This window comes from Longimicrobium sp. (genome assembly GCF_048594345.1).
In the GTDB taxonomy this organism is placed as follows: Bacteria; Gemmatimonadota; Gemmatimonadetes; order Longimicrobiales; family Longimicrobiaceae; genus Longimicrobium.
Genome location: NZ_JBMDXM010000189.1, coordinates 1 through 57,671 on the forward strand (window position 1 = coordinate 1; position 57,671 = coordinate 57,671).

Annotated in this window: 40 protein-coding genes and 1 tRNA gene; 30 read left to right on the forward strand and 11 right to left on the reverse strand. The window is 70.1% G+C overall.

The annotated features are described in order from the left end of the window. Window positions 1–277: 277 nt before the first annotated feature. A complete protein-coding gene (locus ACOJUJ_RS20755; RefSeq protein ID WP_420128822.1) occupies window positions 278–799 on the reverse strand; it encodes a hypothetical protein in 522 nt (173 codons plus the stop codon). A 341-nt stretch (window positions 800–1,140) separates the two neighbouring features. On the opposite strand from ACOJUJ_RS20755, the gene ACOJUJ_RS20760 reads away from it, so the two are divergent. The 4 genes from ACOJUJ_RS20760 (at window position 1,141) to ACOJUJ_RS20775 (ending at window position 5,284) form a co-directional block, all read left to right on the forward strand. Continuing rightward, a complete protein-coding gene (locus tag ACOJUJ_RS20760) occupies window positions 1,141–3,330 on the forward strand; it encodes a tetratricopeptide repeat protein (protein ID WP_420128823.1) in 2,190 nt (729 codons plus the stop codon). Between the two features lie 64 nt (window positions 3,331–3,394). Then, window positions 3,395–3,784, forward strand: coding sequence for a four helix bundle protein (locus ACOJUJ_RS20765; protein ID WP_420128824.1), 390 nt, complete (start codon window positions 3,395–3,397; stop codon window positions 3,782–3,784). Between the two features lie 150 nt (window positions 3,785–3,934). Then, window positions 3,935–4,924 carry a polyprenyl synthetase family protein gene (locus ACOJUJ_RS20770; RefSeq protein ID WP_420128825.1) on the forward strand — a complete coding sequence of 330 codons (990 nt, stop codon included), beginning with the start codon at window positions 3,935–3,937 and terminating at the stop codon, window positions 4,922–4,924. Between the two features lie 84 nt (window positions 4,925–5,008). Further along, window positions 5,009–5,284, forward strand: a complete 276-nt coding sequence (locus ACOJUJ_RS20775) for a hypothetical protein (protein WP_420128826.1) — start codon at window positions 5,009–5,011, stop codon at window positions 5,282–5,284. Between the two features lie 288 nt (window positions 5,285–5,572). Here ACOJUJ_RS20775 and ACOJUJ_RS20780 read toward each other — a convergent pair whose 3' ends face one another. After that, the gene (locus ACOJUJ_RS20780) at window positions 5,573–7,402 is read right to left on the reverse strand and encodes a peptidyl-prolyl cis-trans isomerase (RefSeq protein ID WP_420128827.1); all 1,830 of its coding nucleotides are present in this window, start codon (window positions 7,400–7,402) and stop codon (window positions 5,573–5,575) included. A 255-nt stretch (window positions 7,403–7,657) separates the two neighbouring features. On the opposite strand from ACOJUJ_RS20780, the gene ACOJUJ_RS20785 reads away from it, so the two are divergent. The 8 genes from ACOJUJ_RS20785 to ACOJUJ_RS20820 all read left to right on the forward strand — a co-directional run bounded on the left by ACOJUJ_RS20785 (window position 7,658) and on the right by ACOJUJ_RS20820 (window position 18,516). Beyond that, the gene (locus ACOJUJ_RS20785; RefSeq protein ID WP_420128828.1) at window positions 7,658–10,609 is read left to right on the forward strand and encodes a tetratricopeptide repeat protein; all 2,952 of its coding nucleotides are present in this window, start codon (window positions 7,658–7,660) and stop codon (window positions 10,607–10,609) included. Continuing rightward, complete coding sequence (gene aroQ / locus ACOJUJ_RS20790; RefSeq protein WP_420128829.1) at window positions 10,606–11,061, forward strand: type II 3-dehydroquinate dehydratase; 456 nt, start codon at window positions 10,606–10,608, stop codon at window positions 11,059–11,061. Before ACOJUJ_RS20785 ends, aroQ begins: the two co-directional genes overlap by 4 nt. Before the next feature lie 89 nt (window positions 11,062–11,150). Continuing rightward, the gene (efp, locus tag ACOJUJ_RS20795; RefSeq protein ID WP_420128830.1) at window positions 11,151–11,714 is read left to right on the forward strand and encodes an elongation factor P; all 564 of its coding nucleotides are present in this window, start codon (window positions 11,151–11,153) and stop codon (window positions 11,712–11,714) included. Beyond that, window positions 11,714–12,202, forward strand: coding sequence for an acetyl-CoA carboxylase biotin carboxyl carrier protein (accB, locus tag ACOJUJ_RS20800; protein ID WP_420128864.1), 489 nt, complete (start codon window positions 11,714–11,716; stop codon window positions 12,200–12,202). The genes efp and accB overlap by 1 nt, the downstream gene beginning before the upstream one ends. Before the next feature lie 34 nt (window positions 12,203–12,236). Then, entirely contained in the window at window positions 12,237–13,358 is a 1,122-nt protein-coding gene (locus ACOJUJ_RS20805) for a type IV pilus twitching motility protein PilT (RefSeq protein ID WP_420128831.1), read from the forward strand. A gap of 16 nt (window positions 13,359–13,374) precedes the next feature. After that, window positions 13,375–14,724, forward strand: a complete 1,350-nt coding sequence (accC, locus tag ACOJUJ_RS20810; RefSeq protein ID WP_420128832.1) for an acetyl-CoA carboxylase biotin carboxylase subunit — start codon at window positions 13,375–13,377, stop codon at window positions 14,722–14,724. A gap of 1 nt (window position 14,725) precedes the next feature. After that, the gene (locus tag ACOJUJ_RS20815; protein ID WP_420128833.1) at window positions 14,726–15,469 is read left to right on the forward strand and encodes a 2-phosphosulfolactate phosphatase; all 744 of its coding nucleotides are present in this window, start codon (window positions 14,726–14,728) and stop codon (window positions 15,467–15,469) included. A 602-nt stretch (window positions 15,470–16,071) separates the two neighbouring features. After that, window positions 16,072–18,516 carry a DNA translocase FtsK 4TM domain-containing protein gene (locus ACOJUJ_RS20820; protein WP_420128834.1) on the forward strand — a complete coding sequence of 815 codons (2,445 nt, stop codon included), beginning with the start codon at window positions 16,072–16,074 and terminating at the stop codon, window positions 18,514–18,516. Between the two features lie 791 nt (window positions 18,517–19,307). On the opposite strand, the gene ACOJUJ_RS20825 is transcribed toward ACOJUJ_RS20820, so the two are convergent. Then, window positions 19,308–19,592, reverse strand: a complete 285-nt coding sequence (locus tag ACOJUJ_RS20825; RefSeq protein ID WP_420128835.1) for a hypothetical protein — start codon at window positions 19,590–19,592, stop codon at window positions 19,308–19,310. 59 nt (window positions 19,593–19,651) lie between these two features. On the opposite strand from ACOJUJ_RS20825, the gene ACOJUJ_RS20830 reads away from it, so the two are divergent. From ACOJUJ_RS20830 to lolA, 4 genes are all read left to right on the forward strand, one after another. Next, window positions 19,652–21,529, forward strand: a complete 1,878-nt coding sequence (locus ACOJUJ_RS20830) for a hypothetical protein (protein ID WP_420128836.1) — start codon at window positions 19,652–19,654, stop codon at window positions 21,527–21,529. Between the two features lie 129 nt (window positions 21,530–21,658). Then, complete coding sequence (locus ACOJUJ_RS20835; RefSeq protein WP_420128837.1) at window positions 21,659–22,066, forward strand: VOC family protein; 408 nt, start codon at window positions 21,659–21,661, stop codon at window positions 22,064–22,066. Window positions 22,067–22,499: 433 nt separating this feature from the next. Beyond that, window positions 22,500–23,654, forward strand: coding sequence for a TPM domain-containing protein (locus ACOJUJ_RS20840; RefSeq protein WP_420128838.1), 1,155 nt, complete (start codon window positions 22,500–22,502; stop codon window positions 23,652–23,654). Window positions 23,655–23,737: 83 nt separating this feature from the next. Then, a complete protein-coding gene (gene lolA / locus ACOJUJ_RS20845) occupies window positions 23,738–24,616 on the forward strand; it encodes an outer membrane lipoprotein chaperone LolA (protein ID WP_420128839.1) in 879 nt (292 codons plus the stop codon). Window positions 24,617–25,023: 407 nt separating this feature from the next. Here lolA and ACOJUJ_RS20850 read toward each other — a convergent pair whose 3' ends face one another. Continuing rightward, on the reverse strand, window positions 25,024–25,413 hold the full coding sequence (locus ACOJUJ_RS20850; protein ID WP_420128840.1) for a hypothetical protein: 390 nt from the start codon (window positions 25,411–25,413) through the stop codon (window positions 25,024–25,026). 232 nt (window positions 25,414–25,645) lie between these two features. Between ACOJUJ_RS20850 and ACOJUJ_RS20855 the strand changes: the two genes are divergently transcribed. Both ACOJUJ_RS20855 and ACOJUJ_RS20860 read left to right on the forward strand, forming a co-directional pair. Then, entirely contained in the window at window positions 25,646–26,422 is a 777-nt protein-coding gene (locus tag ACOJUJ_RS20855; protein WP_420128841.1) for a DUF5995 family protein, read from the forward strand. Between the two features lie 430 nt (window positions 26,423–26,852). After that, complete coding sequence (locus tag ACOJUJ_RS20860; protein WP_420128842.1) at window positions 26,853–27,275, forward strand: hypothetical protein; 423 nt, start codon at window positions 26,853–26,855, stop codon at window positions 27,273–27,275. 567 nt (window positions 27,276–27,842) lie between these two features. Here ACOJUJ_RS20860 and ACOJUJ_RS20865 read toward each other — a convergent pair. From ACOJUJ_RS20865 to ACOJUJ_RS20890, 6 genes are all read right to left on the reverse strand, one after another. Then, window positions 27,843–29,153 carry a phospholipase D-like domain-containing protein gene (locus ACOJUJ_RS20865; protein ID WP_420128843.1) on the reverse strand — a complete coding sequence of 437 codons (1,311 nt, stop codon included), beginning with the start codon at window positions 29,151–29,153 and terminating at the stop codon, window positions 27,843–27,845. A 186-nt stretch (window positions 29,154–29,339) separates the two neighbouring features. Continuing rightward, window positions 29,340–30,578, reverse strand: a complete 1,239-nt coding sequence (locus ACOJUJ_RS20870; RefSeq protein WP_420128844.1) for an RDD family protein — start codon at window positions 30,576–30,578, stop codon at window positions 29,340–29,342. Between the two features lie 493 nt (window positions 30,579–31,071). Then, a complete protein-coding gene (locus tag ACOJUJ_RS20875) occupies window positions 31,072–31,689 on the reverse strand; it encodes a class I SAM-dependent methyltransferase (protein ID WP_420128845.1) in 618 nt (205 codons plus the stop codon). A 323-nt stretch (window positions 31,690–32,012) separates the two neighbouring features. Continuing rightward, window positions 32,013–33,380 carry a sigma-54-dependent transcriptional regulator gene (locus tag ACOJUJ_RS20880; protein ID WP_420128846.1) on the reverse strand — a complete coding sequence of 456 codons (1,368 nt, stop codon included), beginning with the start codon at window positions 33,378–33,380 and terminating at the stop codon, window positions 32,013–32,015. A 485-nt stretch (window positions 33,381–33,865) separates the two neighbouring features. Beyond that, complete coding sequence (locus ACOJUJ_RS20885) at window positions 33,866–35,578, reverse strand: ATP-binding protein (RefSeq protein WP_420128847.1); 1,713 nt, start codon at window positions 35,576–35,578, stop codon at window positions 33,866–33,868. Window positions 35,579–36,250: 672 nt separating this feature from the next. Next, entirely contained in the window at window positions 36,251–37,726 is a 1,476-nt protein-coding gene (locus tag ACOJUJ_RS20890) for a class II fructose-bisphosphate aldolase (protein WP_420128848.1), read from the reverse strand. Between ACOJUJ_RS20890 and ACOJUJ_RS20895 the strand changes: the two genes are divergently transcribed. From ACOJUJ_RS20895 to ACOJUJ_RS20915, 5 genes are all read left to right on the forward strand, one after another. After that, the gene (locus tag ACOJUJ_RS20895) at window positions 37,716–39,023 is read left to right on the forward strand and encodes a hypothetical protein (protein WP_420128849.1); all 1,308 of its coding nucleotides are present in this window, start codon (window positions 37,716–37,718) and stop codon (window positions 39,021–39,023) included. The genes ACOJUJ_RS20890 and ACOJUJ_RS20895 overlap by 11 nt on opposite strands. 168 nt (window positions 39,024–39,191) lie before the next feature. Continuing rightward, complete coding sequence (locus tag ACOJUJ_RS20900; RefSeq protein WP_420128850.1) at window positions 39,192–40,052, forward strand: metallophosphoesterase; 861 nt, start codon at window positions 39,192–39,194, stop codon at window positions 40,050–40,052. Window positions 40,053–40,173: 121 nt separating this feature from the next. After that, on the forward strand, window positions 40,174–40,389 hold the full coding sequence (locus tag ACOJUJ_RS20905; RefSeq protein ID WP_420128851.1) for a cold-shock protein: 216 nt from the start codon (window positions 40,174–40,176) through the stop codon (window positions 40,387–40,389). A 383-nt stretch (window positions 40,390–40,772) separates the two neighbouring features. Beyond that, window positions 40,773–42,017, forward strand: a complete 1,245-nt coding sequence (locus ACOJUJ_RS20910; protein ID WP_420128852.1) for a sensor histidine kinase — start codon at window positions 40,773–40,775, stop codon at window positions 42,015–42,017. After that, window positions 42,014–42,814, forward strand: coding sequence for a LytR/AlgR family response regulator transcription factor (locus ACOJUJ_RS20915; RefSeq protein ID WP_420128853.1), 801 nt, complete (start codon window positions 42,014–42,016; stop codon window positions 42,812–42,814). The genes ACOJUJ_RS20910 and ACOJUJ_RS20915 overlap by 4 nt, the downstream gene beginning before the upstream one ends. 497 nt (window positions 42,815–43,311) lie before the next feature. On the opposite strand, the gene ACOJUJ_RS20920 is transcribed toward ACOJUJ_RS20915, so the two are convergent. After that, window positions 43,312–44,337, reverse strand: a complete 1,026-nt coding sequence (locus ACOJUJ_RS20920) for a zinc-binding dehydrogenase (protein ID WP_420128854.1) — start codon at window positions 44,335–44,337, stop codon at window positions 43,312–43,314. Between the two features lie 558 nt (window positions 44,338–44,895). On the opposite strand from ACOJUJ_RS20920, the gene ACOJUJ_RS20925 reads away from it, so the two are divergent. From ACOJUJ_RS20925 to ACOJUJ_RS20955, 7 genes are all read left to right on the forward strand, one after another. Further along, window positions 44,896–45,270, forward strand: a complete 375-nt coding sequence (locus tag ACOJUJ_RS20925) for a hypothetical protein (RefSeq protein ID WP_420128855.1) — start codon at window positions 44,896–44,898, stop codon at window positions 45,268–45,270. A 47-nt stretch (window positions 45,271–45,317) separates the two neighbouring features. After that, window positions 45,318–46,340 (forward strand): proline dehydrogenase family protein, encoded by a 1,023-nt coding sequence (locus ACOJUJ_RS20930; protein ID WP_420128856.1) that lies wholly within the window; start codon window positions 45,318–45,320, stop codon window positions 46,338–46,340. A gap of 6 nt (window positions 46,341–46,346) precedes the next feature. Beyond that, on the forward strand, window positions 46,347–48,284 hold the full coding sequence (locus ACOJUJ_RS20935) for a M61 family metallopeptidase (protein WP_420128857.1): 1,938 nt from the start codon (window positions 46,347–46,349) through the stop codon (window positions 48,282–48,284). Between the two features lie 69 nt (window positions 48,285–48,353). Continuing rightward, a tRNA-Pro gene (locus tag ACOJUJ_RS20940) sits at window positions 48,354–48,427 on the forward strand. Window positions 48,428–48,799: 372 nt separating this feature from the next. Next, the gene (locus ACOJUJ_RS20945) at window positions 48,800–55,270 is read left to right on the forward strand and encodes a PAS domain-containing protein (protein ID WP_420128858.1); all 6,471 of its coding nucleotides are present in this window, start codon (window positions 48,800–48,802) and stop codon (window positions 55,268–55,270) included. Window positions 55,271–55,475: 205 nt separating this feature from the next. Then, window positions 55,476–56,129, forward strand: a complete 654-nt coding sequence (locus tag ACOJUJ_RS20950) for a response regulator (protein WP_420128859.1) — start codon at window positions 55,476–55,478, stop codon at window positions 56,127–56,129. A gap of 1,059 nt (window positions 56,130–57,188) precedes the next feature. Beyond that, the gene (locus tag ACOJUJ_RS20955; RefSeq protein ID WP_420128860.1) at window positions 57,189–57,650 is read left to right on the forward strand and encodes a hypothetical protein; all 462 of its coding nucleotides are present in this window, start codon (window positions 57,189–57,191) and stop codon (window positions 57,648–57,650) included. Window positions 57,651–57,671 lie beyond the last annotated feature (21 nt).

The window sequence follows — 57,671 nt, forward strand, 5'->3', positions numbered from 1 at the left end:
GGGTGTGAGGGTGTGAGGGTGTGAGGGTGTGAGGGTGTGAGGGTGTGAGGGTGTGAGGGTGTGAGGGTGTGAGGGTGTGAGGGTGTGAGGGTGTGAGGGTGTGAGGGTGTGAGGGTGTGAGGGTGTGAGGGTGTGAGGGCGAGCGGGTTGCGGTCGATCCGAACCGCGCAAAGAGGCAAGGCAGCAGCGTCGAACGGGGGACAGATCCACAGACGCGACGAGGGGCGCCTCCATCGGCGCCCCTCGTCGTCCGGCCCAGGTTGTCCGCGGCTTCAGTTCAGCCGGGATGCCCGGTGTGTCCCTGCGCGGGCGCGGGGTGATGGCCATGGCCGGCCGCCGGCGCGGGCGCGGAGTGGTGATTGCCGTGGCCGGCCGCCGGGGCGGGCGCGGCATGGTGGTTCCCGTGGCCCGCCGCCGGAGCCGCGTCATGATGCTCCTCGGCGTGCTCCTGCGGCGGTACGGGCCGCAGAACCGCCAGCCTCTCCATCTGCGCCGGCGTAAGCGCCGCGCGCGCCTGGCCCTCCCAGCGCGCGTTGATCAGCGCCATCTCGGCGTGGTGCTGCTCTTCCTGGGCCGGGGTGGGCGTGGAGGCGTGCATGGGCCCGCAGTGGATGCGGTGCGCCTCGCGCAGCGAATCACGCGCGACGGTGATGGCGGCGGACTGGTCGGGCGAAAGCTGCAGCTCCTGCGCGACCTCCAGCGCCTTGAAGGGGCTGGGCGCGGGGGCGGCCTGCTGCGCGGCGGCGGCCGCGGGAAGGGCGAGCACGGCGGCGAGCGCCGCGCCGATGAGCTTGTTCATCTGCACCTCTGTGGGAGGATCGGGGGAATCAGGGAAAACCGCGTTCCCGCGGCGCGGGGAAGATCCATCGCCCGCAATGGTACCGCACGGCGGCCATTCCTTCAAGCCTTGCCGCGTTCCGGGAGGCATGGGCGAGGATGCGCGGCGCCCGCCCGCGTCCCCATCCACCCCCGCCCACTTTCGCATCCATCCGCCCACTTGGTGACAGGCGTGCTACTGGAACGCGGCGCACCCCCGTTCCTTGTACGCACTTAGCGCGTTCGCTATCTTTTCCCGATTGTCCCATACCGGGTCCGCGCGCGTTCGCCGCGGGCACGGCCGTTCGTCCCCACGCCCATTCCATGGCAACTCCAGCCAAGCTGAAAGACCAGGCCCGCGCGGCGGAAAACCGCGGCCAGTGGACCGAGGCCGTCGTCCTCTACCGGCAGCTCCTGGAAGATTCCTCGGGCGAGGAGGTGGACATCGCCCTGTGGAACCGCGTGGGCGACCTGCACCTGCGCATCGGCGAGACGGAGCGCGCGGTCGAGGCGTACGAGCGCGCCGTGGCCTCGTACGCCGAGAGCGGGCTGTTCAACAACGCCATCGCCCTGTGCCGCAAGATCCTGCGGCTGGTGCCGGGGCGCGGGGCCGTGTACCTCAAGCTAGGGCAGATCAGTGCCGCCGCGGGCTTTCTGGCCGACGCGCGCCAGAACTTTCTGGAATACGCGCAGCGGATGAAGCGCGCCGGCAACCTGGACGCCAGCTTTGATGCGCTCAAGGAGTTCGCCGACCTTTCCCCGGAAGACACCGAGGTCCGCAAGCTGCTGGCCGACCAGCTGCTGGCCAACGGCCGCAAGGACCAGGCGATCGAGCAGATGCGTGTGCTGATGGGCGCGCACCTGCAGCAGGGCGACGCCGCCGCCGCCGAGGCCGTCCGCGAGCAGATCCGCGCCGTGGCCCCCGACGCCGACGACACGCCGCTCATGCGCAGCCGCAGCGCCGCCGGAGGCGACGACTTCAGCGCCGCGCTGCACGACGGCGACTTCCCCTCCGGCGCCGGCGTTTCCGGAGTCGCCGGCCTGGAAACCACCGCGCTGGACGACGGCGGCATTGCCCCCCTTGCCGGGCTGGAATCCACCTCCCTGGTGGACGAGCCGCCCGCCCCGCCCCGCTCCACGCCCTCCGCCGCCGCCGACCTGGGGCTGGAACCCACCAACCTGGGCGAGGTGGATGAGGACGAGGATTCGGCGGAAGCCGCCGGCGACCTCCCCATGCTCTTCGGTGACGAGGCGGAAGCGGCGGAGGATGACGACGGAGCCCTGCGATTCGGCGACGACCTGCCGCTGCTGGATGCGGACGACGACGGCGACCTGGGCGGCGACCTGCCCCTGCTGATCGACGACGACGATTCGGCCGGCGGCGACCTGCCGCTGATCGGCTTCGACGAGGAGCCGGTGCAGCGGGAGGGCGCGGCGGGACGGCGCCGCGGGCCGGAGCCGGTGTTCGAGGCGCGGCAGGACAACCTGGACCAGCTGCGCGCCCACATGGCCGCCGTCCCCGAGGACGAGGCGTCGCGCGAGGAGCTGGTGCGCGAGCTTCGCTCCCGCGGGCTGGGGCACGAGGTGCCCGACGTGCTGGAAGCCGCGCACCGCGCCCTCGCCGCGCGTGGGATGTACTTCGAGGCCGTGGCGCCCATGACCGCGCTCATCGGCCTGCGCCCGGACGACGGGATGCTGCTGCAAAAGCGGGTGGAGTACGCCTTCCGCAGCGGCCGGGCCGAGGCGCAGGTGGAAGCGTACCTGGACCTGGGCCGCCACCTGGCGCGCCACGGGCAGGAGGAAAAGGCCGCCGCCGTCTTCAAGCGCGTGCTGGAGCTGGACCCGCACAACGTGGAGGGCCGCGCCGCCGCCGCGCAGGTCGCGCCCTTCCTGCGCGCCCCCGCGCCCCCCGCCGCCGCGCCCGCGCCTCCGCCACCCGCCCCCGCCGCCCCCGCGACGCCCCCGCCCCCCGCGGGCGACTACGTGGACCTGGGCGCGCTGATCATGGACGACGAGCGCGGTGAGGGCGAGCCCAGCACGCGCTTTGTGGTGGAGGAAAAAGAGCCCAGCGGCGACGAGGACCGGGACTTCGCCGAGATGCTTACCCACTTTCGCCAGAAGGTGGCCGAGAACATCGACGTGGAGGACAGCGCCAGCCACTACGACCTGGGCGTGGCCTTCATGGAGATGGGGTTGGTGGACGAGGCCATCGCCGAGTTCCAGGTGGCGCTGCGCGGCGGCGCCAATCCGCTGGCGACGCTGGAGCTGCTGGGCCAGTGCTTCGTCGACAAGGGCCAGTATGCCGTCGCGGGCCGCGTGCTGGACCGCGCCCTCAAGCTTCCCGGCGTGGCGGACGGCGACGTGATCGGCGTCCTCTACCTGCTGGGCCGCGTGGAAGAGGGGACGGAGCGGCCGGAGAGCGCGCTGGAGCTGTACGAGCGCGTCGTCTCCGTCGACATCCGCTTCCGCGACACCGCGCAGCGCATCGACCGTATTCGAGCACCGAGGAGGTGAGGAGGTGAGGGGGTGAACGGGTGAACGGGTGAACGGGTGACGGGGGCGTGCAGAGGTGAGGGAGGTGCGGGTGCCGCAGAAAGTCAGAGTGCATGGTGATCTGGAGGTGTATCGGAGGGCGTTCGACGCAGCGATGGAGATCTTTGCCGCGAGCGAGACGTTCCCGAAACACGAGGTGTACGCGTTGACGGACCAGATCCGCCGCTCTTCACGGTCCGTATGCGCGAATCTGGCGGAGGCGTGGCGCAAGCGCCGCTACCGGGCTGCGTTCATCAGCAAGCTTTCGGACGCGGAAGCCGAGGCGGCGGAAACCCAGGTGTGGATCCAGTTCGCGGTACGCTGCGCATATCTGGATCGGGACGTTGGGCGAGCCCTTTACCGCGCCTACGACGGCATCCTCGCCACGCTCGTCGGGATGGTCACCCACCCCGACGCCTGGACGGCCCGCCGTTAGCCGCCCCGTTCACCCGTTCACCCGTTCACCCGTTCACCCGTTCACCCGTTCACCCGTTCACCCGTTCACTGGCTGATCGCTTTGACATCCGCCCGTGGCCGCCGTAAAATGGCCGCGCACCGATCCACAGCCGGCACCTGAGCCCAGCGCATGAGCGTCCGCACCGCCGTTCCCCATCTCGCCGACATCCAGGCCCCCATCCGGGAGCGCCTGGACGCCGTCGTGGACGAGATCCGGCGCATCGTGGTCTCCGACTTTGCGCCGGTGGAGACGGTGAACGAGTACCTGATGAAGATCCGGGGCAAGCTGTTCCGCCCCGGCCTGGTCCTGCTCTGCGACGAGCTTGAGGGGCGCCCCAGCCCGCAGGCGGAGACGCTGGCCGCCATCGTGGAGCTGGTGCACCTGGCCACGCTGGTGCACGACGACGCGGTGGACCACTCGGTGCTGCGCCGGGGGATGCCCACGGTCAACGCGCTGTGGAGCCACCAGGTCGCCATCATCATGGGCGACTACCTGTACACGCGGTCGCTGATGGAGATTACCCGGCTGGGCCGCATCGAGCCCATCCAGGTGCTGGCGAACGCCGCCAACGACATGACCGTCGGCGAGATGCGGCAGTTGTCGTCGCACGACGCGCTGGACTTTTCGCACGATGACTACTACCGGCTGATCGACGCCAAGACCGCGTCGCTGATGGCGGCGGCGTGCGAGCTGGGCGCCATTACCGGCGCGCCGCGCTTCCGGGCGCAGCTCAAGACCTTTGGACGCGAGCTGGGGCTGGCGTTCCAGATCGCCGACGACCTGCTGGACTACACGGCCGACAGCGCCGTCACCGGCAAGCCGACGGGGCTGGACCTGCGCGAGCACAAGGTCACCCTGCCGCTGATCGCCGTGCTTCCCAACCTTTCCCGCGCCGAGCGGGCGAAGGTGAACGCCCTCTTTGCCGATCCGGAGCCGGACGACGAGTCCATCGCCGGGGTGGTGGAGGTGGTGCGCGGGCGCGGCGGGCTGGAGTACGCGCGCGAAGCCGCGATGGCGTGCGCCGGGCGGGCCGCCGAGGCGCTGGAAGGCCTGCCGGAGGGCCCCGCGCTGGACGCGCTGCGCGACGGCATTGTATACGCGGTAGAGCGGCAGCGCTGAACTTTGCGGACGGGCGGCACTCGTCTTGCCTGCGGGCTGGGCGAACGCAGCACGACCACCAGATGAACGGGTTGGGGAGGTGAGATGAGCGTAGGCGGACGCCGGCGCGTGGGCCGGATGCTGGTGGTGGTGCTGGTCGGGCTGCTGCTTGGAGCGCTGCTGTCGGAGCTGGCCATGCGGTTCATGCCCGACAGCACGGCGCGGACCTTCTTCACCACGTCGGTCGCGGCGGCCTTTGGGCCATTGGTGATCGACCTGGTGGCGGTGGGCTTTACCCTTGGCCCGCTGGTGCTGCGGCTGGACTTCCTGAGCGTCCTTGGCGTTCTCGTGGTCGCCCTTGCCGTGCGCACCTGGCTGTAACGGCCGCACCGGATCCACCCATCCAACGAGCCCTCTTCCACCCGCGCGTGGAAGAGGGCTTCGTCGTGCCTTCCATCCACAGCAAAAGAGGATGGAGTACAGAGGAGCAGAGGTTTCAAAGAGAGAAACAGAGGAAAGACCGCCATACGGTTCACCCTTCCTCTGCATCTCTCCCCACCTCTCTGTTCCTCTGTACCAAACCATCTGTTGAGATGTGTGGGACATGCGAGAAGCCCCGCCTCCCTCGAAAGGGAAGCGGGGCTTCAGCGTCGGACGGAGCGGAAGCGATCAGCTCGCGCGGGCGGCCTGGGCGGCCAGCTTGGCGCGGTTGTCCTTGATCTCGGCGTCCTGGCGCACGTTGGTGATCCACTGGCGCAGCAGGTCCTGCTGCATGGCCTGCATTCCCTGCTGGCGAAGCGAGGCCTTTTCGCGCTCGAACGTGGCGCGGTCGGCGGCCGTGCGCGCCACGGGGCGCACCAGGAACACCCCCGCCGGCGTCACCGCCACCGGGCCCACCTGGCCGATCGGCGTGCCGAACGCGGCGCCCACCGCCGCGTTGGCCTGGCCCAGCGTGGGGTTGGACTCCACGCGGGTGAACGGGCCGGCGCGCTGCACCGTCAGGCCGCGCGCCTGCGCCACCTGCTCCAGCGTGCGCCCGGCGCGAACCTCGCCCAGCATCTTCTCCGCCTCGGCGCGGCCCGCCTCGCGGCGCTTGTCGTACACCAGCTGCTGGCGGATGGAGGGCGTGGCCTCGGCCAGCGGCGTGTCGCCGGCCGGATGGTAGTTCTCCAGTTCCACCAGATACAGGGCGTCCGCCGTCTCCAGCACCTCGCTCACGCGGATCGGGTCGTCGCCCGCGGCGCGGTTGGCGCTTTCTTCCTGCGCCCAGTTGAGCGCGGCGATGGCCGGGCCCACGCCCGGGATCATCGGGTTGTCGGCGCTGACCTCGATGCCCTCGCGGAAGGTGACGTTGGGCTGCCCCGCGGCCGCCGCCTTGAGGCCGCGCGTGAGCCCCGCCTCGGCGATGGCGTCGAGCTGCGTCTCCAGCCGGTCCACGTCGGCCACGTTCTTTTCGAAGTTGAGCAGGATGTGGCGCGCCTTGACCGTCTCACCCGTGCGCTCGTCCACGCGCAGCAGGTGCACGCCAAACTGGGTGATCACGGGGTCCGACACCTGGCCCACCGGCAGCGCGAACGCCGCCGAGTCGAACGCCGGCACCATCTGCCCGCGCGTAAAGGCGCCCAGGTCGCCGCCCTGGTCCTTGTTGCTCTCGTCGTCGCTGTTGGCCGCGGCCACCTCGGCAAAGTCGGCCCCGCCCGCGATCTCGGCCTTGAGGGCCCGCGCGCGCTGCACCGTGGCCTGGCGGTCGGCCTCGGTGATGGTGAGCGGGATGTACGCCACCTTCACCCGCGCGCCCTCGGAGCGGCGGAAGCGGTCGCGGTTGGCCTCGTAGTAGCGGCGCACCTCGGCGTCCGTCACCGCGGGGTCCTTGGGGACGAGCTTGGTCAGGTCCAGCTGGACGAAGTCGGCCGTGGCCGTTTCGGTGCGGTCCTGGTAGGCGCGCCACAGCTCGGTGTCGCTCAGGTAGCGGCCGGCCGTGAGCTGGCGGGTCAGCTTTTCCTGCGGCAGCTGCGCGCGGTAGTACTGCTCCAGCTGCGTGAACATCTCGGCCGACATCGTGGGGCCCGCCAGGAACTCGCGGTACTTGTTGATGTCGAACCGGCCGTTGGTCAGGAAGATCTCCTGCTGGGCAAACGACGGGTGCGGAAGGTTGCGCGCGGCCCACAGCACCTCGCGGTCGCTCACCCCGATGCCGCGGCGCTCCAGCTCCTGGCGCATCAGCGTCTCCTGCACCAGCTGCTCCCACGCCTCGTCCTGCAGGCGGCGGGCGGTCTCGTCGGTGACCTCGCCCTGCTGCTGGGCCTGCTGGTACAGCGCGTTGTAGCGCTCGTTGTACGCCAGGGCCGTGATCGGATCGCCGTTCACGCTCCCCACGTTCCGGGACCCGGCGGCCAGGCCGCCGCCCAGCGCGTCCATGCCGATCTCCAGCACCATCCACCCCAGAAAGAACAGCATCAGGAGGGGAACGATGACTTTGCCGGCCGTGGACCGGATCATCTGCATCATCATGGGAAAACGAACTCCACGTGGATCGGAGCGCGCGGCAGGCGCTCCGGCTGAGGGGTTGCCGGGTTGTGAAACCGCTGCGGATAGCAGGAAAGTGAAGCCGCCAAAGATATTTAGACGGCACCCGGCACGCAACCCGGGCCGGCGGCCGGCGCGTTGTTGACACCGGTTGCGCGCGAGATTTATGTTGCACCCCCTGTCGCCCCAGCCTTGCCCCGGCCTTTCCCGCGCACTTTTCACGCGTCCATGGCAGACCTTTCTCCCGAGCTTACGGCCCGCATCCAGTCGCTGGAAGCCAGCTACGCCGGCAATCGGGAGCGCTACTACGTGGCGCTGGCCGGTGCGTGGCGCGAGGCGGGTGAGCCCGGCCGGGCCGAAGAGATCCTGCGCGAGAACATCCGCCAGCACCGGGGAGGGCTGAGCCCCCACGTGCTGCTGGGCCGCTGCCTGGCCGACCGGGGGGCGTACCAGGAAGCCGCCAACGAGCTGCGCTACGTTCTTTCCATCGACGCGCAGAACCTGATCGCCCTGCGCACGCTGGCCGAGATGGCGGCCGCCGGGGGAAATCGCGCCGAGGCGGAAAAGTGGTACAACGACCTGCTGGCGGTCGATCCCATGAACACCGAGGCCCGGGTGGCGCTGCAGGAGCTGGCGCGCGGCGGCGCCGACGCGGCCGTGGCCGACCAGCCCGTGCAGGTGGGCAGCGGCTGGGGCGGCGCCTCCGAGCCCCTGCCCTCCGCCGGCGGCGCGGACGCGGACGGCTCCGACGAGTTCGGGATGATCGACCTGTCCGCGCCGGACGCCTCCGCCGCGGACGCGTCCGGCGTGGCGGCCCAGGACGACGCGGGCGAGTGGGGCGACCTTCCCTTCGACATCCCCGCCGCATCCGACGTTCCCCAGGCCGCCACGCCCGGCCCGTCGGGCGACTTCGACGCGTTCGGCTTCGGCAGCGTGGACCTGGATGCGGAGCCGGCTCCGGCCGCGGCGACGGACCGGGCCGATGAAACCGACCAGACGGGGGCCGTGGACGCCTGGCTGGACGCCGACGCGCGGCAGGACCTGGGCGAGAGCGCGGCCGAGGACCGGGGCGCGCTGGCGCCGCTGGATTCGGAGGACGACCTGCTGTACGCACCCACCGCCGGCACGGACCTCCCCTTCCTGGACCTGGGCGACGACGCGGACGACACCGTCCCCGCCCCGCTGCCGCTGCTGGACGCGCAGCCCGGCGGCTTTCCCGGCTTCGACGCGCCCGCGCACGACGACGGCTTCTCCGCCTTCTCGGCCCCGGCCGGCGGCCCGCCGCCCCTTCCCGCGTTCGACGCGGACGGGGATGACCTGGACCACGGCGACCATCCCGTGGACGCCGAGGTGGTGACGGAAACCATGGCGGAGCTGTACGCGGCCCAGGGCCTGCTGCAGCAGTCTGCCGACACCTATCGCGAGCTGATCCGCCAGCGGGGCGAGGAGCCGGGGCTGGTGCGGCGGCTGGCGGAAATCGAGGCGCGCCTGCACCCCGCCGCCGCCGAGGCCGCCACGCCGGACGAGGAAGAGGCGCCGGACTGGCTGGCTTCGGTCGATGCGTTCGCCATGGGCGGCGCCGCGGCCGGCCTGGCCGCCGTGGCCATGAGCCTTGATCCGGATCCGGACGAAACCGCGGCCGAGCCGGAGCCGCCGGCGTTTGAGCCCGTGGACGAGCCCGCGTACTCCGACGCCGCCAACGTCGCCGACTTCGTCCCCCAGGAAGCCGCGTCCGCGGACGACGTTTCGACCGAGCCCGCTTTCTCCGAGGCCGCGCCGTTCGGCGACCTCTCGCCCGAGCCCGCGTACGCCGGAGCCGGGACTTCGTACGACGACGCGCCCGCCGCCGGCTTCGTCCCCCCGCCGCCGCTGGAGGCGAGCGCGGGTTCGGACGATCCGTTCGCGGATTCGTTCGCGGGCGGGTTCGATGGCCTCGAGGCGCCGGCTCCGGAGCCGGCCTACGCCGCGGCGCCGCTGGTTTCGGGTGATGAGGATCGCGAGCGGTGGGAACCGCCGACCGTCAGCGAGACCGACGCCGTCGGGTTCGACCTGATCGTGGTGGAAGAAGGCGGCGACGAGGTTGCCGCGCCGCCCGAGGTGGTCGCCGACGTCAGTGCCGACTGGGCGATCGCCGCCGCGCCGCTGGACGACGACGAAGAAGCCGCCGAGGAAGAGCGCACGGCCTACGCCGCCGCGACTGCCTCCACCGCGCGGGCCTCGTCCATGCGGGCGTACTTCTCCTCGCTGCTCGCGTGGACCCCCGGCCAGGCAGCCGCGTCCGCCGTCGCGCAGCAGGAGCCCGTCGCCGGTGCACCCGCCTTCGACGCCGCGCCCGCCGCCGCCGAAGCCTGGACGGAGCCGCCGTCGATCGACGCCGCGCCGTCCGCGGGGCCCGACGCGGAGCCGTGGGCCGACGCCACGCCGCCCGCCGCCGCCGAAGCATGGACGGAGTCGCCCTCGTCCGACGCCACGCCGCCCACCGAACCCACCGTGGCCGACGAGCCGTGGGCCGGATCGGACTCGTTCGATGCGGCGCCCACCGCGGCCCCCGTTGCCGCGGACGAGCCGTGGGCGGAGGCGCCCGCCGCGCCGACGTACGACGACGCGCCCGCCGCGGACGTGGTGCCGGCGGAGCCGACGATCGCCGAGGACAAGCCCTGGGCCGCCGCGCCGGACGCCCCGCCGCGGGACGCCGCGGGCGACATCCCCCTCTTCGACCTGGACGCGGAGCCGTGGGCTGAGGCGCCGCGTGCGTCGGAGCCTCCCAGCATCGACGCGTTCGAGCTGTCGGACGAGGTCGCGGGCCCCGCCGCCGCGGAGCCGGAGGAAGCGCTGCCGTGGGAGCTGCCGGCGGAGCCGTCCGCCGCGTCGGCGTCGGCGTCGGCGGATACGGACGCGGGCGGCTTCTCGTTCGAGGACTTCTTCTCCGGCGGCGGCGCGCCCGAGCCGGCGGAGACCGCCGCCGCCCCGGAGCCCGAGCCCGCGCGGGAGCCGGAGCCGGAGATGCCGTCGTCCTTCATCCCCAGCCTGGCCTTTGAGCCGGTGGCGCCGGCCGCGCCGGTTACGCCGCCCCCAGCCGCACCGGCGGCCCCGGCCGCGAGCGCGCCGGCGGGCGGACAGGACGAGGACGACGAGGACCTGGAGAGCTTTCAGGCCTGGCTGCAGAGCCTGAAGCGGTGAACATCGAGGTCATCCACGGGCCCAACCTGAACCTGCTGGGCAGGCGGGAGCCCGAGATCTACGGCCGCGCCACACTGGCCGAGATCGACCAGGAGATGGAGCGGCTGGGGCGTGAGCTGGGGGTGCGGGTGCGATCCTTCCAGAGCAACCACGAGGGTGGCCTGGTGGACCACGTGCAGGGCTGCGCGGCCGACGCCGACGGCTTTGTCGTCAACGCGGCCGCGTACACGCACACCAGCATCGCGCTGGCCGATGCGCTGGCGGGAGTGGCGCGTCCGTACGTGGAGGTGCATCTTAGCAACGTTTTTTCCCGGGAGCGCTTTCGGCACCGGTCGTACCTGGCGGCCGGCGCCGTGGGCGTCATCTCGGGATTCGGCGTGGACAGCTACCGGTTGGGGCTGCGCGCGCTGGTGGAGCACTTGAAAGCAGTACGAAAGTACGAGAGTACGTGAGTACGGGATCGGCGCCAGCGGGCGCCGTACCGTCGTTTCGTACTTTCGTACTCCGTACTCTCGTACTTTCGACTACAAGGAGATTTTCAGTGGCATCGACGGCCGACTTCCGGAACGGAATGACCATCAACCTCGATGGCACCCTGTTCACCATCCTCTGGTTTCAGCACCACAAGCCCGGCAAGGGCAACACGGTGGTGCGCAGCAAGCTGCGCAACGTGCTCACCGGCGCCGTGCTGGAAAAGACGTTCCGCGCGGGCGAGCGCATCGACGAGGTGCGGCTGGAGCACCGGCCCATGACGTACAGCTACACCGACGGCCACTTCTACCACTTCATGGACGCGCAGTCCTACGAGGACATCCCGCTGGCCGGCGCCGTGATCGGCGACGACCAGCTGAAGTACCTCAAGGAGGGGATGGAGGTGGACGGGCTGGTGCACGGGGAGAACGTGATCTCCGTGGAGCTTCCCTTCTTCGTCATCCTGACCATCACGCAGACGGACCCGGGCGTGCGCGGCGACACCGCCACCGGCGGCACCAAGCCCGCCACGCTGGAAACCGGCGCCGTGATCCAGGTGCCGCTGTTCCTGAACGAAGGCGACGTGGTCCGTGTGGACCGCCGAGAGGACAAGTACATGGAACGCGCGAAATGATCGACCTGGACTTCATCCGCGGGCTCATCGAGGCGGTGGACGACAGCGGGATCGACTCGCTGGAGATCGCCCGGGGCGGCACCAAGATCCGCATCAACAAGACGCCCCCGCCCGCGCCCGTCGCCGCCGCTGCGGCCGTACCGGCCCTGGCCCCCGCCGCCGCGCCCGCGCCTGCCGCGGCACCGGCGGCCGCCGCGCCCGCCGCCGGTGGCGAGGCCGCCGCGCCGGCGGCTCCCACCAGCAAGCTGGTGGACATCAAGTCCCCCATGGTGGGCACCTTCTACCGCGCGCCGGCCCCCGAGGCGCCGGCGTACGTGGAGCTGGGCAACCGCATCACCCGCGGGCAGACGCTGTGCATCCTGGAGGCGATGAAGCTGATGAACGAGCTTCCCTCCGAGATCACCGGCGTGGTGCGCGAGGTGTGCGTGGAGAACGGCGAGCCCGTGGAGTTCGGGCAGGTCCTCTTCCGCGTCGACCCGGGTGAGTGAGACCGTCGGGAGCGCACCCCCCGCAGGCCAGGGGGTGCGTCCGGAGTTCAACCTGCGTGACGCGCTGCAGGAGATGGTGCGCGCCGGCGCCAGCGACCTTCACCTCAAGGTGGGGCGTCCGCCGGTGCTGCGCATCAACGGCGAGCTCAGCGACACCCGGCTGGGCGTGCTGCGGCCGGAGGACCTCAAGCGCTGCGCCGAGCAGACGCTGAGCCCCCGGCAGCGCGAGGAGTTCGCCGAGCGCAAGGAGATCGACTTCGCCATCGGCGTGCAGGGGCTGGGGCGGTTCCGCGCCAACATCTTTCAGCAGCGCGGCACCTACGGAATGGCGTTCCGCGCCATCCCCTTCGAGGTGCCGGCGCTGGAGTCGCTCGACCTGCCGCCGGTGATGGAGCAGGTCGCCCTGTCGCCGCGCGGGCTGGTGCTGGTGACGGGGGTCACGGGGTCGGGCAAGTCGACGACGCTGGCCGCCATCGTGCGCCACCTGAACGAGCGGCGCGCGGTGAACATCGTGTCGGTGGAAGACCCGATCGAGTTCCTGCACCGCGACGCCAGGGCCATCGTCAGCCAGCGCGAGGTGGGAAGCGACACGCACTCGTTTCACGACGCGCTGCGGCACGTGCTGCGGCAGGACCCCGACGTCATCATGCTGGGCGAGATTCGCGACCGGCCGTCGATGGAGACGGTGCTCAAGGCCGCGGACACGGGGCACCTGGTGCTCAGCACGCTGCACACGACGGACGCCGCCCAGACCATCGGGCGCATCATCAGCTTTTTTCCGCCCCACCAGCACCAGGAGATCCGGGGAATGCTGGCCAACGCGCTGCGCGCGGTGATCAGCCTTCGCCTGATCCCCCGCGCCGACCGCCCGGGACGCATCCCCGCGGCCGAGGTGCTGGTGAACACCGCCGCCATCGCGCAGCTCATCCGCACGGGCGACGAATCGCAGAGCATCCCCGACCTGATCGCCGAAGGACAGGTGCAGTACGGGATGCAGACGTTCGACCAGTCGCTGCTGGAATTGTACCGGCGCGGCTGGATCAGCTACGAGTGGGCGGTCCACTACGCCAGCAACCCCTCCGAGTTCGCCCTGCGCGTGTCCGGCGTGCAGCCCGGCGAGCAGGAGATGGACTGGACGCCCCGGCGCGCCGACTGAACCGACAGGAAAAGCATTGTTCCGTAAAGTCTTGATCGCCAACCGGGGCGAGATCGCCCTGCGGGTGATTCGCGCCTGCCGCGAGCTGGGGCTGCGCACCGTGGCCGTCTACAGCGAGGCCGACCGCGAAAGCCTGCACGTGCGCTTCGCCGACGAGGACGTGTGCATCGGCCCGCCCTCCGCGCGCGAAAGCTACCTCAACATCCCGCGCATCATCGCCGCGGCCGAGATCACCGGCGCCGACGCCATCCACCCCGGCTACGGCTTTCTGGCGGAGAACGCGGAGTTCTCGGAGATCTGCGAGGCCAGCGAGATCACCTTCATCGGCCCCACGCCGCAGCAGATCCGGCAGATGGGCGACAAGGCCACCGCGCGGCGTACCATGCGCGAGGTGGGCGTCCCCATCGTCCCCGGCACCGACGCCATCGCCGACCCCGACGAGGCGCTGGCCGCCGCGCGCGAGATCGGCTTTCCCGTGCTGATCAAGGCGGCGGCGGGCGGCGGCGGCAAGGGGATGCGCGTGGCCAACACCGAGGACGAGTTTGTCACCGCCTTCGGGATGGCGCGCAGCGAGGCGGGCGCGGCGTTCGGCGACGACAGCGTGTACGTGGAAAAGTACCTGGCCCGGCCGCGCCACATCGAGTTCCAGATCCTGGGCGACACGCACGGCCGGGTCATCCACCTGGGCGAGCGCGACTGCAGCATCCAGCGCCGCCACCAGAAGCTGCTGGAAGAGGCGCCCTCCCCCGCCCTGTCGCCGGAGCTGCGCGCGGCCATGGGCGAGGCGGCGGTGCGCGGGGCCAAGGCCATCGACTACGTGGGCGCGGGGACCATCGAGATGCTGCTGAACGAGGACAACTCGTTCTACTTCATGGAGATGAACACCCGCATCCAGGTGGAGCACCCGGTCACGGAAATGACCACCGGCTTCGACCTGGTCAAGGAGCAGATCCGCGCCGCGGCGGGGCTTCCGCTCTCGCTGCCCGAGGTGGAGATCCAGCTGCGCGGCCACGCCATCGAGTGCCGCATCAACGCCGAAGATCCCTCTCGCAACTTCGCCCCCTCGCCGGGGACGATCACCACCTTTCACCTTCCCGGCGGCCCGGGTGTGCGGGTAGACACGCACGCGTACGCGGGCTACAAGGTGCCGCAGTACTACGACTCGCTGCTGGGCAAGCTGATCGTGCACGCGTCCACGCGCGACGAGGCGATCGCGCGGATGAAGCGGGCGCTGCTGGAAACGGTGATCGAGGGCGTGCACACCACCATCCCGTTCCTGCTGCAGGTGATGGACAACCCCGAGTTCATCGCGGGCCAGGTGGATACCAAGTCGCTGGAGCGGTGGATGTCGTCGGAGCGTGCCTGAGATGAAGCTGGACGTGCTACTTACCCCCGCCGAGCTGGTGCCGTCGGAGATCGCGGGGCGGACGGTGGTGGTCCTGGACGTGCTGCGCGCGTCCACCTCCATCGTCGAGGCGCTGGCCGCCGGGGCGCGGACGCTGTACCCGGTGGCCACCATCGAGGAGGCGATCGGGCTGGCCAAGACGCTGGGCCGCGACGAGGTGCTGCTGGCCGGCGAGCGCAAGGCGCTGCCCATCGAGGGCTTTGACCTGGGCAATTCGCCGGGCGAGTTCACCGCCGAGCGCGTGGGCGGAAAGACGGTGGTGATGTCGACGACCAACGGCACCCTCGCCATCCATGCCGCGGCGGGCGGAAGCCGGGTGCTCGTGGGTGCGTGGACCAACTTTCAGGCCGTGGTGGACGAGCTGGTGCGCACGGACGGCGAGCCCGTCTTTCTGTGCGCCGGCCGCGACCGCGCGTTCGGGCTGGAGGACGCCGTGTGCGCGGGGCAGATGGCGGCGGCGGTGATGAAGGGGCTGCCCGAGGTGGAGTGGGAGATGAACGACGGGGCCGTGGCCGCGCTGGCGCTGGCCGAGGAGTTCGCCGACCCCGCGAAGCTGTTTCCCCACACGGCGGCCGGCCGCGCGATCGTGGAAGCCGGCCTGGGCGACGACCTGGCCTTTTGCGCGCAGACGGACCTGCGCGACGTGCTCCCCGTTCTCGACGGCCGCCAGATCGTGCTGGCGACGGTGGAGGCGGCGGAGTCGTAAGCCGACGCAATCGCATCACGCGATCGAGACGAGGCCGGACGGACCTACGGGATCCGTCCGGCCTTTCGTTTGTCGTACACGGCGGCGAACGGGGTGGGCAGCCGAAGGCGGGCAACCGGGGCGGCGAGCCGACGGTGGGCAGCCGACGGTGGGCAGCCGGGGCGGGGAGCCGACGGTGGGCAGCCGACGGTGGGCAGCCGACGGTGGGCAGCCGGGGCGGCTAAAGCCGCGGCTGGAAAGGCCATAAGCCCCGCCCAAAGCTCGCGGAGCTCGCCAGGCGGGGCTTCACCAGCTCGTGCGGGCGGAGGCCTGCGCGGCGGGCAGCCAATGTGTGACGACAGGCACAGCCACGGCGAAGACGCACCGCAGACATGTGCGACGTTTATACCCTCTCCCGCTTGCGGGAGAGGGTGCGAGCCTAAGCGAGCGGGTGAGGGCCCCCGCGGCCGCAGCGCGATCCATCGATAACTCACACTCCCGCACTCCCGCACTCCCGCACTCTCCACAACCCGGCAGTTGGCCGAAAGGCGTGTCCACGCTATCTTGTTGCTTCAGACGTTCCTTCCCGAAGAATCCCTCGGCACTGCTCTACCTGGAGCCGAATGCTTTCCCTGGACGACAAGCAGCGCCGCGAGCTATGGGGCCTGGGCCTGTTCGCCCTCGCCCTGCTGCTCGCGCTGAGCCTGGTGCCCCTGTCCGCGTTTGGCGAGGGGGCTGCGCGCATCTTCGCTTCGCGGAACATCGTGGGTGTGGCGGGGGCGGCGCTCAGCGGCGCGCTCACCGGCTTCATGGGCGTGGCCGCGGTGGCGCTGCCGGTGCTGGCGGCGCTGTGGGGCGCCTTTGCCTTCCGCAGGCTGGACGGGGGAACGGCCGTGCGCTGGTCCATCCTCCTGGCCGGCCTGATCGTCCTGGTCCCCTCCGCCATCTCGGTTCTGGGCGGAACGGCGGGTGAGCCTACCCGGGTCACGGGTTGGCTGGGCGCGGCGGTGGCGGTGCTGCTGGTGTCCGCCCTGAGCGCGGTGGGCGGCGCGGTGGTCATCTTTTTTCTCTTCGCCGCGCTCTGTGTGGCGACGGTGGGGTGGAACCCGCTGCGCAGCGCCTTCCACGGCGGGCGCTTCGCCATGACGCAGGCGCGGCAGGCGGCGGTGGCGCTCCCCCGCCCCACCATCGCCCTTCCCAGCCCGCTCAAGCTGCTCCCCAAGCGCGCCCTCCCCGGCGAGCCGCTGCCGGTGACGCCTTCGGACGACGGGATCGAGGACGCGGAGTACGAGTTCGAGGACGAGAGCTACTGGAGCGCGGAAGACGACGAGCCCGCCATCGATCCCGACGCCACCCAGCTGGACCCCATCGTCCCCCTGTCCACACCCGCGCCGGCCGGCCCGGTGGCCCCGGTCGCCAAAACGGCGGCGGACGCGAAGAAGCCGGGGCAGAAGGCCGCCGCCGCGCGCGGCACCCGGGCAGAGCAGGTGGAGCTGCTGCCCGAAGACAGCGGCGACCCCTTCTCCACCGACCTGCCCACGACCGGCCTGCTCGTCGCGCCGCCGCCGCGCGACGAGGCGCGCAACCGGCATGAGCTGGACAAGCTGGGACAGGTGCTGATCGACAAGCTGGCGACCTTCAAGATCGAAGGAACCATCGTCGGGATGACGTCGGGGCCCGTGGTCACGCAGTTCGAGATCAGCCCGGCGCCGGGGGTGAAGGTGGCCCGCATCGCCAACCTGGAGGCGGACCTGGCGCTGGCCCTGCGCGCGCCGTCGGTGCGCATCGTGGCGCCCATCCCCGGCAAGGGCGCGGTGGGCGTGGAGGTGCCCAACCCGGTGCCGGAGATGGTCTACTTTCGCGAGACCATCGAGTCCCCCGCCTTTCGCGGCACTACGGCCGCGCTGCCGCTGGCACTGGGCAAGGACATCGCGGGCCGGTCCAACGTGGCCGACCTGGCCAAGATGCCGCACCTGCTGATCGCGGGCGCCACGGGTTCGGGCAAGTCGGTGTGCGTGAACACCATCATCACCTCCCTCATCTTCCGCCACACGCCGCGCACGCTGCGGTTCCTGATGGTGGACCCCAAGATGGTGGAGCTGTCGATGTACAACGACCTCCCCCACCTGCGGCACCCCGTCGTCACCGACAACAACGATGCCGCGGCGGTCCTCAAGTGGGCGGTGCTGGAGATGGAGCGCCGCTACGCGCTGCTGAGCGTGAACGGCGTGCGCAACCTGCAGGACTTCAACAAGCGGCTGGAGCAGGGCGTGGTGATGCGCGCCAGCGAGGCCGAGGGCGAGGAGGGCGATCCCGACCGCTGGCTGTACCGCGGCGGCGAGCTGCCGTACATCGTCGTGATCATCGACGAGCTGGCGGACCTGATGATGACGGTGCAGGGCGACGTGGAAAAGCCGCTCGCGCTGCTGGCGCAAAAGGCGCGAGCCATCGGCATTCACCTGATCCTGGCCACGCAGCGCCCGTCGGTGAACGTGATCACGGGCCTGATCAAGGCCAACTTCCCCAGCCGCATCGCCTTCCGCGTGTCGTCCAAGGTCGACTCACGCACGATCCTGGACCAGAACGGAGCCGATGCGCTGCTGGGCAACGGCGACATGCTGATGCTGCCTCCGGCCAGCAGCGAGCCCGTGCGCATTCAGGGCGCGTATCTGTCGACGGAAGAAACCGAGGCGATGATGGACTGGTATCGCGAGCAGGCCCGCCTGCGCCGCGAAGAAGCTCTTGAGCGCGGGCTTGACCCGGCCGCCAGCACCGAGGCCAACATCCTGGACGAGGTGCGCGCGCAGGAAGACACGGGCGAGCTGGAGGCCGACGAAGAGCCCGGTGAGCGCGACAAGCTGTTCCGGCAGGCCGCGGAGCTGTGCATCCAGCACCAGGGCGGATCGACCAGCCTGCTGCAGCGTCGCATGCGCATCGGCTACGGCCGCGCGGCGCGGGTGATGGACCAGCTGGAAAAGGCCGGCATCCTGGGCCCTCCCGACGGCTCCAAGCCCCGCGACGTCCTCATCGACTTCACCCAGCTGGACTCGATCTGCGGGGAGGCTTAAGACGATGTAGAACTGAGGGGTTGGGATAGAAAACACGCGTTAGTTCCCGAAGCATATGCAAATCATTTAGGGCTAGGATAATCAAGGGAGCGGGCATTGGCGGATCCAGACACTCCAGCTGACAACATGCCGGTGGCGAGCGGCGGCCAAAGAGCTGGCATCGCGCAAGCCCGCTCCACGCCTGCAAATGGCGGAAGTCTCGCACCCGCAACCGGACGTCAAGCGTTTCGGGATGTTCGCCGGCAACTCTCAGATGATGACCTCCAGAGCCCAGGCGTGCAAAAGCTCATCTTAGACGAACTTGAACGTGCAGAAGCAGAGTGCGACTCGCTACGAGGATACATAGAACGATACCATGAGGCAGAGCGGCGGGCCGCAGTTTTGGACGAGCGCTTGAAACCCACTCGAGCCGTTGATGTGTTCTTTGGTGCTGGAGTTGGTTTAGGAGGCGCGATTTTGGGCCTTGCTCCTTTTTTCTGGACGAATAGGTTGCAAGGCGTTGTTTGTCTGATGTTGGGGTTGCTCATGATCCTGAGCTCTGTCGTGGGACGGGTGGTGAAAGGATGAAGCTGCAGATTATCCGGATAGCTGATCGCGGGATCGCGAATCGGGAGCGCCTGCACCTGAGAGCTCTCGCTGATACTGATCTGAGCTTCCATATCGTGTTTGACACCACATATGCCTCACCATATGCCATCTCGAATTTACAAAGGCACTGTTATTGGTTCCCTCCGCATCCTGTCCAGACGGGAGATAACATTGTTCTGTTCACCGGAAATGGCACTCAGCTCTCACGAGTGAACCAAGCGGGCGGTCGAGATCATTTCTTCTACTGGGGGCTTTCGAATACCGTCTGGAATAACACCGGAGACTGCGCGGTTCTTTTCGAAGTTGATACGTGGGATACGTCTCCCTACGAATAAACCGTCAGGATCCTGCAAATCCGCGAAGGAAACGTCCGCGACGCCACGCGCGAGTTCCCCGAGCACCTGCGCTGGCGCATCGGCGTGCTGGAGACGGACAGCGCCGCCGCCACCCCGGCGTGCCGCGCGCACCTCCGCCGCGTCATCGAACACCTGCGCCGTTCCGGCGCCTGAGCATCCGCCGCACACCCCCCGCCGCTCTGCCGACGACGATGGCCCAGAACTACGACGCCCTCCCGACCCGGCTAGCCGCGTACGCTCAGCAGCACCCGCGCATGTACCGCGCGCGGGCCGTGGCGCTGACGATGCTGGGACCCGGCATCGTGGCGCTACTCGCGGCCGCCGTGCTGATCAACCTGGTCCCGATCCTCCGCCCTGGTGTGAGCATCTGGGCGTGGGTGCTTACGGCGGTGCTGGGGCCCATCCTGCTGGAGGCGCTGTCCCTCTCCGTTCCCGCGCCTCGCGGAATGGTGCTGGCGCGCACGGAGGCGCCTGCGCTGTGGGCGGAGATCGAGCGCATCCGCGGGGCCGTGGGCGCCCCCGCTCCACATCAGGTGCTGATCGGCGAGGAGGGGCGCATCTCGGTGCAGCAGGTGCCGCGGCTGGGCGTGCTGGGCTTCTACCGCACGTACCTCATCATCGGCCTGCCGCTGGCCGCGGCGCTCACGGCCGGCGAGTTCAGCGCCGTGCTGGCGCGCGAGCTCGGGCTGGCGTCGGGCAGGGGCGGCCGGGCCGGCCTGTGGGCCTGGCGCGCCCGCGAGGCGTGGACGTGGGTGCTGGAGGGGCTGCGGGACGAGCGGGAGCCCACCCTGCGCGTGTTCCGCGCGTTCGTTCGCTGGTACGCGCCGTTCCTGGACGCCCGGACCGCGGTCCTGCGGCGCGAGCACGAGTTCGAGGCCGACCGGCGTGCCGCGCGCGTGGCCGGGCCCGGCGCCCTGGCCGCCGCCCTGTGCCGGCTGGGCGTGGTGGAGCGCTTCCTGGCGCAGGTGTTCTGGCCAGGCGTCATGCGCCGGACGACAGAAGCGCCAACTCCGGCGCCCGCGGACGTGTTCCGCCGGATCCTGGACGGGGCGCCCGGCGCCGGCGCGCACCCCTTGGCGTCCGCGTGGCTCGCGGACGGCGTGGGCCACGCCACCCAGGCCGGGAACCCCCACCCATCGCTGGCCGACCGGCTGGTGGCACTGGATGTCACGCCGGCGCTTCCCCCGGCGTCCGCGCACCCCGTCGCCGCGGACGTGTTCCTGGGCGGGCACGCGGCGCGGCTGGCGGACCGGCTGGGCCGCAAGTGGGCCGAGACCCACCAGTACAACTGGCGCAAGGAGCAGGACGAGCACCTGCGGACGACGCAGCGGCTTGCGGAGCTGGAGTCGCGCGCGGCCGGCGAGCCCCTTCCGGGGCCTGAGGCGCGCGAGCGGATCCGGCTGACGGAGCGGCTGCACGGCGGCGGCGTCGCAGTGCCGCTGATTCGCGGCTTTCTGGACGCCGCCGACGACGCGGAGATGCGCCTGTTGCTGGGCAAGCTGCTGCTGGACGCGGGCGATGAAGCCGGGCTGGCGCACCTGAAGCGGGCGATGTCGCTGGACGGTTTCAACACCACCGCCGAAGCCTGCGCGGCGGCCGCGCGGTTCCTGCACGCCCGCGGCCGCACCGCCGACGCCGAGGTCTTCGAGCGCCGGGCCGCTGCGCACGAGACGGAGATGGCGCGGGCCGCGATCGAGCGCGCGGCGCGGAACGTCCGCCCCGACGACCGATTTCTGCCGCACGAACTGGGCGACGCGGAGTTGCAGGCCGTCATCAGGCACCTTTCCACCGTCCCCGGGCTCAAGCGCGCCCTCCTCGTGCGCAAGAAGGTGTCGGTGTTCCCCGACTGGCCGTGCTTTGTGCTGGTGGTGGTGCCGGTGTGGCTGGAGGGAAACGGAAAGTCGCCGCTCCGGCTGGCGCCGCGCGTGGAGCCAGGGCTGGAGATGACCGGCACCGTGTGCATCCTCGAGGCCCGGGATGACGATCGGGGGATGAACATGTCGGTGGGCAGCGTGCCCGGAGCCGAGATCTTTCGCCGCAACGCGCCCGTCCCCCCCGGCGCCCGCTGACGTGGGCGGCGTTCGGCCGGCGGCGAGCCCCCGCTACCACCCGCCGCGCGGCCGGAACGCCACGGGTCGCGCGGTCGTTGCGGCGAACGCGCCCCGGGGTGGCGGGCACCTTCAGGCAAGGCGGAGGGAATGCAGGCTGGCGAGATCCTGGAGGCGTGCGTCTACGCGGACGACCTGGACGCGGCGGAGCAGTTCTACACGGGCGTGCTGGGGATGGAGGTGATCACGCGCGTGGAGGGCCGCCACGTGTTCTTTCGCTGTGGCGGGCGCGTGTTCCTGGTCTTCAACCCGGAGCGCACGCGCGAGGGCGGCGCCATCCCCGGCCACGGCGCGGACGGGCCGGGCCACGTCTGCTTCGCCATGCGCGCGGACGAGGCGGATACGTGGCGCGCGCACCTGCAGGCGCACGGCGTGGGGATCGAAAGCGACTACAGCTGGCCCGGCGGCGGCCGATCACTCTACTTCCGCGACCCCGCCGGCAACTGGGCACCCCCGCCATCTGGCGCATCCCCGAAGCGGAGGTGTTCGGGGAGCTAAGTGGGGGCGCGCGCGGGATGAGCGGCGACCGTGGATGAGCGGGTAAACCCGCTGCTGGGAAAGCGACAAGCCCCGTCCCGGCGCCGCTGACGCGTCGCCGAACGGGGCTTCAACCGCTCGCGTGAACCGTTCCCGGACTCCGTAGCCGAGTTCGTCGTTCCCGGACTCCGTAGCCGAGTTCGTCGTGGTGCAGGCAAGGTCCTTCGGTCGGCGCCAAAGTACATCGTACGAACAAATTTAGGGCGGCGCCTCCCTCAGGATGACTGGCCTTGTGAGCAGTGGCAGGGACCTTCCGCAGCCGGCTTCCCGCTCACTCCAATTAGATTTCGGTCATCGCCGCTATCTTCTTGCCGCGGTTGAAACTACACGCCCCGCAGCACGTATTCCCCGCCCGCTGTCCATCATCATCCCCCGCCTCCAACCCGTTGACGAGATGAACCGAATCCTGGTGCGATTCGCCGTCCTGGCGCTCGCCGCGTTCTTTGCGGCGGCTCCGCTGGCGGCTCAGCAGTATCCCGCCGAGCCGGGGGACGGCGTGGCGGACATGGCCGGCATCATCGGCCCCGCGGACGCCGACAGCCTGCGCGCCATGCTCGCCTCGCTGCGCACCGACGCGGGCGTGGAGGTGCGCGTGCTGACGGTCAAGAACATTGCCCGCTATGGGACGAACGACGCCACGCCCGAGGCGTTCGCGACCTCGGTCTACAACGATTGGAAGCTCGGGCTTGGCCAGCGGCAGGACGGCGTGCTGGTGCTGGTGTCGGTGGATGACCGGTTCGCGCGTATCGAGCTGGGCGACGAGGTGCCGGCGCAGCAGGACGCGCGGATGCAGGACATCATGGATAGCCAGATGGTCCCGCACTTTCGCGAGGGCAACTTCGACGACGGCGTCATGGACGGCGTGCGCGCCATCGCCGCGTCGTTCCGCGGTTCCGGCTACGCCGCGTCGCCGCAGCCGGGGGCCGGGTTCAGCGATCCACGGCCGGCGTACGACGCACCCGCCACCGGCACGGGGAACGACGACGGCGTGGTCGCGGGCGTGGTGGGGGTGCTGATCCTGGTTTCGGGGGTGGCGGGCGGCGCGCACTACCTGCGCAACCGCAAGCGCAACTGCGCCGAGTGCGGCAAGCCCATGCAGCGGCTGGACGAGTCGGCCGACAACGTGCACCTGGACAGCGGCCGCCAGCTGGAAGAGGTGCTGGGATCGGTGGATTACGACGTGTGGCAGTGCACCGGCTGCAGCCACCACCAGGTGCTGCCGTACCCGGCCATGTTCTCCAGCAAGAAGGACTGCCCGTCGTGCGGCTACAAGACGGTGATCGTCACCAGCACGGTCATCGAGCACGCCACCTACGACCACTCGGGGCGCGAGCGGGTGGAAAAGGACTGCCGCCACTGCGGATGGAACGACGTCGACATCGTCCATCTGCCGCGGAAGGAGCGTCCCACCAGCAGCTCCAGCCGTTCGTTCTCCAGCTCCGGCGGCTCGTCGAGCGGTGGGTCGTCGGGTGGCGGATGGTCGGGCCGAGGTGGAGGCGGCGGGGGCGGCGGATCCAGCTCGGGGCGCGGCGCCAGCGGCCGCTGGTAACGGCAGACAGGAACGCGTGTTGCGCGGAGAGGGTACTCACCCCCACGTTGCGCCCGAACCTCGAACGACGCTGACGATAGATGATGACGAAGAGCATGCGCCTGGGACTGATCCTGCTTCCGCTCGCGGCCGCGTGCGGCGGCCGCGAGTCGTCCGCCGCCGCGCCCGGTGATGCGCCGGAGCGCGTGACCGGCCGCGCGCCCGGCGCGGCGCAGCAGCAGGCGCCCGCGCCCACGGCGGTTCCCGGCACGGCGGCGCAGCCCGCGCAGCCGGCCGCCCCCGCCGGCCAGGCCGCCGCCCCCACGACCGGCACCACACCGGCGGCGGTGCCCGCCGCCCCCGCCAAGCCGCCGACGGAGGCGGAAAAGGCCAACCAGGACCGCGCCGCAGAGATCCTTACGCAGGCGGAGCGGGCGGCGCAGGGCATCCGATCGATGGAGGCGGACTTCACGCAGACGCTGAACGTGCCGCTGCTCAACACCAACCAGCGCAGTACGGGCAAGCTGTACCAGCGCAAGCCGGACCGCTTCCTGATGCGCTTCAGCGATCCGGAAGGCGACGTGATCGTGGCGGATGGACGACACTTCTGGCTGTACTATCCCAGCACCGACCGCACGCAGGTCATCCGCACCAGCATTGCCGAAGGCGGCGAGGCCGTGGACCTGCAGGCGCAGTTCCTCAGCAACCCCAACCAGCGCTTTGTCGCCACGCTGGTGGGCCAGGAGAGCGTGAGCGGGCAGCAGACGCACGTGCTTACGCTGGTGCCGCGCGGGGCGTCGCCGTACCGCATCCTCAAGGTGTGGATCGATACCGACGACCACCTGGTGCGCCGCTTTGAGATGACGGAGGAAAACAACTCCGTGCGCACGGTCGAGATGCGGAACCTGCGCACCAACCACGCGCTCCCCGACAACCTGTTCACGTTCACGCCCCCTGCCGGCGCCCAGGTCTTCGACCAGTAAGCCGGGAGATGGACGGATGGATGGATGATGATGGCGAGGCCGCTCCCGGCGTTCGGGAGCGGCCTCTTCCGTTCGATCGGTACCCCCTGAGGCGGATCAGCGCATCATCCTGGATCCGCAACGAACAGGTGTTTACGCGAAGCCGCGGAGGACGCGGAGAAAAGCATCTCTCCGTGCCTCCACGCCCTCCGTGCAGCCGCGTGACACCTTCGTTTTTCGGATGGAATCATAGCGAATCCGGCAAAACACCTCACCGCAAGTCGGACTACCGAAAACAGAGGTCAGGGTACAGAGGAACAGAGAACAGCCAGAGGAACAGAGGAGGAATGCGGATCACCTCTGTTCCTCTGGCTGTTCCCGGTTCCTCTGTACCTTCCGATGTCGTTTTTCCGGATTCGGTATCAGCATCAGGCGGCCAGGTACAGGTCGGGCTCATGGTGGCAGTTGTAGCACACCAGGTGGTGGGGCGAGCCGATCTTGCTGCCGGGTTTGAGCTGGATCGGCTCCTGGCAGCGCGGGCAGCTGCCATGGAACTCCATCACCCGGAACCGCCCGCCCCACGTCTTGTACGTCAGCACCGCACCGGTGAAGAACGGGATGGCGGTCAGGAACGGATCGCCGATGCTGACGAGCAGCATCCCCACGGAGGAGATCATCCACACAAAAGCGTACCACATGGTGCGAGACAGCCGCGCCAGCCGCGAGTAGCGCTGCACGCTCAGGTGCGCGGGGGCGTCCGCGTGGCCGGGAAGGATGATCCAGGCGGTGGGCCGGGCGGGGGCAGGCGAGGTATCCATGTAGGTAAGCCGCGCGTCTGGTGGACGATATCAAACCGCATCCGTGTCCTGCCCCTACATGATGCGTCGAGAAGAACCGGGCGCACATAGGAGAGAATGCGGATGCTCCGTCGGGGTTTGCCCCACGGCCCTCGGCCGGATCCGTAGGCAGCGGAGCGTTGCCGGAGCGCCGGATGCCGCCTATTGTTTGGCCGACCCGCCCCGCCGCTCCACATCATCCATCCCGTTCCTCATGCCCGCGACCGTCATGGCTGCCGCCGCCTTTACGCCCGCCGCCACCATCGACGAAGTGATCGCGCGGCTGGACGCCGCCATCGACCGCGCCCGGCGCGAGAACAGCCGGCTGGGCTACTTTGCCTGCCTGTACCGGCAGGTGACGGTGCGGGTAAAGGAGGGGATCGCGTCGGGACGGTTTCAGGACGGCCCGCGGATGGAGCGGCTGGACGTGATCTTCGCCAACCGCTACCTGGCCGCGCTGGAGGCGTACCAGGCTGGCGGCCGCCCCACGCACAGCTGGCGGGCGGCGTTCGACGCGGCCAAAGGAGATCTGCTCATCCTGCAGCACCTGCTGCTGGGGATCAATGCGCACATCAACCTGGACCTGGGCGTCGCCGCGGCCCAGACGGCGCCGGGGGCGGACCTGGCCGGGCTGGAGCACGACTTTCGCGAGATCAGCGCGCTGCTGGGCGAGCTGCTGGACGACGTGCAGGACCGCATTGGCCGCGTGTCTCCGTGGATGGGGCTGCTGGACTGGATCGGCATGCGCCACGACGAGGTGGTGTTCACCTTTGCGCTGGGCGGATCGCGCGACCTTGCGTGGAAGTGGGCGCAGCGCTTCGCCAGGACGGACGCGGCGCGGCTGCCGCTGGAGATCGATGCGCTGGACCATGTGGTCGTCACGCTCGCCAAGGCCATCCACAAGCCGCACATCTGGGTTCGCCCGGTGCTGCTGGCGATCCGGCTGCGGGAGTCGAAGGACGTGGGGCGCGTGCTGGATGCGCTTTCGTAAGGGGGGTACGAAGGTACGGTGTACGAAGGTACGAGAGTACGAAAGTACGGTGGTGCGAAGGGGAGCGCCCGGCGGCTTGGCTCGCCGGGCGCTTTTTCGTGTGCGTCAGGAGTTCGCGTCTTTCAGCAGCGCGCAGGAGCCATTTGTTCCGGGTGGCGTGACCCGTGCGGGCTCTCCATCGTCACTCTTCGGACGGTTTGCGCCGGGGCGGAACATCATCCGCAAAGCGTTTTACAACAACTGCTTGGATCAGTCGCCATCCTTCCGGGCGGGCGGTTTGGAGCGTGCTGGTCATTAAAACGCCCACCCGTACGTTACAGACGGTTCGCGGTCACCCGATCCCCTTATCCGTGGGGGACGCGGCGTGTGAGGGGTATCTCCGATGGATGCGGTACGGCGGCGCGAGTGCGTAGAGGAGTGCTGAGGCGCGATGAAGGTAATCTCGTTCGATTTCGTGTTGTTCCTGGCGCTGCTGTGCCTTGCGGGGCTGGTGGTGGAGGGGGCGCTTTCGATGTACCGGCGGCTCAAGCGGCGCCGCCACAGCCGCGGCGGCGCCGTGGGCGTGGTGGTGGACCGTCGCGGGCGCGTGCTGGGCACGTACCTGGACCCGTTCACGCATCCGCGACGTGTGGCGCGCATCCACGGCCCCGAGTCGCCGTGGAGCCCGCCCACGGGCTGGGGCGAAGCGCCTTCGTTCGCGTGGGAGGGCTTTGGCGAGACGGAGGAGGAGGCGCTCACCGCCGCCAACCGCCTGCGCCGCCGTCACCTGCAGCTGTTCGGCCTGCTGGAGCACGGAGAAGAGGATGAAAATCTTTCCGAAGACGGCGGCGTCGTTACGCCACCCTTCGCCTGATCGAACCAGCGGTTCGAGAATGCAAAGAGACGCGGGGGGCCTGATCGGTTCTCCGCGTCTTTTATCCGTACGCCACCGGGTGAATGCAAGTGGATATCGCAGCGTCCCGCGGACACACGACTGATCCCGAAGATCAGTCATCCTGAGGGAGCGCCACGCGATACCGTAATCCCACACCACCGCCTGCGCGCGACCGAAGGACCTTGTCTGCCTGATCGAGGGAGTTGAACGGCTCCCAGGGCTGGGCCTCGCGCGACCCGACAAAGATCCTTCGGTCGCGCGCAAGCTTCTGTGACTATGAAAGTTACGGGCGTGCGCTCCCTCAGGATGACACCGTACTTCCGATAGGAGCAGGTGAGGTTTGGCTAACACCCACTCGAAAATCCACTTTCAGAGGAACTTGACCGGCTCCCAGGGCTGGGCCTTGCGCAACCCGACAAAGATCCTTCGGTCGCGCGCAGGCTTCTGTGGCTATGAAAGTTACGAGCGTGCGCTCCCTCAGGATTACACCGTATCCCTGTTTGGAAGTAGGTGGGTTGGCGACACGCGCCGAGGAGGTATTTCCTCTCAGAACTGCTGGACGAAGGAAACCCAGAAGCGCTCGTTGAGCCGCGCCAGCCGCCCGCGCCGGCTCCACGCCTGGCGGGTGATTTCGCGCGCCTCCTTCAGGTCCGCCTCGAACGTATCCCGGATCTGCTGCCCGAAGCCGTGGTCCAGAATGCCGATCACCCCCTCCTGGTTCAACTCGCGGGAACGGATGTCCATGTTGGCGGAGCCCAGCACCGACCACACCCCGTCCACCACCAGCATCTTGGTGTGCATCATCGTGGGCTGGTATTCGAAGATGCGCACGCCGGCCGCAAGCAGCTCGTCGAAGTAGTACTGGCCGGCCCAGCGCACCATCGGCGCGTCGGTGAGCTTGTTGGGAAGCAGCAGCCGCACGTCCACGCCCTCGCGCGCGCGCTCCGCCAGCACGCGCCGCATGCTCTCATCCGGCGCGAAGTACGAGTTGGCCATGTAGATGGAATCGCGCGCGCACGCCACCGAAACCATAAAGAAGACGACCAGCGGCTGCGACTGCGTGGCGGGCGAGCTGATCACGTTCACGTGGCGCGACAATCCCTCGCCGCCGCCCTTGTTGCCGTCGGGATCGGGCGGATAGAACTCGTCGCCCACCAGGATCTCGCCCGTGACGTTGGCCCACAGCTGGGTAAACGCGGACTGCAGGTTGGTGGCAAGGCACCCGCTTACCTCCACCATCACGTCGCGCCAGTGCTCCTCGTCCTCGGCGTCGCCCAGCCACCGGTCGCCGATGGCCGCCCCGCCGGTGAACGCCACCTCACCGTCGATGACGATGGCGCGCCGGTGGTTGCGCTTGTGCGCAATGGAAAGCCAGCCGGGCGCGATGGGGTTGAAGAACTTGACCACGGCACCCACCTCTTCCAGCCGGCGGATGGTTTCCTTCTCCATCTTGTACGCGCCAAACGCGTCCAGCAGCAGCCGCACCTGCACCCCGGCGCGGGCGCGCTCCTCCAGCACCTCCACCACCCGGTCGGCCGCGCGCCCTGGCTCCCAGATGTAGACCATGAAGTTGATGGTGCCCCGCGCCTCCCGCATGGCCTTGAGCATCGCGGGAAAGATCTCGTCGCCGTTGTTCAGCAGCCTGGCCATGCCGCCGCGCATCAGCGGCCCGTTCACGGCACCGCTTACGGCCATCATGAACGCCTCGCTCCCCACCGGCGGGCGCGCGACCAGCGCCATGCGGGTGGGCTTCTGCAGCCCCCAGAACAGGGTGGCGATCGCGCTGATGATGGCGGCCGCGCCAATGACCGCGAACGGCACCAGCCAGCCCACGTGACGCGCGAGGAAGTCCGTCATCCGCAGAGGAGGGGTACGGGTAGGCTCCGGGGTTTGCCCGCCGCGGAATGCAAACGCCCGGCCGGAAGGTTCCGGCCGGGCGTTTTTCGTGAGCCGGCGAGGGGGTGAACGGGTGAACGGGTGAGCGGGTGACGGCGGATCACCATCACACCATCACAACCATCACACCATCACACCATCACACCATCACACCCCAGGCGAGCGGCGCACGGAGGGATGGGATCCGAACGCGGCCACGGCGGGGCGCACGGGCAGCGGGGCGGCGGCGGGCTGGGGGGCGCCGCGCTCCCGAACCACGACCGTCTCCACGATCTTGTCGTGGATCATCTGCCGGTTGCGGTCCCAGTAGACCTGTGCGAAGCCCAGCAGGCCCGTCACCAGGCCGGCCGCGTATCCACCAAAGCGCTCGAACGAGGTCCACATCGTCATCGGCTGGCCGTTCAGCCGAACGACGCGCACGCCGGCGAGCTTCTTCCCCGGCGTCTGGCCGCGCCACAGCGTGAGGAACGCCGTGAAGTACAGGCCCGTCCAGCCAAAGCCGATGCCCAGCTCGTCCAGCAGATCCGTGATGGCGTGCAGAATGCCGCGGTTCTCCGCGCGCTCCGCCCGCTGCGTGAGCACCTGGTTGGTGTCCTCCGCCTCCTTGAGCTCCCCGCGCAGCTCGTCCAGGCTGTCGCGCGCCAGCAGCGAGGCCAGCTGCGGCTGAACGCGGCGCGCGGCGGCGGTGTCGCCCGCGGCGGTGTAGGCGGCGTACGCGCGGGCCAGCGAGTCGGCGCTCACGGACGGGACGGAGGGGGCGGCGGACGCGGCGGCCGGCGGCGTGGCCAGCGCGGTCTGAACCACGTCCTCCATCCAGCGGCGGTCGGAGTTTTCCGCGATTCCTTCGAGCGTTTCGCGCACCTCATCCTCCGGCACCCCCGCCGCGCGAAAGCCCGACACCAGCTGCCCGGCCAGGCGCCGCGCCTCCGCCTCGCTGTCGGCCCCCTGGAACGCCGCTACGTCCCTGCTCAGCCCCAACGCCTGTACGGCCGACACCCGGACGCTGTCGCCGCCGCCCGTGGCCAACGTCATCTGCACACCCTGCGAGCCCATGATGCCGCGTACGGTCCGGGCACCCTTGCCCCAGACGCTGGTGGCCACCAGGAACAGGATGAGCGCCCCGAACGCGCGCACGCTGAAACGCACCACTCTGCCCAGCGGACGCGTGCCGGCGCCGGTCACCTTGCGCGACATGCGGAACGCGAAGAACGCCGCGGCCAGCCCCAGCAGCACGGGCCCCGCCATCTTGACCAGCAGCGCCACGATCAACAGGTCCAGCAGCATGGCCGTCAGCCGCCGCGACGGGCGCGCCAGCGGCAGCCCGATGATTCCCTGGCTGATCTGGAACGAGTCCGGGGTGATGACGAAAGTGGAGTTGCTGCGCATCGTCAGTCCTGAGCAGTGCTTGCGGACAGTGAACCGGCTGGAGTACGGAGGGGGGCGCCGCGGAGATTCGGATAGACGTCAAATCTAAACACAGACGACACTTACGTCCAGTGCGGCGGTTGCGTGGGGATGACGCGGTTGCCGATGCATCGCGGCTCGGCGAACAGGATCGAACGCGGCCGACGCGGGTGCCCCTCCCCCGGCCCCTCCCCGTTCGTGCCTCACGGAGAGGGGAGAGGGTTGCCGACGGTGTGCGGGCTCGTCGACTGGAATCGAACTGCGTCCGACGGGGCGCCCCCTCCGGGCGGGCACCACCCGCCCACCTCCCCCAAAAAACCCTGGGGGAGGTTGGGTTGCCGATGCATCGCGCCTGGGCGAACAGGATCGAACTGGCGACCGACGCGGTGCCCCTCCCCCGGCCCCTCCCCGTTCGTTCCTCACGGAGAGGGGAGGATTCGATTGCGCTTCCGCGGGGCACCACGCTTTAGCTCGGCTACGTTGTGTGCGCTTCGAGGGCGATCAGCCGCCAGAGGCCGCCCGCGCTCCCCCGCACCTCCATCCGCAGGTCGAAACCAGCGCGGGCGAGCGCATCCCGCATCTCCACACGCGAGTACATGCGCCGGTACTGCACGCGTGTGATGCGCATCCATGCGTTCAGCAGGCGCATCGGCAGGGGGTCGCGCAGCCAGTCGAGCAGCAGCAGACGCCCGCCCGGCCGCAGCACGCGCCGGATCTCCGCGAGCGCCGCATCCGCATCATCCCAGTAATGCAGCACCGACGCAGAGACAGCCGTATCGAAAGAACCGTCCCGCAGCGGCAGGCCCTCCGCATCCGCCGCGACGAAGCCGATCGGCCCCACGCCGCTCCCCTTCCCCCGCGCCACCCGCAGCATCTCCGGCGACAGGTCGACTCCCACGTATCCGCCGGTTCGACCCGCGGACCCCGTCAGGAGCGGCAGCAGGTTGCCCGTCCCGCATCCCACGTCCACTACTCGCCCAAGATCGCGGCCTTCGGTCCACGGCCGCAGCAGTTCCAGGCTCGCACGGTTGTAGCGCGCCCAGCGGCGGTCGTAGTCGGCGGCGGCGCGGTCGTACTCGGCGCGGATGGTCACGGAGGGCAGGGAGATAAAGGCTCCAGCTGACGAGGGAGGCGTTCGCGCGACCCGCCGCGCCCCTTCCGGGCGAGCACCACTCGCCCACCTCCCCCAAAAACCCCTGGGGGAGGTTGGTTGCAGAGTACGATCGTAGCGGTTCGGAGGCGCCGAGGTAAAGAACGTCAGAACCCGCCCTTCCTCGCAAACGGCGGCCAACGGCGTGGGGGAAAGACGAGAGCCCTCCGAAGCGGGATCAACTTCTCCCCTCTCCGCGAGGAACGAGCGGGGAGGGGTCGGGGGAGGGGCACCGTGGCACGCAGTTCGATGCGGTCCAGCCTCCCCTACTGCTCCATCCCGTAGCGCTGCAGCTTGCGGTAGAGCGTCGACGGGTCGATACCCAGCACCTCGGCGGCGCGCGTCTTGTTGCCGCTCTCGGAGGACAGCACCCAGTGGATGTACGCCCGCTCGATGATCTCCAGCGTGGGATTGGGCGGCAGGTTGGCGGAAACCAGCGGCTGCGCCTGCCGCTCGGTAATGCGCGGCGGCAGCGTGGACACCGCGATCTCGCCGCCGTCCGCCGTGAGCACGGCCGCACGCTCCAGGGCGTTCTCCAGCTCACGGACGTTGCCCGGCCAGTCGTACGACTGCAGCACGCTCACCGCGTCGGGCGACAGGCGCGGGACCGCGCGGCCGCGCTGCTCGGCGAAGCGGTCCAGAAAGTACTCGCACAGGATCGGCACGTCGTCGGGACGGTCGCGCAGGGGCGGAAGCTGCAGCGTGATGACGTTCAGGCGGTAGAACAGGTCGCTGCGAAAGCCGCCGCGGCGGATCTCTTCGTCCAGGTCGCGGTTGGTGGCGGCCATGATGCGCACGTCGATGGGCACCGGCTCGGTGGCGCCGACCGGGATCACCTCGCGCTCTTGCAGCGCGCGCAGCAGCTTTACCTGCGTGGCCGCCGACATCTCGCCCACCTCGTCCAGGAAAAAGCTCCCGCCCTTCGCCGCGACGAACAGCCCCTGCTTGTCGCGCACGGCGCCGGTGAACGAGCCGCGCACGTGGCCAAACAGCTCGCTTTCCAGCAGGTTCTCCGGAAGCGCGCCACAGTTGATGGAGACGAACGGCCCTTCGCCGCGGTCGCTGATGGTGTGGATGTACTTGGCCAGCACCTCCTTGCCCGTTCCCGACTCGCCGGTGATGAGCACGGTGGAATCGCTGGGCGCCACCGTCTCCGCCGTCCGCAGCACGTCGATGAAGCCGCGGCTGCGGCCGATGGGCCGGGCCACGTCGCTACGGTCGCGGCGGCGGATCTCCGTCTTGAGCGCCTGGTTTTCCTTCTTGAGCTGCCGCGATTCCGCCGCGCGGCGGCAGATGGCCACCAGTTCGTCGTTGCTGAACGGCTTCTGGATGTAGTAGAAGGCGCCCTCGTTCACGGCGCGCATGGCGGTCTGCAGCGACGCCTGCGCGGTCATCAGGATCACGGGGAGGGCGCGGTCCAGCTCCTTGGCGGCCAGCAGCACCTCCAGCCCGCCCACGCCGGGCATACGCACGTCGCTCAGCACCACGTCGGGCCGCACCTCGTGCAGCCGGTCCACGCCGGCCTGTCCGCCCACCGCCGTCTCCACGACAAAGCCCTCGCGCTTCAGCAGGATGCGCAGCGTGTCGAGGATGGCGGTCTCGTCGTCGATGATCAGGATCTTCGGCTCGCTCACGGCCGCTTCTTTCGCTGGTGACTGAAAATTTGATCGCGCTTCGGCGGAGATCGAGCTGCGCCCGCCGCGCCCCCTCCGCTCGCTCAGGCTCGCACCTCCCCCAAAAAACCCTGGGGGAGGTTGAGTTTCCGACGGATCGAGACTCGGCGAACGGAATCGAGCTGCGTCCGCCGCGGTGCCCCTCCCCCGGCCCCTCCCCGTTCGTTCCTCACGGAGAGGGGAGAAGTCGATCCCGCTTCGACAAGGTGCGTCGCACCTCCCTCCCCCGCGCAGTTTGCGGGGGAGGGCCGGGGAGGGGGCGGCCCACCATCCCGCACCATCCAATCCGAAACACACCACCACCTGCCTCACACCCAACCTCCCCGGCAGTTTCGGGGGAGGTGGGCCGGTGGTGCCGGCCCGGAGGGGGCCTGCGCCACACCCGCCGGAGCTCACCATCGGCCGTCTCGCCGCCGTCCCTCATCCGCTCGCGGAAGGTGGTGCGCTTAGACGGGCGAGTGAGGATCCTCCAGACCCACGGCAACTTCCGTCCCGCCGGACTGTTCGTCCGCCCCAGCCGCGGGGAGCGCGGGGAGGTAAAAGGCGAAGGTCGCGCCCCAGCCGTCGCCGCGCGGCTGGTCGACGAAGACGGCGCCGCCGTGGGCGTCGGCGGCGCGCTGCACCAGCGCCAGGCCCAGGCCCGTGCCGCCGGGGCGGCGGGTAAAGAACGGGTCGAAGATGTGCTCCGCGTTCTCCTCAGGCACCCCCGGCCCCGTGTCGGACACGTGGATCCGCACCGCGCGGGCCGCGCCCAGCCGGGGCGCCATCAGGTCCGTATCCACCGCGTCCAGCCGCACCTCCACCTTTCCCCCCTGCCCCGCCCACTGCACGGCGTTCAACGCCAGGTTCAGCACGGCGCGGTGCAGCAGGTCCTCGTCGCCGCGCACGTCCACGTGCTCCGAGGCGGCATCCACCTCGACGGACACCTCCACGCCGCGGGCCTGCGGGTGCGCCATCACCACGTCCACCGCGTGCCGCACCAGCTTGGCCAGGTCCAGCCGCTCCGCCGCCCGCAGCTTGGCGCGGGCAAAGTCGATGAACTCCGTGAGCAGGCGGCTCAGCCGGTCGCTCTCGCGCACCACCAGGTTGCCCAGCACCTGCCGGTCATCGGCGTCGATGCCGTCGCCGGTAAGCTGCTCGGTGGCGCTGCGGATGGAGGCCAGCGGGTTCTTGATTTCGTGCGCCAGCGAGGCGGAAAGCTCCGCCACCGCCTCCAGCCGCTCGGCCCGGCCGCGCAGCTGGTCCATCCGCTTGCGCTCCGTGATGTCCTGGAAGATGGCCGTCACCGACGGCAGGCTCCCCTCGTCGCGCTGGATGAGGGTAGTGCTCACGCCGAAGACCATCCCCCCGTCCGTCTCGTCCGTCTCAAAGCGCCGCACCGGGGTGCGGGTTTCCGCCGACTGCGCGATCACGCGGCCCAGCCCCGGCGCCACCGCGTCCAGCTTGGCCACGAACGGCCGCCCCAACCAGTCGGAGGCGCGAATGCGCAGCAGGTCGGCCGCGGCGGGGTTGATGAAGGCCAGCCGCCCCGCCCCGTCCACGGTGATCAGCCCGGTGGCGATGCTGGCCAGCACGTCGTCCGTGTCCAGCCGCAGCAGGCGAAGCTCCGTCTCCACCTCGCCCAGCACGGCGCCGGTCTGCCGCAGCCGGTCGCCCAGGTACCCCGTCGCCAGCGCCACGGAGGCAAAGAGCACCATCTGCAGAACGGAGCTGGCGTTGACCGTGTGGGTGCTCCAGATGATGTCGACAAAGAAGAGCAGGCTCACCAGCACGCCGATGAGCACGCCCCCCACGAACGGCAGCAGGATGGCGGCGGCGACGATCACCAGCACCCACAGCGGGACAAAGTCGCTCTCCGGGCCGCCGGTAAGGTGCACCACCGCGGCCACCAGCAGCACGTCGAACACCACCTGCCAGTACAGGTAGCCGCGGCCGGGCCTGCGGTTGGCCAGGTGCGTGTACCAGAACGACACCGCCGTGAACGCCGCCGCCAGCACCAGGATGAGCGAGGCGGCCAGGGTGATGTTGGCCTCGGCCTGCTTCCAGACCAGCGCGGCGGCCATGAAGATGGCGCCGGCCAGGCACAGGCGGCCCAGGTACACCCACGACAGCACGCGCTTGGGCTCCGGCAGCCGTCCGGATGAGAACCGCTGCTTCATGCGCCGCCCCGCGCGCGCCTGCTGAAAATCGCCGATCGCATGAAGGGTCCGCGGATGCGCGTTGGGTGTGGTCCCGAAGTGCTCAAACGTAGTGAGATCATGGGATTGTGGACCGGCGGAGGCGTGCGGTCAAGGCGGAGCCCTCCCCCGGCGGCGCCCGAGAGCGCGCCACCCCCTCCCGCAAACAGCGCGGGAGGGGGGATACACGGCACGGGCAGTGGTGGCGGGTCGGCCGGTATGGGCGGCGGGCCGGCGCCCTTTCCGGGCGGGCACCACCCGCCCACCTCCCCCAAAACCCCTGGGGGAGGTGGGGTGTGGGGCGGAGATCTCGGCGCTGCGAATGAGATCGAACTGCATCCGCGGGCGGCCCCCTCTCCCGGCCTCTCCCCCGCAAACAGCGCGGGAGAGAGGTGACGCAAGCCGAACGTCCAGGGCGCTCCGGCAGGAGGATTTCTGACCGTAGCCTGTCGAAGCGGGATCGAAGTTTATACCCTCTCCCGCTTGCGGGAGAGGGTGCGAGCCTAAGCGAGCGGGTGAGGGCCCCCGCGGACGCAGTTCGATCCCTATCGTCGTCCGGATCCGCCGAAACGAAAAAGCCGGAACCGCGCTCCGCGATCCCGGCTCTTTTCACTCACGCACTTCCGCACTAACGCACTCACGCACTGGGGGCCGTCAGTCCGAAAGATCCCAGTCGTCCGCGGCGGCCTTCATCCGCATGTCGGCGGGGGAGGCGTGCTGGATGGCGGGGAGCGGCACGTACTTGCGCGCGATGTCCATGGTGTTCTCCACCTTCAGCTGCCGGAACAGAAAGGTGAACGTCTCGTTCAGCACGCCGCGAATGCGCTCGCGGTCGCCCTCGGGCAGCTCCCACAGCTCGCGCTTGAACGCGCCCAGCGCCTTTTTGCGCGCCTTGTAGATGAACTGCTCCTCCGTATCCCCCGCCTTGCGCTCGTCGGGGAAGTTCTGGCGGCAGTGCTCGTACATCCGGTCGCGCAGCTCCGACGGCAGGTGGTCGTACGCGATGTTCTGAAAGTTGGTGGCCAGGTGGATCTCCGCCGTCTCCACCGTGGAAAAGTTGCCGAAGGCGCTCTGCGGCAGCGTGCTGGCCCCGTGCTGCACCGCGCCCGACATCCCGTACTCGTCACGCGCGATCTGCGACAGCGTACGCAGCGTCTCGAAGTCGATGGCTACGTCGGCGATGGAGCCGTCGGGCAGCACCGTGCCGCCGTGGGTGGTGCCGCTCTGCACGCTGATCTTGCTGAGCCCGGGCACCGGCCGCCCCTCCTTGTCGCCCAGGGCCTGCAGCGCGCGGTTGTAGCCGTCCATGTACGCGCGCAGCTCTTCGGGCGTGCTGTTCTCCGTCCCCACCTCGCCGATCTCGCCGCCGATGCTCACGGTGACGCCCGCCGGCTCGTAGTGGCGCACGTACGCCGTAAGCTCGGCCGACAGGCGGGAGTTGAGCGCCTGCTGCGCGTCCAGACCCTCCTGCGACAGGTCGACCAGCGTGCTGGTGTCGATGTCGATGTTGTAGAAGCCGGCGTGCAGACCCTCGCGGATGATGTCCTTGACCGCGCGCAGCTCCGGCTCCGGATCGGCCTTGTACTTCTTGGCGTTCACCTGAAAGTGGTCGCCCTGGACAAAGAGCGGGCCGCTCCACCCCTCCTTGATGGCCGCGGCGATCATCACGCTCACGTACTCCGCCGGCCGCTGGTCGGTGTAGCCGATCTCGGAGCGGGCGATCTCGCAGATCAGCGCGCCCACCTTGAGGTCGCGCGCCGCGCTGAACAGGGCGCGGGCGGTGTCGTACGCGGCGGCGCGGACGTTCATGGCGGGGACGGTGAACCCGCCGATCTCGCCGCGGCCGCGGGCCAGGTACAGCTCGTGGATGGAGGCGGGGGCAATGCCCACGGCGTGGCCGGCGTGCAGCAGCAGCCAGCGGGCCGTGTCGCGCACGTCCTCATCCTCGCCAAAGACGGCGGCGCGGATGAGCCGGTCCACCCCGCCGGACCGAAGCGCGTCGGCGCTCACCAGCGCAAAGGCGCCGCCCTCGGCGGTCACGGACTCGCGGACCTCGTCCAGCAGCGCGCGGACGGACGGGCGGCAGAGAAGGTCCTGCCCGTCCGCTGCGGTCGCGACGGTGTTCACCATGATCTTCCTCGGATCGGATACGGATTTTCGGAATGCGTCGGGTCCGCCGCCAGGGTACGGCCGCGGCGGCGGGAATCTGTTCGCGGCGTGCGCCCATGGCAAGATTCAGGCGCAAGGCCAGGCCACGTCCGCACGATGGCGGGATCTACATTATCGGCCCGAAACGGTTGACGGTGCCCTCAATCCGCTTCATTACATAGTCATGCGGCTCTCCCACTCCCCACCTGCTTTCGATCGGCCGATGACACGCTGGATCGGCGCCGGGCTCCTGGCCCTGCTCACAATGACGGGCGTCTTCCTCGCTCACCGCGCCGGCGCCGGTGCCCGCGCGGATGAGCCCGCCGCGGGAAAAAACCACGACGCACAACCGCAGGTGCCGGCGGCGCCCCCCTCTCCGGTCACGACGCCGGGCACACGTTCCCCGGAAATAGGGCTGATCGGCGATGCGCGGATGGGGGACGCCGGACGGATGTACCTGCTGGACGTGATGGAACGGCGTGTGGGTGTTTCCGCCGGTGACGACGCGATCGCGTGGACGGGACGGATGGGCCGCGGCCCGGGCGAGTTCTTCGTGCCGGTCGCCTTGGCGGCAGGCGCGGAAGTGCTGTACGTACTGGATCGTGGCAACCAGCGCATCGAGCAGTACCGCACGGCCGATGGCGCGCTGGAGCGGACGGGGAGCCTGGCGCTCGAGCTGCATCCCCATGACTTGGCCCTCTGCCGGGGCAGGCTCTATGTCCTGGGCGCGCACCGGGGCCATGCGCTCCACGAGATCTCTCCCCACGACGCGAGGGTGATCCGCTCGTTCGCCCCTGATCCCGAACTCGACGATCCGCTACGCGCTTCGTACCGCGCGGGCGGTCACCTGGCGTGCGGGCACGCGGACGAGATCGTCTTTCTTCCACAGCTTCGGCCGGAGGTGCTGCGTTTTTCGCTGGCGACGGGCGCGCTGCTGGGCACCGTCTCCCTGCCCCGGTACAACGCCGTGCGCATCCGCCATCTGGGCGATGCGGTGTCATTCCACGCGGAGAATGGCGCGCACGACGTAGGCATCTCCGTGCTCCCGCTGTCCGACGGCCGCGTGCTGGTGCAGGCGGGCGAGGTGCGGCAGGCGACCGGCGGCGACGAGTTCAGCGCCATCCGCAGCTACGTGGTGGACTGGGGTCGCCCGGCCGCCCGTGTCCTCTCGGATACGTTGCCCCGCATCACGGACCTGCGCGACGGCTGGGCGCTTGCCGTGGACACCGATCCCGAGCCGGCCGTCCGCCGGATCCGCTTCGCCCTTCCGCCCTCGTAGATCGGTCTCCGCCCGCGTAGCCCGCGCCGCCGACTGTGCGCGAGGTATCCTATCCCGGAGAGGAGGACGAGGATGCCGCGTTTGATGAACGCCTGCACCCAGCCATCCCCAGTGCGGGCGTTCGTGCGTCCGCCCCCCGCTGGTCTGCCCCTTGCTCTCCCCGGCCGCATGCCGAAAACGAGCACGGTGGTGAAATGGGCGGGCGCGGCGGCGGCCGCGGCGGCCGCGGCGGGAGCGGTGGGAGCGTATACGCTGCTGGAGCCGCTGTGGCTGCAGGTCACGCGGCCGCGCATCCACGTCCGCGGGCTGCACCCGGACCTGGAAGGCTTCCGCATCGCGCTGCTGACGGACATGCACGCGGGCGAGGGCACGCCGCTCTGGCTCATCCGCCGCGCGGCGCGGCTGGCCATGCGCGCGCGGCCGGACGTGATCGCTCTGACCGGCGACTTTGCGGCGGACGACGCGGGGACGTTCGCGCCCGTGCTGGACGCGCTGGCCGGACTGGCCGCGCCGCACGGGGTGTGGGCCGTGCCCGGCAACCACGACTACACGGTGGGGATCGACAGGTGGCACGCGGAGCTGCGCGCCCGGCCCCACCTGCGCGACCTGACCAACCGCGCCGTGCTGGCAAAGGTGGGCGACGCCTCGCTCTGCATCGCCGGCGTCGACGACTACACGCAGGGCCGCCCCTCGCTGGACTCGCTGCCGCCGCCCGAGGAGCGCGACTTTACCCTGCTGCTGGCGCACGACCCCGACCAGGCGGAAAAGGCGCGCCGTGCGTACGACGCGGTCGACCTGGTGGTGAGCGGGCACACCCACGGAGGCCAGGTGCGGCTGCCGGTGGTGGGCGCCATCAAGAATCCCGCGGAGCGCGAGGACCTGTACGAGGAAGGGCTGCGAAGGCGTCCGTGGACGCAGGTGTACACGTCGCGCGGGGTGGGAACCGTCCACCTTCCGGTACGTTTGCTGTGTCGTCCAGAGGTCGCCATCCTGCAGCTTACGGGCGCGCCCAGGCCGCCGATCCGGTGATACGCCGTAAACATCTGTGCGGCCCATTCTTTGCAAATGTGCTGGGGAAAACAGACCGGGGAGACGTGCGGCGGAGCGGCGCCCCGGCGGTGGAGCGGAATCCGTCGTAGCGGAGGGGATCATGGCTCGACAGACTGGCGTGGTGGAGTTCTTCAAGGACGACAAGGGCTTCGGCTTCATTCGTCCGGACGATGGCGGAAAGGACGTGTTCGTGCACCACTCCTCCATCCAGATGGAAGGGTTCAAGTCGCTCAAGCGCGGCGACCGGGTGGAGTACGAAATCCAGGAGGACCCCAAGGGGCCCCGCGCCGCGGACGTGCGGAAGGTGGAGGACTGACGCGCCCCACCCCCCAGACAATTCGAAGCTCCTACGACGCAGACGGCGCCGCTCTCCTCATCGGGGAAGCGGCGCCGCCCGCTTTGGCGGGATGAAAAGCGCTCACGCGGAGCCGCGGAGGGCGCGGACGGCGCGGAGGCGCGGAGACCTGCTTTGTCTCCGCGCCTCCATGCTTCCGTACGAGAGTTTTTCATCCGCCTGATCTGGGACGAAACGTTGTTCTGGAGAGACGAACGGTGGAGGACGGGGACGAGTCGTAATGGTCGAGAGGATCGAGCTACAAATGACCTAAACCCCCGCTACACAAAGCTTTTCATCTACTCTCGCCGTAACTATCTTACACCCGATCGCCCGCCGCACTCCCTTCCGACCGGCATTCCGCCGTGACCGCAGCCCAGATCCCCTTCCCCACCTTTGCGGCCGACCCGCCCGCGCGCACGGCAACGGCCGAGTTCGTCCGTCTCTGCCCGTGGCGGGTGGGGTTCATCCTCTTTGCCGTGGCCACGCTGCTGGGCACGCTGGACGTATGGCTGATGTACGCCGTTGCCGCCGCGAACGACAAGCCGCGCCTTGCCGTGCTCGCCGCCGTCTCGTTCCCCAGCTGGTACGTAACGGTTCCGCTGGTGCCCGCGGCGCTAAAGGTGGCGGATGCCTTTCCACTGGCGCCGGGGCGCTGGCGGCGCTCGCTGCTGGTACACATCCCCGCCTCCGTCGCGTTTGTCGTCATTCAGCTCGCGCTGTCCAGCTGGCTCTCCGATTTCGTTCTGGCGCCCAGGCTGGTGGCGCGCGCGGAGCTTCCCCCCACCTTTGGCGACTTTGGCGCCAACATGGGGCGGCTGATGTCGATGTACTTTACCACCTTCATCGCCTTTTACTGGCTGATCGTGGGGGCGCACCACACCTTTTTCTACCTGCGCCGCGCGGTGGAGCGCGACCGGCAGGCGTCGGAGCTGGCGCTGCACGCGTCGCGGCTGGAGGCGGGGCTGGCCCAGGCCAACCTGCGCGCGCTCAACATGCAGCTTCAGCCGCACTTTCTGTTCAACACGCTCAACGCCATCTCGGTGCTGGCGGCCAAGGGCGAGCGCGCGCAGACGGTGCGGCTGATCGGGCGGATGAGCGACCTGTTGCGGATGTCGCTGGAGAACAGCGAGCAGACGCTGCCGCTGGTGCGCGAGCTGGAGTTCGCGCAGCGGTACCTGGACATCGAGCAGGTGCGCTTTGCCGACCGGATGACGGTGCGCTTTGACCTGGCGCCCGACACCATGGCCGCGCTGGTGCCCAGCATGGTGCTGCAGCCGCTGGTGGAGAACGCGGTCAAGCACGGGATCGCCCGGCGGCGCGCGGCGGGGCGCATCGAGGTGCGCGCGCGGCGGCTGGACGACCGGCTGGAGCTTGCCGTGCGCGACGACGGCCCTGGCTTCGACGTCGCGCCGGCGGCCGGGCGCACGGGCGTGGGGCTGGCCAACACGCAGGCGCGGCTGGAGCAGCTGTACGGCCGCGGCGGCTTTGAGATGTACCGCGGCAACGGGCCCGGCGGTGGCGCGCTGGTGCGCATCATCATCCCCTTTCGCCTGGCGCCGCCCAGCGAAGAGGATGGGTCGAACGTCATCTCGGCGGAGGCGGTATGAGCATCCGCACGCTCATTGTGGACGACGAGCCGCTGGCGCGCGACGGCGTTCGCATGCACCTGGCGCACGAGGCCGACGTAGAGGTGGTGGGCGAGGCGGCCGACGGGGTACAGGCGGTGGAGGCCATCCGCGCGCTGCGCCCGGACCTGGTGTTTCTGGACGTGCAGATGCCCGAGGTGGACGGGCTGCAGGTGGTGGAGCGCATTGGCGCGGGGCGGATGCCAGCGGTGATCTTTGCCACGGCGTACCACCAGCACGCGGTGCGCGCCTTTGAGCTGCACGCGGTGGACTACCTGCTCAAGCCGGTAACGGAACAGCGCATCCGCAACGCCATGACGCGCGCGCGGCTGCGCCTGGCCACCCGCGGCGAAGAGGAGCTGACGGCGCGGCTTGAGGCGCTGCTGGAAGACCTGCGCGCCCTGCACGCCCGCGCCGACGAAGGGGCGGAGCCCGCGCAGGCGCCCAGAAAGTACGCCGCGTGGATCAGCGTGGCCGGGCGCACCAGCACGCAGCTGGTGCGGGTGGAGGACGTGGACTGGTTCGAGGCGGAAGGCAACTACGTGCGGCTGCACGTGGGCAAGGTGACGCACCTCATCCGCTCCACGCTGCGGGCGATGGGCGACCAGCTGGACCCGGCGATGTTCATCCGCATCCACCGCTCCACCATCGTCAACGTGAACCGCATCCGCGAGATCCAGCCGTGGTTCGGCGGCGACTACATCGCGCTGCTGAACGACGGCCGCCAGCTGCGCGTTTCCCGCAGCCACCGCGAGCAGCTGCTGCGGCCGGTGTTTTAGGGGCGAGGGAATAGGGAATAGGGAATAGGGAATAGGGAATAGGGAATAGGGAATAGGGAATAGGGAATAGGGAATAGGGAATAGGAATCGCGCGTTCCCGACGGGCCCTCTCCCCCGACCGGCCTTTCGCTCGTTCCTCGCGACGGCGGTCGACCCCTCCCCCAACTTCGGGGGAGGGGTGGGTGTTGGACGGGCGTGCGGCGCGCTACGGAAGGCCCTGCCGGAGCTCCGAAGCGCGGTTCGGGAGGCTCGCTTCACATCATGGCTTCCGCGGCGCGAAAAGCATTCGGGTGCGCGTCACCTCTCCCCCGAAGTTGGGGGAGAGGCGGGGAGAGGGGGCCGCCCGCGGACGCAGTTCGATGTGTGCCAAAGCGCCGAGCCCTCTCCCCTACCATCACACCATCACACCATCACACCATCACACCATTACACCATCACACCATCACACCATCACACCATCACACCATCACACCATCACACCATCACACCATCACACCCTACGGCACCAGCACTATCTTCCCGAACTGCCCGCCCGCCTCCAGCCGCTCGTGCGCCAGGCGCGCCTCGTCCAGCGGGAGAACGGAATCGATCACGGGCTTCAGGCGGCCGGAGAAGATGACGCGCAGCAAGTCCTCGAACTCGCCGCGGGATGCCATGGTGGTCCCGATCACCTGGATCTGCCGCCAGAACACGCCGCGCAGGTCCAGTTCCACCTTGGGCCCCGCCGTGCCGCCGTACGTCACCAGCCGCCCGCCGTTCGCCAGCGCGCGCACGCTTCCCGCCCAGGTGGGGCCGCCCACGTTCTCCACCACCACGTCCACGCCGCGCTTGCCGGTGTCCTTGTAGACCGCTTTCGACCAGTCCGTCTCCCCACGGTCGTAGACGACGTCCGCGCCCAGCTCGCGCAGCCGCTGCACCTTCTCCGCGCCTTTGGTAACGGCGAACACGCGGGCCCCCATCAGCCGGCCGATCTGCACCGCGGCCAGCGCCGTGCCGCCCGACGCGCCGATCACCAGCACGTCCTCGCCAGGCTTGAGCACGGCGCGGGTGACCAGCGCGCGCCACGCCGTCATGTACGAGATGGGGATCGCCGCGGCCTCCTCGAAAGGCATCTCGTCGGGGATGCGATAGACGTGGTCCGCGTCGGCCACTACGAACTCCGCAAAGCCGCCGTCCGTGTGCTCGCCCAGGATGCGGAAGCGCTGGCACATCGATTCCTCGCCGCGCGCGCACGCCCAGCAGCGGCCGCACCACAGGGAGGGGTTGATGACGACGCGCTCGCCCACCCGCGCCTCATCCACTCCCGCGCCCACCTCCGCGATCACGCCCGCGATGTCGGAGCCGCCGATGTGCGGCATGGTGGTCTCGATGGGGATCCCGCGGCGCACCCACAGGTCCAGGTGGTTCATGGCCGAGGCGCGCACCTGCACCAGCACCTGCCCGTCGCCCGGGTCGGGCCGCGGGACCTGCTCGATGCGGACGACCTCGGGGCCGCCGTGCTCGTGAAAGATGGCCGCGCGCATTGAGGTGAACGGGTGAGGGGGTGAACGGGTGAAGGGGTGAAGGGGTGACGGCCGACGAACGTAGATGTCCGCTGGATGCGGGGCAACGGCGGCGCCCGCGCGAACCGCGGCGCCCCCTCCGGGCCGGCACCACCGGCCCACCTCCCCCGAAACTGCCGGGGGAGGTTGGGTGTGAGGCTGGGGAGGGAGCGTCTTCGGGAGAGGATGGTGCGGGATGGTGGGCCGCCCCCCTCCCCGGCCCTCCCCCGCAAACTGCGCGGGGGAGGGAGGTGCAACGCACCTTGTCGAAGCGGGATCGACTTCTCCCCTCTCCGTGAGGAACGAACGGGGAGGGGCCGGGGGAGGGGCACCGCGTCGGGCGCCAGTGTGATTCCCTTCGCACCGCCGGGATCTCCGCCCCCCCCCCAACCCCCCCCAGGTTTTTTGGGGGGAGGTGGCGAGGTTTACGAGCCCGGAGGGGGCGCGCCCCTCGCGCTGCGCGGTCTGGAGCGCGATGAATCCTCCGCCCGTGCCCCCCGCTCTATCGCCCGGCATCCCCCATGCGTACTTTGGCCGCCCATGAAGTACGCCAGCGCCGAAGACCGGCTGAACCCCGTCGCCCCGCCCGGCGCGGACGAGACGACGCTGGGCGGATACATGGCCGTCCACGGCCGCGCCGCCGCCTTTGAGGCCGGCGACGGCGAGCCGTACACCGTGGGCATCGAGACCGACGCCACCGGCGACGACACACTGCCGTACGCCGGGTACCTGGTCTTTATCCGCTGGGCGCAGACGGGAAGCGCCATCATGGGCCACCTGTCCACCGACGACCTGGTGACCGCGGCCACCGAAGAAGGCGCCCGCGCCCTGCTGGAAGCGCTTCCCCTGCAGGACGTGCGCGCCCTGCTGGAAGAAACCATCGCACGCAGCCGCGCCCAGGCGGACGAGGGCTGACCCCCGCCGCCGCGCGCGACACCGCATCGACACACGCGACCGCACGTATGCTCAAGACCAGCCTGCTCCGCCTGAGCGAGAGCAACACGGCCAAGAAGGTCATTACCCGCGCGCCCATCTCGCGCAGCTTCGCCCAGCGCTTTGTGGCAGGCGACACGCTGGACGACGCCCTGCGCGCCGCCCGCGAGCTCAACGACCAGGGGCTCACGGTTTCCCTGGATTTTCTGGGCGAGTCCGTCAAGTCACGCGAGGAAGCCACGGAGGCCGCCGACATGGCGGTACAGATCATCGAGTCCATCGTGCGCGACGGGCTGGACGCCAACCTGTCCATCAAGCCCACGCAGCTGGGGCTGGACATCGACGAGGCGTTCTGCCGCGAGAACATCGAGCGCGTGCTGGGCCGCGCCCGCGAGCTGGGCGACGGGCAGGGCGAGATCTTCGTACGCCTGGACATGGAGAGCAGCGCCTACACCGAGCGCACCGTGGCTCTGGTCGAGGCGCTGTGGGCGGATGGATACCAGAACGTGGGCACGGTGCTGCAGTCCATGCTGCGCCGCGCCGACGACGACGTGGAGCGGATGCTGGCGCTGGGCGCCCGCGTGCGGCTGGTGAAGGGCGCGTACCAGGAGCCGGAGTCGGTGGCCTATCCCGACAAGGCCGACACCGACCGCGCCTACGTGGACCAGATGAAGCGGCTGCTGGAAAACGGCAACTACCCCGCCATCGCCACGCACGACGAAGCCATCATCGACGCGGCGCGGCGCTTTGTGTGGGAGCGCGGGATCGCCAAGGAATCGTTCGAGTTCCAGATGCTGTACGGCGTGCGCCGCGACCTGCAGACGCGCCTGCGCGAGGAGGGATACAACGTGCGCGTCTACGTTCCCTTCGGCGACTCGTGGTACCCCTACCTGATGCGCCGCCTGGCCGAGCGGCCGGCGAACATCGTCTTCATGGCGGGGAGCATCGCCCGCGAAGCCAAGGCGGACGGGCTGAAGAAGCCGGCGATGGTGGTGGGCGCGGGCGTGGTGGCGGGGATCGTGGCCACCCTCTTCCTGCGCCGCCGCAAGTAGCCGCCCGTGGCCGACATCCTCTACCGGCTCCTGCTGCCGGACCCGCGCACCCACCTGCTGGCCGTGGACATGGAGGTGGGCGGCGTGCACGACGCCGTCTCCCTGGTCATGCCCGCGTGGACGCCGGGCTCGTACCTGATGCGCGAGTTTGCCCGCAACGTGGTGCAGTTCGAGGCCATGGACGGCGCGGGCAACCCCGTTCCCTGGCAAAAGACCGACAAGGCCACCTGGCGGATCGGCGCCCCCGGCGACGGCACCCTGCGCGCGCGCTGGGTGGTCTACGCCGACGAGCTGACGGTGCGCACCTCGCACGTGGACGGCTCGCACGCGTCGGTCATCGGCACGAGCGTCTTCATGTACGTGGACGGGCGCCAGGGCGAGGCGGCGGAGGTGCAGGTGCACGCGCCGCAGGGGTGGCGGGTGACGACGTCGCTGGAGGCGGCGGGCGAGGGGCGGTACCGCGCGGCCAACTACGACGAGCTGGTGGATTCGCCGCTGGAGATCGGCGCGCACCAGCTGGTGCAGTGGCTGGTGAACGGCGTGCCGCACCAGTACGCCATCTGGGGCCGCGGCAACCCCGATCCCCGCAAGCTGGCGCAGGACACCACCCGCATCGTGCTGGCGGAGCGGGAGATTTTCGGCACGCTGCCGTACCCGCACTACACCTTCATCCTCCACCTGACCAACGGCGGCGGCGGCGGGCTGGAGCACCGCAACTGCACCTCTCTGCAGGCGGACCGCTGGAGCTTTCGGGGGACGCCGTACGAAAGCTTTCTGGGGCTGGCCGCGCACGAGCTCTTTCACGCGTGGAACGGCAAGCGAATCCGCCCCGCGGCGCTGGGCCCGTTTGACTACACGCGCGAAAACCACACGCGCGACCTGTGGGTGGTGGAGGGGATCACCACCTACTACACGGACCTCCTGCTGCGCCGCGCGGGGCTCATCACCCAGCAGCGCTACCTGGAAAAGCTGGCGGAGAGCATCTCGCGCTTTCAGACGCTCCCCGGCCGCGCCGTGCAGCCGCTGGCCGACGCGTCGTTCGACACCTGGATCAAGTTCTACCGGCCGGACGCCAATACGCCCAACGCCACCATCTCGTACTACCTTAAGGGCTCGCTGGTGGCGATGCTGCTGGACCTGACCCTCCGCGGCGGCACGGAGAACCGTCGCTCGCTGGACGACGTGCTGCGCGTGCTGTGGGAGCGCTACGGCGCGCGGGACGAGGGCTTCCCCGAAGGCGCGGTGGAGGCGGTGGCGGAGGAGGTCGCGGGATTCTCCCTGCGCGCCTTCTTCGACCACACGCTGCGCTCCACGGGCGAGCTGGACTACAATTCCGCGCTGGCCGCCGCGGGTCTCAGGCTGCTCCCCGCCCACATGGCCGGCCCGGCGACGGGTGCGCCGCCACGGCCGCCCGTGGCCGCGGAGGGCGCGCCACCCGCGGGGCGGAAGGGACCGCCGCCGGGGTGGCGTCCGCCCCCCCCGCCGCCGTTCGGCATGCCCGCGCCCCTGCCGGCGAACCGCGAGTCGCAGACCGGCCTTACGCTGCGCAACGAGGGCTCGCGGCTGGTGGTGGTGAACGTGCTGACGGGGATGGCGGGGTGGCACGCCGGCGTGAACGCGGGGGACGAGCTGGTGGCGCTGGACGGCTTCCGCATCGCGGGCACGGAGTGGCTGAACGCGCGGCTGCTGGAGTTCAAGCCCGGCGCGGAGGTGCAGCTCACCGTCTTTCGCCGCGACGAACTGATCACGCTGCTGCTGCGGGTGGACGTGGGGCTGCCCCAGCGCTGGGCGCTTCGCCCCTTGCCGGACGCCACGGAGCAGCAGCAGGCGGTGCTGGCGCAGTGGCTGCGGACGGTGGTTCCGGACGAGGCGGTGCAGGACCCCGGCCTGCCGCCGCCGCCGGGATGGGAGCCTTCTCCGGCGCCCGTGCCGGCCCGGGGTTGACGCCCGCGCCGGAAACGTATAGGTTCTCCCTTCTTCAAACGCGCTACGGCGCGGGCGAGGACCGGGGTTCGGGACGTGGCGCAGCCCGGTAGCGCACCTGAATGGGGTTCAGGGGGTCGCCGGTTCAAATCCGGCCGTCCCGACTAGGATAAGCGAAGGCCCTGCATCGTCTTGCGATGCAGGGCCTTTTCGCGTTTTCCACTTCCCGAAGTGGCTGAATGGGACGGAGCCGGCGGCTGGGAACGGCGTGGTGCCGGCCGCGGAGGGCGTGGGCTCTTCGCACCGTTGCCGGTATGCAGCCGGATCGCAGGGGTGCCGCGGGTGGAACGCAATGACGGGATCGCGCTGTAGCGTCGGCTCCTCCCCGGCATGCCGGTACCGCAGCCGTGACAGTCTCCCCCCGGCGGCCGCGGCGTTCGCACTGGCTCGCGAAATGCCCGCGGGTTGTCCACTCGCGATCTTCCGGATGGATGGGGGGAGGTGCGCTTTTCCCGCTCCGCAACCGAACATTCCCCATGGACGAGGCTGGAACCTGGCCGGCCGGTGGCGGTGAGACGGGCGCGCTGGTGCGCGCCACGGACTGGTCGCGCACGCCGCTGGGGCCCGTGGGGGAGTGGCCACCCGCGCTGCGCACCGTCGTGCAGACGGTGCTGGACCTGCCGTTCCCCGCCGTCGTGCTCTGGGGTCCGGAGCTGGTGCAGGTCTACAACGACGGGTACCGCGAGCTGATGGGGCGCAAGCACCCCGCGGGGTTGGGCCAGCCCACGCGCGCGTGCTGGCCGGAGGTGTGGCACATCAACGAGTCCATCTACCGCCGTGTGTGGGCAGGCGAGTCGCTGTCGCTGCAGGATGCGCTGTACCCCATCACCCGTTCGGGGACGCTGGAGGACGCCTGGTTCACCCTGTCGTACAGCCCGCTGCGCGACGGTGCGGGCGCCGTGGCGGGAGTGCTGGTGACGGTGGCCGAGACCACCGCGCGCGTGCTGGAGGCGCGGGAGCGGGAGCGGGCCGAGGCGGCGCGGCGTGCGAGCGAGACCCGGTACCGTGCGCTCGCCACCGCCAGCGCCGACGTCATCTACCGGATGAGCCCCGACTGGAGCGAGATGCGCCAGCTGGACGGGCGCGGGTTCCTGTCCGACACGGCGCAGCCCAGCGGCTCCTGGCTCGAGCGGTACATCCATCCGGACGACCGCGCGCGGGTGACGGCGGCCATCGAGCGGGCGGTGCGCGAAAAGACGGTCTTCGAGCTGGAGCACCGTGTGCTGCGCGCGGACGGCACGCTGGGCTGGACCTTCTCGCGCGCGGTGCCGCTGCTGGACGAGGCGGGTGAGGTGGCCGAGTGGGTGGGCGCGGCGAGCGACGTCACGGGACGAAAGGACGCCGAGGCGGCGCTGCGGGAGAGCGAGGCGCGCGCCTCGGCGCTTGTCACCGTGCTGCCGGGCTCGGCCGTGTTCATCGTGGACCCCGCGATGCGCTACCGGCTTGCCGAGGGCGAGGCGCTGCGGGATGCCGGCCTTTCGGGCGAGCAGTTCGTTGGGCGCACGCCCGAAGAGGTGCTTGGCCCCGGCTTCGCCGCGGAGTACGCGGCCAACTACCGCCGGGCGCTCGCCGGCCAACCGTTCGAGGCGGAGCACGCCGTGCGGGGGCGAACCTTCCTAACGCGCGGCACGCCCCTGCGCGATTCCGCGGGGGACGTGACGGCGGCGCTCATCGTGGCCGTGGACGTCACGGCGCAGCAGGCGGCGCGGGCGGCGCTGCGGGAGAGCGAAGCCAAGTACCGCACGCTCTTCGACGCAATCGACGAGGGGCTGGCCATCAGCGAGATGGTCTACGACGACGGGGGCGAGATCGTCGACATGATCTATCGCCAGGTGAATCGCGCCTTCGAGCGCCACGGCGGCGTTCATGACGTCGTCGGCCGTTCCATCTTCCAGGTCATCCCCGGCGTCGAGGACCACTGGCTCGACATCTACCGGCGGGTCGCCAAGACGGGGGAGCCCGAACGGGTTCAGAACCACCAGCGGGACGTCGATCGCTGGTTCGACGTCTACTTCTCGCGCATCGGGGCCAACGGGCGCTTCGTGGCGACCGTCTTCAACGACATCACCGAGCAAAAACGCGCGGAGACCGATCTGCGCGAGAGCCAGGCGCGCCACGCGTTTCTGCTCACGCTCTCCGATGCACTGCGGGCGGCGCCCGATGAGGCGTCGGTCAAGGAGCAGGCAGTCCGGAGGCTGGCCGAGCACCTGCGCCTGGACCGCTGCTGGATCAGCGAGGTGTTCGAGCAGCAGGGCACTTCCACCGTGGGCCCGGAGCATCGTCGCCCGGACCTTCCGCCGATGTCAGGCGTTGTCCGGCTGTCGGATTACGGCGAGACCATGCGGCAGCTCGCCACGCAGCCCATGGTCGTCGGGGACGCACCCGGCGATCCGCGCTTTTCGCCGTCCGAGAAGGAGCTGCTGGCAGGCCTGCACCTGCGAGCGCTTCTCGTGGCGCCGCTGCGCAAGGGGGAGAATCACGTGGTCTGGGCGCTCGCGGCAACCATGGCCACGCCGCGCGACTGGACGGACGGCGAGCGGGTGCTGCTGGAAGAGGTCGCCGAGCGGACGTGGAGCGCCATCGAGCGTGCCCGCGCCGAGGCCGCGCTGCGCGAGAGCCAGGAGCGGCAGGCCTTTCTGCTGAAGCTCAGTGACGCGCTGCGGCCGCTCGCGGACCCCCGCGCGGCGATGGCGGCCGCCTGCCGCCTTCTGGGCGAGGTGGTGGACGCCGACCGGACCAACTACGCCGAAGTGGAAGGCGAGGAGTACGTGGTGGCCCGGGAGCACCGGCGCGCGGGGCTTGCGAGCATGGCGGGACGCTACCCGATCACGAGCTTCCGCCCCGCCGAGCGCACGGCCTTCGAGGCCGGCCACACCGTCGCCGTCGCGGACATCCAGGCCGATCCCGCGATCCCGCCCGAACAGGCCGCGGCCTATGCCGCGCTGGGCGTGCGCGCCTTTGTCTCGGTGCCGCTGGTCAAGCAGGGCGGCCTGGTCGCCGTGCTGAGCGTGATCCGCTCCCGGCCCGGCGCCTTTACGCCAGCCCAGGTCGCGCTCATCGAGGAAACCGCCGACCGCACCTGGGCGGCGGTGGAGTGGTCCAGGACCGAGGCCCTGCGGCGGCACGCCGAAGAGCTGAACGTGTTTCTGGTCCGCTTTTCCGACGCCGTCCGCGGGCTGGCCGACCCGCGTGCCGTGGCCCAGGCCGCCTGCCGGCTCGTGGCCGAAAGGCTGGGCGTGGAGCGCGTGGACTGGGCGGAGGTCGACTGGGCCGCGCGCGAGTACGTGGTCGGCGCCTCGGTCCACGTACCGGGCGTGCCCGTCATCGAGGGGCGCTTTCCGGTCGATGCCTGGGAGCCGTTCACCTCGCTTCACGTGGCTGGCCGCCCGGTGGTAGTGAACGACACGCAGGCGGATGAACGCATCCCGCCCCCGATGAAGGAGGGATACGTTCAGATCGAGGTTGGCGCGGACCTGGCCGTGCCGGTGGTGGCGGGCGGAAGGCTGCGCTGCACGCTGGCCGCCAACCAGCGCCTCCCGCGCCGCTGGACCGAGGCGGAGGTCGAGCTGGTCCAGGGCATCGCCGGGCGGTGCTGGTCGGAGGTGGAGCGCGCCCGCGCCGAGGCGGCGCTGCGCGAGAGTGAGGAACGGTACCGCACGCTGTTCGAGACGATGACGCAGGGCTACGCGCTGAACGAGCTGGTGCGCGACGCCCGCGGACGCGTCGTCGACGTCCGTCTGCTGGAGCTCAATCCCGCGTTCGAGCGGCTGCTCGGCGTGCCCGTCGCCGCGGCTCGCGGCCGGACGGCGCGCGAGGTCGTGCCCCTGATGGAGGACTGGTGGTTCGAAACGTCGGAGCGGACCGTCCGCACCGGCGAACCGGTCCGCATGGAGCAGGAGCTCGCGGCGCTCGGCAAGTGGTACGAGGTCTCGCTGTACCCCGGCGCGGGCGACCGCTTTTCCGTCCTGTACGACGACATCACGGCGCGCAAGGCGGCCGAGCTGGCGCTGCGCGAGAGCGAGGCCAAGTACAGCGCCGCGTTCGACGCCATGGACGAGGGCTTCTGCATCATGGAGCTGGTCCGCGACGCGCGCGGCGAAGTCGTGGACCTGGCGTTCCGCGAGGCCAACCGCGCGTTTCCGCGGCACATCGGAGCGGCGGACGTGGCCGGGCGGACGGCCGGCGAGCTGCTGCCGGCGCTGCAATCGTCCTGGATCGAGACGTACACACGCGTCGCCCGCACCGGCAGGGCTGAGCGGGCGGAGAATTACCTGCGCGGCGTGGACCGCTGGTTCAGCGTGTACTTTTCGCGCGTGGGCGGCGAGGACAGCCGGTACGTCGCCGTGCTGGTCTCCGACATCACCGAGCGCAGGCGCGCCGAGGTGGCGCTGCGCGCCAGCGAGGCGCGGCAGGCGTTCCTGGTCCGCCTGGGCGATGCGCTGCGACCGCTTGACGACGCCGCCGCGATCCAGGGCGCGGCCGCGCGGCTGCTGGGCCAGCACCTGGGCGCCGACCGGGCCTCGTACGCCGAGGTCGAGGGAGAGCCCGGGGCGGAGATGGGCACCCTGCGCGGCCAGTACGTGCGCGAAGGGGGAGCGGCCGGCCCGGCCCCGGAGCCGTTTCCGGCGCGCTATGCGTACGCGCAGTTCGGCGAGCACGCGGTCACCAGCCGCCGCCGGGGCGAGGTGCTGGTCGTCGCCGACGTCGATGCCGACCCGACCTTTGATCCGGTGGCGCGGGCCGCCTGGGCGGCGGGTGGGGTACGCGCGGCCGTCGTGGTGCCGCTGGTCAAGGCGGGCCGCTTTGTGGCCGAGCTCGGCGTGCAGGCGCAGAGCGCGCGCGCGTGGACCCCCGAAGAGGTGTCTCTTGTCGCGGAGGTGGCCGAGCGCACGTGGGCGGCGGTGGAGCGCGCCCGCGCCGAGGCGGCGCTGCGGGAGAGCGAGGAACGGCAGGCGTTCCTGCTCGAGCTTTCCGATGCGCTGCGGGTGGAACCGGACAAAGACGCCGTGGCGGACCGCTCGATCCGGATGCTGATCGAGCACATGCGGCTGGACCGGAGCTACATCGTGTCCTACCGGCCGGAGGATGACCGCGCCTGGCTGGTGCACCAGCGCGGCAACGATACGGTGCCGCCTCTGCCGGACGTGTTCATCCTGTCCGACTATCCCGCCGCCTTCCGGGCCGTCTTCGACCAGACGTTCGTGGTCGAGGACGAGCTGAAGCGGCAGGGGCTGTCCGAGGCGGAGCGGCGCAACAGCGGGCGGCTGGGGATGCGCGCGATGGTGGCGGCCACACTGCCGAAGGGCGAGGGCACGCCGCTCTGGTCCATGGTCGCGGTTTCTTCGCGCCCCCGGCGCTGGACGCGGGGCGAGATCGCGCTCATCGAGGAAGCCACCGAGCGCACGTGGACCGCGATGGAACGCGCCCGCGCCGAGACGGCGCTGCGCGAGAGCGAGGCGCGCGCCATGGCGCTCGTCGCCACGCTCCCCAGGTCGGCGGCGTTCATCGTCGACCACGAGCTGCGCTACCGGCTGGCGGAGGGCGAGGCGCTGCGCGACGCCGGCTTTACCCCCGGGCAGTTCGTGGGGCGGACCGTCGAGGAGGTGCTGGGCCCCGCGATGGCCGCGGACTACGCGCCGGGCTACCGCCAGGTGCTCGGCGGCGGAACGTTCGAGGCGGAGCACGACGCGCACGGGCGCACGTTCCTCACACGCGGAACGCCGCTGCGGGATGCGGCGGGGCGCGTGACGGCCGCCCTCTTCATCTCCGTCGACGTGACGGCGCGCAAGGCCGCCGAGGCGGCGCTGCGCGAGAGCGAAGGAAAGTACCGCACGCTCTTTGAGACGATGGGCCAGGGGTACTGCGAACTGGAGCTGGTGCGGGACCCCGCGGGCCGCGCCGTGGACCAGCGGTACCTCAACTTCAACTTCGCCTTCGAGCGCATCTTCGGCATTCCCGTGGCGCAGGCCAAAGGCCGCCTGGCGAGCGAGGTGTTTCCCGGGCTGGAGCCGTGGTGGCACCAGGCGTTCGACCGGGCCGCGCGATCGGGCGCGCCGGAGCGGCTTGAGCACGAGATGGTGTCGCTGGGCCGCTGGTTCGAGGTGCAGGTCTACCCGCGCGGCGGCGACCGGCTGATGGTGCTGTTCGACGACATCACGGCGCGAAAGACCGCCGAAACCGCGCTGCGGGAGCTGAACGAGGCGCTGGAGCGGCGGGTGGAAGCGCGCACGGCCGAGCTGGTCCGCGCCGACCAGGCACGGCGGCAGGTGCTGCGGCAGCTGGTCACGGCCGGGGAGAATGAGCGCCGGCGCGTCTCGCGCGAGCTGCACGATTCGCTGGGGCAGCTGGTTACCGGGCTGCTGCTGGGCCTCAAGGCGCTGCCGCGCGCCGCGGACGGGGAGCAGGCGCGCATCGAGGACCTGGAGCGGCTGGCGGACCGCATTGCCCGCGAGATGCAGCACATGGCCGTGCAGCTGCGGCCGCCGGCGCTGGACAACCTGGGGCTGCGGCTGGCGCTGCAGGCGCACCTGGAGGAGTGGAGCCACCGCTACGGCATCGAGTGCGACTTTCACGCGGTGGGGCTGGACGGGGAGCGCTTCGCCGCCGAGGTGGAAACCACGCTGTACCGCGTGGTGCAGGAGGGACTGAACAACGTGGTCAAGCACGCCGGCGCCACGCGCGCCAGCCTGGTGCTGGAACGGCGGCAGGGGATGGTGGGCGCCATTCTGGAAGACGACGGACGCGGCTTCGAGGTGGAGGCCACGCTCGCCTCGCCGGAAAAGTCGCGGCGGCTGGGGCTGCGGGGGATGCGCGAGCGCGTGGCACTGGTGGGCGGGGAGCTGGAGATCGAAAGCGCCGAGGGCGCGGGCACCACCCTGTACGTCCGCATCCCCCTGCCCGCGGAGGGCGAGGAGGAGGGGCATGGGGATGGGACGACGGAATCATGACGGACGGGGCCATCCGCGTTCGTCCATGCGATCCCGGCCTGACCCCGGGGACAAGGAGAAGGATTGTGCCAGCTTCCCTATCCGAGACAGAACAGGCTGAGTTTACGATGACCAGCGTTCGCGAGCGCACCACCATCTATCCGGCGATGTTCCCTTCCTTGCTGACGCCTCTCGCGAGGCACGCGGGTAACGGGGAGGAGGGACGATGAGCGTGCTGCGCGTGGTGCTGGCCGACGATCACGAGGTCGTTCGCGCGGGGCTGCGGACGCTGGTGGACTCCGCGGCCGGGATGCAGGTGGTGGGCGAGGCCGGCGACGGGCAGCAGGCGGTGGCGCGGGCGCGCGAGCTGGCTCCCGACATCGTGGTGATGGACGTGTCCATGCCCGGCATGGACGGCGCCGAGGCCACCGAGCGCATCGCGCGCGAGCTTCCCGGCGTGCGGGTGATCGCGCTGACGGCCCACGACGACCGCGCGCACCTGACGCGCCTGCTGCAGGCGGGGGCGGCCGGCTACGTGCTCAAGCGCGCGGCGGCCGACGAGCTGGTGCGGGCCATCCGCACGGTGGGTGGAGGGGGCACCTACGTGGACCCGGTACTGGCCGGAACGCTGCTGCGCGGCACCGCCAAGCCGTTCGGGCCCGACCGGACGCGTTCCCGAGACGCGCTCAGCGACCGCGAGGAAGAGGTGCTGCGCTGCATTGCGTGGGGGGAGAGCAACAAGGAGATCGCCGCGAAGCTGGGCATCAGCACCAAGACGGTGGAAACCTACAAGGCCCGGATCACCGACAAGCTGGGCCTCCGCAGCCGGACCGAGATGGTCCGCTACGCCGTGCAGCAAGGCTGGCTCTCCGACGGCTGATACGTGATCCGGGGAAACCACCCGTGATTCCGAGGGAGCGCCCGCGTCGACCTCTCGGGAACGCCCTGGAGCCAGTCGCGCGGACCGAAGAATCTCCCTCCCCTCGCGCGGGCCCCTTTCCGGGCATCGCCCGGGAACCCCTTCCCAGGGCTGGGCCTCGCGCGACCCGACAAAGATCCTTCGGTCGCGCGCAAGCTTTTATGGTTATGAGAGTTGCGGGCGTGCGCTCCCTCAGGATGACAGCGGATGACAGTGGGCCCCCGTAGAAAACGGGTGCGGTGCTGGCAAACTCTGCCTCACATTCGGAATCCGGGAAACACCTGTCATTCTGAGGGAAGCGCCCGCATCGAACCCTCGGGAACGCCACGGATCCAGCGGCGCGACCGAAGAATCTCCTTCCCTCGCGCGGGCCCCTTTCCGGGCAACGCCCGGGAGCCCCTTCCCGGGGGCTGGGCCTCGCGCGACCCGACAAAGATCCTTCGGTCGCGCGCAAGTTTCTGTAGTAAAGCAAGTTACGGGCGTGCGCTCCCTCAGGATGACAGTGGGGCCCCGTGAAGAACGGGTGCGGTTTTGGCAAACCTCTGCCTCACATTCGGAATCCGGGGAAGCACCTGTCATTCTGAGTCTGAGGAAAGCGCCCGCGTCGAACCCTCGGGAACGCCATGAAGTCAGTGGCGCGACCGAAGAATCTCCCTCCCCTCGCGCGGAACCTCTTTCCGGGCAACGCCCGGGAGCCCCTTCCCGGGGGCTGGGCTTGGCACGACCCGACAAAGATCCTTCGGTCGCGCGTAAACTTGTGTGGTAAAGCAAGTTACGGGCGTGCGCTCCCTCAGGATGACAGCGGGGCCTGGTAGGAACAGGTGAGGATTGGCGACATCCTCCCAGGCTCGGCCCTTGGACGCCGGCACGCGCGGTGTTCTGAAGTCGGGATGAGGGAAAGTGTCGGGGAAATCCCTGACATCCTTCGGTTGTTCCCGATTCCCGGAACCGCGCCCGGCCCGCTAGCATGGACCCATGCAAGCGCACCGGGGTCCCACCCGACCCGTTCCAGGTCCCGCCGTGCCGGCAGAAGCCGATGATCATCCCGCCACGCCGCGGGTGGCGCACCTGTCCAGCTGGGTGCTGGATGACATGCTCGAACGCGCGGAGCGCAGGGGTCGGGCCATCCACGCGCGCGGCGAGTGGATTGCGGCACGCCGGCGCGAGCTGCGGGAGCGCAGGGACCGGCTGCGCGACGAAATCGGCCCGGGGGCCGGCGGGGTGGATGGGCATGACCCCGGCGCCCCCCCCGCAGCGGTCGCTCCCTTGGTCCCCGCCAGCCCGCCTCCCGGCCCGTCCGCCGCCATTCTCAAGGATCTGGCCGACCGCGTGGATGCGCTGCTGGGGATCGTGCGCGGTCCGGAACGTCGGGCCCAACGTGCTGACGGGCTGATCGAGATCGTCTCCAGTCCGGAGTTCGGTGAGGTCTGGGACGATGCTCCCCGGCCGGCACCCGCCATGGAGGCGGCCGCGGCGCTCTGAATCCGTCCGCCGGGGCTCCCC

Bases quoted from the DNA above. Each gene is read 5' to 3' on its own strand.
- ACOJUJ_RS20920 (WP_420128854.1), bottom strand. From the start codon at position 44,337: ATGCGCGCGGCCATCTTTCACGAGCACGGCGGCCCCGAGGTCGTCCGC.
- ACOJUJ_RS20905 (WP_420128851.1), top strand. From the start codon at position 40,174: ATGGCTCGACAGACTGGCGTGGTGGAGTTCTTCAAGGACGACAAGGGC.
- ACOJUJ_RS20820 (WP_420128834.1), top strand. From the start codon at position 16,072: ATGCTTTCCCTGGACGACAAGCAGCGCCGCGAGCTATGGGGCCTGGGC.
- ACOJUJ_RS20760 (WP_420128823.1), top strand. From the start codon at position 1,141: ATGGCAACTCCAGCCAAGCTGAAAGACCAGGCCCGCGCGGCGGAAAAC.
- ACOJUJ_RS20945 (WP_420128858.1), top strand. From the start codon at position 48,800: ATGGACGAGGCTGGAACCTGGCCGGCCGGTGGCGGTGAGACGGGCGCG.
- ACOJUJ_RS20840 (WP_420128838.1), top strand. From the start codon at position 22,500: ATGAACCGAATCCTGGTGCGATTCGCCGTCCTGGCGCTCGCCGCGTTC.
- ACOJUJ_RS20930 (WP_420128856.1), top strand. From the start codon at position 45,318: ATGCTCAAGACCAGCCTGCTCCGCCTGAGCGAGAGCAACACGGCCAAG.
- ACOJUJ_RS20755 (WP_420128822.1), bottom strand. From the start codon at position 799: ATGAACAAGCTCATCGGCGCGGCGCTCGCCGCCGTGCTCGCCCTTCCC.
- ACOJUJ_RS20865 (WP_420128843.1), bottom strand. From the start codon at position 29,153: ATGACGGACTTCCTCGCGCGTCACGTGGGCTGGCTGGTGCCGTTCGCG.
- ACOJUJ_RS20915 (WP_420128853.1), top strand. From the start codon at position 42,014: ATGAGCATCCGCACGCTCATTGTGGACGACGAGCCGCTGGCGCGCGAC.
- ACOJUJ_RS20900 (WP_420128850.1), top strand. From the start codon at position 39,192: ATGCCGAAAACGAGCACGGTGGTGAAATGGGCGGGCGCGGCGGCGGCC.
- ACOJUJ_RS20850 (WP_420128840.1), bottom strand. From the start codon at position 25,413: ATGGATACCTCGCCTGCCCCCGCCCGGCCCACCGCCTGGATCATCCTT.
- ACOJUJ_RS20890 (WP_420128848.1), bottom strand. From the start codon at position 37,726: ATGGTGAACACCGTCGCGACCGCAGCGGACGGGCAGGACCTTCTCTGC.
- ACOJUJ_RS20885 (WP_420128847.1), bottom strand. From the start codon at position 35,578: ATGAAGCAGCGGTTCTCATCCGGACGGCTGCCGGAGCCCAAGCGCGTG.
- ACOJUJ_RS20785 (WP_420128828.1), top strand. From the start codon at position 7,658: ATGGCAGACCTTTCTCCCGAGCTTACGGCCCGCATCCAGTCGCTGGAA.
- ACOJUJ_RS20860 (WP_420128842.1), top strand. From the start codon at position 26,853: ATGAAGGTAATCTCGTTCGATTTCGTGTTGTTCCTGGCGCTGCTGTGC.
- ACOJUJ_RS20950 (WP_420128859.1), top strand. From the start codon at position 55,476: ATGAGCGTGCTGCGCGTGGTGCTGGCCGACGATCACGAGGTCGTTCGC.
- ACOJUJ_RS20775 (WP_420128826.1), top strand. From the start codon at position 5,009: ATGAGCGTAGGCGGACGCCGGCGCGTGGGCCGGATGCTGGTGGTGGTG.
- ACOJUJ_RS20835 (WP_420128837.1), top strand. From the start codon at position 21,659: ATGCAGGCTGGCGAGATCCTGGAGGCGTGCGTCTACGCGGACGACCTG.
- ACOJUJ_RS20870 (WP_420128844.1), bottom strand. From the start codon at position 30,578: ATGCGCAGCAACTCCACTTTCGTCATCACCCCGGACTCGTTCCAGATC.
- ACOJUJ_RS20815 (WP_420128833.1), top strand. From the start codon at position 14,726: ATGAAGCTGGACGTGCTACTTACCCCCGCCGAGCTGGTGCCGTCGGAG.
- ACOJUJ_RS20770 (WP_420128825.1), top strand. From the start codon at position 3,935: ATGAGCGTCCGCACCGCCGTTCCCCATCTCGCCGACATCCAGGCCCCC.
- ACOJUJ_RS20780 (WP_420128827.1), bottom strand. From the start codon at position 7,402: ATGATCCGGTCCACGGCCGGCAAAGTCATCGTTCCCCTCCTGATGCTG.
- ACOJUJ_RS20855 (WP_420128841.1), top strand. From the start codon at position 25,646: ATGCCCGCGACCGTCATGGCTGCCGCCGCCTTTACGCCCGCCGCCACC.
- lolA (WP_420128839.1), top strand. From the start codon at position 23,738: ATGACGAAGAGCATGCGCCTGGGACTGATCCTGCTTCCGCTCGCGGCC.
- ACOJUJ_RS20830 (WP_420128836.1), top strand. From the start codon at position 19,652: ATGGCCCAGAACTACGACGCCCTCCCGACCCGGCTAGCCGCGTACGCT.
- ACOJUJ_RS20925 (WP_420128855.1), top strand. From the start codon at position 44,896: ATGAAGTACGCCAGCGCCGAAGACCGGCTGAACCCCGTCGCCCCGCCC.